The sequence below is a fragment of the Virgibacillus sp. W0181 genome, from assembly GCF_051846915.1.
GTDB lineage: Bacteria > Bacillota > Bacilli > Bacillales > Amphibacillaceae > JBPYCR01.
This window is the reverse complement of record NZ_JBPYCR010000020.1, coordinates 1-50,848: the sequence shown is the minus strand read 5'-3', so window position 1 is coordinate 50,848 and position 50,848 is coordinate 1. Positions and strand designations below refer to the sequence as shown.

Genomic DNA, 50,848 nt, shown 5'->3' with positions numbered 1-50,848 from the left:
TTAGCAACCGATGAAACAGGTACGCTCGTAGTTGATGACTTGAAGCCGGGCAATTACCAATTTGTCGAAACAGCAACCATTCCAGGATATGATCTGGATGCGACACCCATCCCATTTGAAATTGCGATTGGACAAACGGAAGCAGCCGAGGTTAGCTTTGAAAACCCACTAAGTACCGGATCAGTGGAACTGACAAAAGTCGGTGAAGAAGGAAATACCCTAGCAGGAGCGGAATTCACCTTAGAGAATGGAGCTGGGGAAAAATTACTAACGGGGCTCACGACCAATGAAGCAGGCATACTTGTTGTCGAAGACCTGAAGCCAGGCAATTACGCATTCATCGAAACGAAAGCACCATTCGGCTATCAGTTGGATGACACGCCGATTACATTTGAAATCGTGTTTAATCAACAGACAGCAGCTGAAGTCCAAGCAGAGAATCAGTATCTTCCAAGCACGTTCGAGCTAACGAAAGAAGGGGAAGACGGTCAGCTGTTGGAAGGTGTCACATTTGCATTACAGGATGCCAACGGCAGTCCATTGCGAGAAGGCCTTCTGACGAATGAAGCAGGAAAACTAACGATTGATGACTTGACGCCAGGCTCTTATCAATTGGTGGAGACAGCCACCGTGCCGGGTTACGACTTGGATACGACGCCTATCCCATTTGAAATTGGCTTGGGACAAACCAATGTAACGGAAGTTACTTTTGAAAACCCATTAAGCACCGGTTCAGTAGAGTTAACGAAAGTCGGTGAAGAAGGGGACACTCTAGCAGGAGCGGAATTCAGCTTAGTGGATGAAGCTGGGGACGAACTGCAAACGGGTCTTACGACCAATGAGGAAGGACTACTCGTTGTTGAAGACCTGAAGCCAGGAAATTATGCATTCGTTGAAACGAAGGCCCCATTCGGGTACGAGTTAGATAATACCCCGCATGAATTCGAGATTGTGTTTAATCAGCAAGAGAGATTAACGCTAGAAGCAGAAAATGCATTGACGACAGGTTCCGTTGAGCTAACAAAGCTTGGAGAGGACGGAAGTACGTTAGAAGGGGTTGTATTTGAGTTACAGGATGATACAGGCACAACCTTGCAAGAAAACTTAGCAACCGATGAAACAGGTACGCTCGTAGTTGATGACTTGAAGCCGGGCAATTACCAATTTGTCGAAACAGCAACCATTCCAGGATATGATCTGGATGCGACACCCATCCCATTTGAAATTGCGATTGGACAAACGGAAGCAGCCGAGGTTAGCTTTGAAAACCCACTAAGTACCGGATCAGTGGAACTGACAAAAGTCGGTGAAGAAGGAAATACCCTAGCAGGAGCGGAATTCACCTTAGAGAATGGAGCTGGGGAAAAATTACTAACGGGGCTCACGACCAATGAAGCAGGCATACTTGTTGTCGAAGACCTGAAGCCAGGCAATTACGCATTCATCGAAACGAAAGCACCATTCGGCTATCAGTTGGATGACACGCCGATTACATTTGAAATCGTGTTTAATCAACAGACAGCAGCTGAAGTCCAAGCAGAGAATCAGTATCTTCCAAGCACGTTCGAGCTAACGAAAGAAGGGGAAGACGGTCAGCTGTTGGAAGGTGTCACATTTGCATTACAGGATGCCAACGGCAGTCCATTGCGAGAAGGCCTTCTGACGAATGAAGCAGGAAAACTAACGATTGATGACTTGACGCCAGGCTCTTATCAATTGGTGGAGACAGCCACCGTGCCGGGTTACGACTTGGATACGACGCCTATCCCATTTGAAATTGGCTTGGGACAAACCAATGTAACGGAAGTTACTTTTGAAAACCCATTAAGCACCGGTTCAGTAGAGTTAACGAAAGTCGGTGAAGAAGGGGACACTCTAGCAGGAGCGGAATTCAGCTTAGTGGATGAAGCTGGGGACGAACTGCAAACGGGTCTTACGACCAATGAGGAAGGACTACTCGTTGTTGAAGACCTGAAGCCAGGAAATTATGCATTCGTTGAAACGAAAGCCCCATTCGGGTACGAGTTAGAGGACATCCCCATTGAATTCGAGATTGTGTTTAATCAGCAAGAACCAATGTATTTAGATTTTAAGAATAACTTATTAAAAACGGCATTACAGATTGTAAAAGTTGATGCGACTACAGACGCTGCATTACGGGGAGCAGTCTTTGATATCTTTAATAGTGAAGAAAAGCTCATTTCAACGGTAACAACAAATGCAAATGGAATGGCGACCGTTAACGGGTTAACACCAGGCGAATATCAATTAGTAGAAACGAAAGCACCATTTGGTTATGTAAAACTGGAAAGATCGTTGGATATCACAATAGAGCTAGGGGATAACAAGAAAGAAGTTATTGTTGAAAACACCCCTAAAGAAACTGAGGAAAAGAAAGAAGTAGGGCCACCAAGTTCATCTAACAATAATTTTGGTGACAAACTGCCACAAACAGGAGAAGAATGGTTACGATATGCAATTGTTCTTGGATTGATGTTTGTTGGAGTAGGTAGTTTCCTCTTATATACACATATTCGACGAATAAGAAAAACGGAATTTTAACAGCAACTTTAATTAAAATAGTTATAAAAGAAATGGGAAAACATTTCTTTTATAACTATTCTTCTTTTAAGTAAATGAAGGGTAAAAGTGAATTGAGGCGATCCATGGTGAAAAAAGGAAGGTTATGGATGGGCACAGCATTGATTGTTTTGGGAGCCATACTTCTTGCTGTTCCACTAATCTATGAATCGTATACATCAAAACAAGGCGAAGAACTCATGCATGCAATGAATCTATTAAAAGCTGATGCATGGAGTCAACAAAAGAATATTGAAACAAACTATACAAAAGAGGAATTACAGAACGTTTATGAATTAGAAATTCCATCTATTGATTTAAAGCAGTATGTATTACCGAAGACAACGGAGAAAAACTTGGCAATAAGCTTAACACAAATTATTGAAAATCAAAATCCTGAAACAGATAATATATCAATAGCCGGTCATCGAGGGTATCGGGGGGATCGGCACTTCCGAAATCTGCCTGATGTCAAAAAAGGTGATGAAATAATTTTAACGACAGAAAATGAAAGATATCAATATAAAGTAACGGAAATTAAAATCGTAGAAGAAAACGAAACAGATATACTAGAGAATAAAGGAGCGGAAATAACGTTATTGACATGTACATTATCCGGAGATAAAAGAGTAGTCGTAAAAGGAAAATAATAATTGACTTTTTAAGCCATCGCAAAGCTTTTAATAGCTTTGCGATGGCTATATATATGTTCGGTAAAAGCGACGGAATATCACCTGCTCAAGTAAAGTATCTATTTTTTAAAAATTCATCTACCCGCTTTGTGCCCACCATTTTTTTCAGATGGAGCATATATTAATTAATGAATTCAAGTGACGAAGGAGTGGGCCAGTTGGAAGCGAACAAAGGGAAATCGTCCAAACGCAATGAAGAGTTTCCTTTTCATGACTTGATGTCGCGGATGGATTCTTTTTTTCAAGGATCATTTAGAAACTTCAACACGTTTTGGAATCCTGAAAATTTCAAAGTAAATATGCATGAAACAAAAGATAACATGATCGTGGAAGCGGTGTTGCCGGGCTATAAAAGAGATCAAGTTGAAATTGAAATTCTCGGAAGTCAACTGCGGATAACCGTGGAAGATAATGCTTCAATGGAAGTGGTGAATGAGCAGCATTACTATAAACAAGAACAGTCTTTTCGAAAAGCAGAGCGCATCGTGTCTTTGCCTTTTCCAATTTCCAAAAAAGATACGAAAGCAGCATTTCATAATGGAATATTGAAAATTACGATTCCCAAAAACAATGAAAGTAGAACGTTTGTTGATATTGAACCTACGGATGATTAAATGAGAAAGAAAGCGGGTAGCTTGCCTTAAGCTGCCCGCTTTAAATAATGAATACTAAAATCCAATGTTATTTTTTCACGCTGTTTTTCAATTTGGAGATCATTGGACTTACTTCACTATACAGTTTATTTATTTGGAAGGCTGTTTCAGTAATTTTATCCATGTCAAATTGACCTTCCGGATTACGGAAACGAGCGATGAGGTTCGGCATTGCCGCACTTTTTTTCTTAGGCGGTTGCTCCCTCATGGGTCTTGTGAAAATCATATGCGGTGGTGGTGGACCTGGCCTTCTTGGTCTTTCTGGAAACATACGAATACTCCTTTCGCGACAAATATTTTTTAAATAAGGTTAGAAAGTATAAAGTTTTGTGCATAGCTGTCTAGCTTAATCTCCCAGCCCCTCGAGGTCTTAAGCAATACGTGGCAAAGTCCGCCACCACGATTTCTTGCTTAAGCTTGTCAGGGCTTTCCAGGGCGCTTGAGCTTTTCTTAAGCAATGGCTTATTTCGATTAAGTGAAAACCGATTACTTAAATGAAATACACATAGCCCCAGTGAGTAGTGGTTTACGAATTTTTCCATTACCTTCTTCTTAATAGTCTATTCGTTGATTTCAGAAGCGGTAAGGTGTTTGTACCCTACTTGTAAATAAACTTCCTGTGCCAAGCAATGTTTGCATGGATGCGACATAGTCTAATAAATCAATGGGTTGGCAGGAGGTGTGAGAATGGGAGTCGTCCGAACAGATCAATGGTTAGCCGGCTATTATAAAGAACCAACCCGCATATGTAAAAAACTACTAAAGTATTTCCCGGAAGCATCCGCTGCCGAGCTGCATGAGTATCTCGGTTTGCACGGAATGTACCAACAGCCTATCAGTGATGGAGCGCGCTTAATTGAAGCAATGCGTACAACAGATGTTTGGAGGGTTGTTCAAAAGGAAAACCAACACTTGCAATTAAAATGGAATGGCCCGAATATACCAATTTTTATTTTGCCCTCCGATCATGATAATTACCACTTGCGGCGGGATCATAAAGGGAAGTCAGGTTTAGCATTCTCTGATAAATTGTTTTTGTTTATTTCGGAAACAAATACTCGTACGGAAATTCGCACGCTTTTCACCCATGAATACAACCATGTATGCCGACTCGCCCATAATAACAAAGACGAGAAGAAATATACATTGCTAGATACAGTAATTTTAGAAGGGTTAGCTGAAAATGCAGTTCGCGTACTTTTCGGAGAAAAGGAAACAGCTGCATGGACAACATACTACACGAATAACCAACTCGAAAACATGTGGAAAGAACTTATTGTTCCCAATAAACATGTCAAAAAAGAGGCTTACCGCTATGAAGAAATATTGTATGGATTTGGGCGGTATCCGAAAATGGCCGGGTATTGTGTCGGTTATTATATCGTCAAAAAATATATGAAAAAGACAAATAGAAATGTTGACCAACTGCTGCACGTGCCTACAGAAACGCTTGCACAACTGAAAAGCAATGAAGGAAAACCTGCTGATTAGATTAAAACTTTCACTACCTCAAGATAGCAGCGCCCGGCTGGAGGTGGATGCCATTCTCCAATCCGGGCGCTTGTATACATTTGTACCAAAGTACAATGTATTTCCTACTTTAAAATGACCTTTACTTGCTTAAAAGAAGAATGGCAACAGGATCAACGTGCCGATTGCTCCGAGTGCAATGCCGGCCCCAAAGCCTAGCCGATATCGACGATACCTATTGGGACCGTAAGCCCCGTATGGTCTATAGGAAGGGCCGAAAAAGCCATAACCAAAACCGCCAAAATTTTGTCGGTTGCCTATTGGATCCAAGAACACTTGATTACGGTTAACGTGTCTAATAACTCCTCTATGCACAACTCCATTGCGTGTTCTTATTTCTACTGCTCTTCCTTTATATCGATTACATAAATGAAAATAATGTCCGGTTGACAATGTATCACCTCCAAAATTTCTATCATATAGGACATCTTATGTGCGCTTGATGCACATTGGAAAGGCTTTTAGGTAATAATTTGTAAGTGGTATCGGTGCCCAAATTCCGCTAAAACCATATCCATTTTCACTAAGTAACATATATTAGTTAATAAAGATAAAGAGGAGGTGTTAATAGATGAGTGAAGCAGGATACGGCCACGGCAGTGGGTTTGCGTTAATTGTAGTATTGTTTATCTTACTCATTATTGTGGGTGCAGCATATGTAGGTACAGGTTACTAAAGCAAAAGTTATGAAAGGGAGGTTATATTATGTCATATGGATGCTATGGTGGTTATGGCTCCGGTGGATACGGAGGCTGTGGCGGCGGTCATGGCGCCGGTCGAGGATTCGCCTTGATTGTTGTGTTGTTTATTTTGCTAATTATTGTAGGAGCTGCTTGGTATTGCTAACAGACAGGGAGGAACCTGTTTTATAAAATCTCTGCTGGGCGGTTTTATTGACTATACCGTCCACTATTCGCCTTTCGATAATGTTTGTCAAAGAACAGATGAAAGGAGTCGGTTAGCTACCAAACAGTAAGTTTCGATATACTAAATGAACAGTTTTACAGAGGGAAGAAAGTTTCCCTCTGTTTTTAGCATATAAAATATGAATATAAATTCCATTAGTAAGTGTTGATTAACGATTTTTCCAGTCAGCCTGAATCATGCCATAGATGACATGATCTACATAGTGATCATAAAGCCATTCTGCTTGACGCAAATGGCCTTCTTTCGTATACCCGAGACGTTCCGGAATTGCACGGCTTCGTTTATTTGCATAGGCCGCACGGATATCCACGCGATTTAATTCCAATTCATCAAATGCATAATCGGTTAATGCACGAACGGCTCGCGTCATAATTCCTAGCCCTTCATAATCGACTGCAAGCCAGTACCCGATATACCCGATTTTATTTTTCCAATCAAATTGATTAAAACCAATGACACCGGAAAGCTTTTGTTGATAAAAAACACCAGCAGATAAACCGCTCCGCTCAGCATAGCTATGGAATGATTGCTTAATAAACTCAAGTGCATCATTGACTGTTCTTATTTCATCGACCCATGGAATCCAGTTTTGCAAATGCTCGCGGGATCGCTCGGTCATTTCATACAACGGTTTTGCATCTCTCACTGACAGCATACGCATCGATATTTCCTCATCAATATCAACAATAAACAACGTCATCACCTTTTATTTCTGTGTAATTTTTTCTCAGAGAAACTTAATTTCCAGCTTACGATCAGGATAATCATCAATATACCCATATAAATGTAAATGCCAAAAGGAAGAAGTGTAAATAAATAATGGGCTCCGGCAAAGAATCCGGCAATAAACATCAGCAGAAAAATACTTATCGTATTGCCGCCTTGTTGGGCAGTTTCAAACGGTTTCGTAAAAGGATAACCCTTGTTGCCAACGAGCTTGTAGGATATTAAGGTATGTAAAATAGCCGTCAGCAATACAACAAATAAATCGGGCAAAATGCGCAACGAGAAAATGAATACAAACACAGCGCCGATTAAAATGAAAACAGGTAAATACAGTCGGATAATAAACGCCTTTAATGTCGCACTGTACGCAAGCAAATGGTTTTTAATCGGTGTTACCTTAAAAATCCAGGCGCCTTTGTACTTTCCGGAAAATTGCAGCATGTAAACGACTGTCCCGATAATAATATTAGAAAAGTAAATATTGAGAAACATGTTTCCTGATGCAATGTCTTCAAGTGAACGCATATTTAATTCACTAAATATGAAAATAAACGGAAATACGAGCGCCATCCCGAGTGATGGATACACTTTTAACTTAAATTCCCGTTCCTCGCTCATCATCACGTTTGCAAAACCGAAAAATTGTCTTTCTTCTTTTTTGCGGCAAAGTAATTTTGCCCATATTGCCATCCATACGCGCTTTTTCTGGCCTGTCTTTTTTGTTTCTTCCATTAACTTTTGTAAATTCCGCTCAAAAGCCGGCATTGATCGAAAATAGATGCCGAAAGCCAAAACGGGTACAATCAATGCGAGCACAGTCAACCAAATAATCGAATTAGCATGATTGGTCGTCAATAATAATTCGAATGGGGCAGCAAACCAGATCGGCGGTATAAGCAGATGCCACCATTGAAATACATAGGAAATGGTGAAGTCGACCAAATTGAATGACCGAATAACAATTTGGTAACCAATGATAATACTGACCGATAAAATAATTTGCACATAATTTATGAAATCCTTTAAATGCTCTCCGCTAAAAAAGCGTAAAATGGTTATATAGGACAATGCTGTTAACGTAATAATAAACATAACGAGAAATACGATCATGAAACAAAACAACAGAAAAAACCCGACGCCGTGTTTAACAAGTGCTACAATAGCTGGAAGTGCGATAAAAGCTCCGGTTAGCATAATCATATATATGCTGACGTGCACAAGCTTAGCAGCATTTACCGTGCGTGTCGAAACCGGTTTTGTGTTCAAAAATGTCTGGTCTCTTACATCAAGCAGCACAGTGGAAAAGTCGGAAATCATTGAAGTCATTAAAATAAACATCGCTATGCCAAAAATCAAGCTCATTTGAAGCATGTAATGATCGAGAAATAATAGAGGGATAAGAATCAAGCTATATAGGACGTAAATTCCGAGCGACTTGATAAACTGATTGCCTTTACGTTTCTTCGTTTGATTGGCGAAGATGGTCGGTACACGTCTTTGATCCATCGTCAGCTTCATAAGCACAATCTTTTTCATCATCGCATAATCAATGCGAAAGGCTTTAAATACCGGTTTTAAAAAATCAAGCCATTGGAGACTGCGAACACGTTGTAACATTATGCTTCCTCCGAAATGATTTGAACGAGCGTTTTTGCTGTTTCCTGGTGGCTATCAAAACCGGTTAATTGGTTAAATATTTGCTCCAGCGAACCTTCCTTGCTCTGTTTTCTTAATTCTTCAAATGATCCATCGGCGATAATTCGTCCATCTGCAAGCAGGACGATTCGGTTGCTGATCTTTTCAACGACCTCCATAATATGTGACGAATAGAAAATAGTTTTCCCCTTTGCGGCAAGCGCCTCCAGCATTTCCTTAATAATGATGACACTATTGGCATCAAGTCCACTTAATGGTTCATCCAAAAACAGCAATTCAGGGTCATGTAACAAGCTGGAAATGAGTAATACTTTTTGCCGCATCCCTTTGGAAAAGGATGAAATCTTACTGTGCAATACATCTTCTAATCCAAATTCACGCATGAGTCGTTCGGCTTTTGACGCAGCTTTTGTACTTTCCATTCCGTACAATTCGCCGCTGAATGTTAAATATTCATTGGCGGTCAGGTTATCATATAGCTCCGCATTTTCCGGTACATAGCCGATTTTATGTTTATAGGAGTCGTTTCCAGATGAAATATCTTCTCCAAAAACGTTCACCGTTCCCTGGTATTCATTAATTAATCCTAGGATTATTTTTAATGTTGTGCTCTTTCCCGCTCCATTTGGGCCGATGTAACCAATAATTTCTCCGCGATTTACTGTTAAATCAATCCCTTTTAAAACAAGCCCGCTCCCAAAGCTTATCGTGACATCGTCTAAAGATAATATTGCATCGTTATCACTCAATTTGAACCCACCTTTATTTCATGCTTGTACTTATTATAAAATGTGTTTCGTCCACATGTTGAAAAATAATATACATATCAAACAATGCACATAAAGTAAGTATTACGTTTGCATCCAGTTTATCATATTGGATCAGGTGTGTGGTTACAATTTTGAACTTGTTGTAGGGGTGAGGATGTTTTTATTTGTGGGGTAGCGGGAAAACATGGGTACCTCTTTGACGGTGCTCCTTTTGTTATTACATTCGAGTGTAGTGCCTGTATGGGGGCAAAAATGAAAAAAGATGCCACTTGTTCGTTTAAATTTTCGATTGTAGTTATATAGAAACAGAAATTATTTATTTTCCCCATCTCAAAGTTGAAAGGTATGTATTCCGAAATGATATAACGTATAGTGGTAAAATAGGAATAATTTAACGGTAACTTTTAACGAAACAAATAAATCTCCTCTGACTTTGATTTTAACGGGAAGGAAGCTGATACATATGAAAAGCGTATTTTCGAATATGATACAATTTGTATCCGGTAAAAAAACTCGCTGGGTGACGATCGTTATTTGGATGTTGCTTGTAGCGGTGTTTTCAATGATATGGCCGCAAGTGAATAGTCAGGAAACAAACTCGAATCAACTGCTCCCGGAAGATGCGATGTCCGTTGAGGCATCAAACCTTTCGGAGGAGCATTTTTCAAGTGACGGTACTCCTCTATTATTGGCATGGTACCGCGGAGGCGGCTTGAAAGATTCTGATTTTGAAAATATCCAGGCCCTTTATGCAGATCTGGCAGAAGATCCGCTTCAAAAGCAACAATTTATCCCCCCGCTCGATCAAGCACCACCAGAGGCGCTGAAAGGATCCGTTTCAGAGGATGGAAAGGCATTAACGACACCGGTGTTATTTGAAAAGGGTGCCTCCGCAGACGAACTGGAAGCGTCATTGGCTAAATTACAGAAAAAGGTGGGTAAGCAGGCAGGGGAGCAAGTCGTTGGATCCGATCTCTCCGATGATGGCTTACATCTTAGATTGACCGGTCCGATCGGGATTCAAACAGACGCAGCATCTTTATTCAGCAGGGCAGATGTCACGTTGTTGATCGCAACGGTAGTCATCGTTCTCGTGTTGCTCGTTTCGCTTTATCGCTCACCGATTTTGGCGCTTGTTCCTTTGGTGGCAGTTGGGTTTGCTTATGGTCTTGTTAATCCGTTACTTGGGGTAATGGCTCAAAAAGGATGGATTGAAGTCGATGCACAAGCCATTTCAATCATGACGGTTCTTTTATTTGGTGCGGGGACCGACTATTGTCTGTTTATGATCTCAAGATACCGTGATGAACTGCGTGAAGAAAAAGATAAGCATATAGCCTTGCAGAACGCGATAAGGGGAACTGGCGGGGCTATTATGATTAGTGCATTAACGACCGTTACAGCCTTATTAACGTTAGCGCTTGCTTATTACGCTTCATATGACCGGTTTGCCGTTCCGTTCAGTTTGTCTATTTTTATTATGGGAATTGCCGCCTTAACATTGCTGCCAGCGTTTTTGTCCCTTTTAGGCCGATTTGCATTTATTCCTTTTATTCCACGAACCGAAGAGATGATTCAAAAGGCAGAAGAGAAAAAGGGGAAAAAGCTGCGTCGTCCAAAATCATCTGGCCCAATCGGCAGAGCCTTTGGACAATGGACAACGGAAAAACCGTGGCTCATTATAATAATTTGTGTTGTTGCTCTTGGCGGACTCGCGGCGTTTACAACAAAGGCTGAATATACATATGGGCTACTCGATTCGTTTCCTGAAGATATGCCTTCACGTGAAGGGTTCTCTATTATAGCAGAACACTTTCCGCCGGGTAATATCGCACCAGTGCAAGTAATCGCTCATACAGATGAAGAATTGACGACACTGAAAGGTGAATTGGCAGAACTGAAAATTGTAGAATCTGTTAGCGATCCAGTGAAAGGGTCAGACGATGATACCTATCAACAATTGAATGTAACGCTATCCATCGATCCTTATTCAGACGAAGCAATTAATGGGGTACCGGATATAAAGGCTGTTGCAGAACAACAGTTGGAGCAGGCCGGTACGGAAAACGCGGAAGAGAATATCTGGATTGGTGGAGAGACAGCAACTTTATATGATACAGAACAAATTGCAAAGCGTGATCAATCCGTTATCATTCCTGCCGTACTAATTATTATTGCATTGTTGCTATTTATTTACTTGCGCTCGTTTGTCGCCATGATTTACTTACTGGCAACCGTCGTATTATCCTATTTTGCTGCATTAGGACTGGGCTGGGCAATCATTCATTATGTTTTGGGAGCATCTGCCATGCAAGGGCTGATCCCAGTTTACGCCTTTGTATTCCTTGTTGCACTTGGGGAAGACTATAATATTTTTATGGCATCGAATATTTGGCGAAAGCGAGAAAAGTTTCCGTTAAAACGGGCGGTTAGGGAAGGTGTTAGCGAAACGAGCGGTGTCATCGGTTCTGCTGGTTTAATTTTAGCGGGGACATTTTCCGTACTTGCCGTTATGCCACTACAAGTACTCGTTCATTTTGGCCTTGTTACGGCAATTGGTATTTTGTTGGATACGTTTGTGGTTCGTCCATTACTCGTACCAGCAATTACGACAGTGCTTGGTCGTTTTGCTTTCTGGCCGGGTAAATTGTGGAAGAAGGAAGATTGATTCGGTTTGGAAAGTAGGAAGGCGATTTATATCGCCTTCCTTGTAATGCGTCCAGCAACATAAAGCAGAAGTCCAAAGAGCAACATGACATAAGACGAGATGTTTAAAACGGGCCCGAAATCGGGTGTAAAGTAGATAATGAAAACAAATATTCCAAGCGAAACCATGCTATATAGCCAGAGAATAAAAAACTCGAGTATTTTGTTAATCTTTTTAAAACAAGCCCAGCGGAGATAGTAGATAATCGCATATAAAAAGATAAAAGCGATTGGAATTGACAACAGCATCATGACGGATGAAGAACCGACGTAAACGGTCTTTGTTAAATCTCCTTTTCCGAAAATGTAGTAAATCACGATATCAAAAACGCCTCTGAAAAATATACTAGCTGCAAGAAAATAGAGGATTCCCATAACGAAAAGTCCTGTTCTTTCCTTCGTCACCATTTTGGGTAGCTCTCCAATAATTTCATTGGCGTATTGCTTCGGATCGTTGCCGAACACTTCTTCTGCCGTTTTCCCTTCTGCCTGCGCCTCCAACAGATGATCGATCATTTCAGATAATATTTCTTCCATGGACTGCTCGGATTTGCTGAATGATAACCGAATATAGACTAGCATCTCTTCATAATAGTCGCGGTTTTCTTTGCTTAAGTGTTTACGCTTTTCGTTATTTTCTTGAATGAGATATTTTTTATCCATCGTTATTCTCCTTTGCCAGCAATCGGTTGACCGGGGTTTTAATCCCTTCCCAGTTTACTCTGAATTGTTCGAGTGCCACTGCACCTTCTGCGGTCAAAAAGTAATATTTACGATTCGGACCAGTAGGCGATTTTTGCATTTTTCCTTGGATTAATTTCTCTTTCTGTAGTCGGAGCAATACGGGATATATCGAACCTTCACTGACAGTTAGCCCGTAACTTTTAAGCTTCAAAGCTAATTCATACCCGTAAACAGTCTCCCTTTCTATAATGGCCAACATGCATCCATCTAAGATTCCTTTTAACAATTGACTTTGAATGGACAAGTGCAACACCTACCTTGTAATGCCATATAGTGAATCAAATAAAAAGGTGAATCGAAAAAAGTGTAAAAAAAGCGTCTATATCTCTACTCAAGGATAAATACAAGCTTATTCACTAGGTCGATGCATCAATCTCCGACACGATAAAGATTTCAAAAAAGTTTATAAAGCAGTAGTATCTTGCATCACAATATAGTGTAACAAAAGGAGCGATTTACGACAACCGGTACCGCTAAAAGTATAGGCGAATACCTATTTTAATTTTGAACCTAGGGTAAATGTCCCTTATTTAGTGGGGAAGCATAAAATAAATTAAATCGTTAATGAAGGGATGTAACAAGTATGGGTTTATTTATAAATGCTGACATGCATCCAGATGTTTTTATGACTAGGGCAACGATTCAAGAGCCAAATCAAGCATATTATCAATATGATGTTTCTTCCGAACGGATGAAGGAGCAAAAGCGCATCAATGAAAATATAATTACCACTATTCAGGATATGAAATCTTTTTATAAGCACCAGGAATTTTTCCGACAACAGAAATGGAAGCGATATGATTTGGAACTGGAGTCACTTCAGGAAAGTCAACTACAAAATGATTCGTTTAAACAAAATGCACGGGAGCGGTTTGCCATGTTGGAAGAGGATCAAAAGAAATTAGAGCATCTGTTGCAGAATGAACGAACGTTAAATAAAGAAGTTGCTGCACAAATTCGAGAGATCCATCAATCCAATCAAGATATGTTAACCATGTTAACAGAACAGGAGAACATGAATAATCAATTGACAGAACAATTAACAAAACAAGCGGACACGCAAGATGCCGTAGCGACAAGATTAGATAAACAGGAAGCATTACTGGAAAAGGCGTTAAGACAGATTGATCAATTTCGTTCTGTTATTTATGAGCGAAGTAATTACCTTGCTGAAAAGGTAGAGAAAAATTATGAAATGACCTCTTCCTATGTTTACCATTTAATGACTGGATCAGAGAAACCTTTTACCTTTTTTATGAAATCGAATAAAAGAGAAGAAAACAAAAAAGAGTGATTGTGGAGGAAAGACTTGGTTTGAAGCAACGCATAGTTAATTGGGAAACTAGATGATTCCTCAAGTATTCCAATCAACTATGCGTTTAAAATAGATTCAAATGATAAGAAGTGTCTGTTTAATAATATGGTGAAATCATTAAATAGACAAGTACACCGGTTAAGCTTACATAAAGCCAGATCGGCATTGTCCAACGAGCAATTTTTCGGTGTTTTTCGACTTGACGAGTAAGCCCCCAAGTAAGTGCAAACAACGCTAAAGCAACAACGATCGGCGCTAGGGAAATATGGGTAATTAAAACGAAGTAATATACCGATTTAATGATCCCTTCTCCGCCAAAGCTAGTGCTAGGGGCAAGTGCATGATACGTCAAATATGTAACAAGAAACAATGCAGTAGTTGAAAACGCAGCAAAAATAAAGTTGCGGTGCATTGTTATGTTTTTGCGCAAAATGAAAAAAAGTGCAGCCAATAAAAAGATAAACGTAAATGAATTAAATATAGCATTTAATCTTGGTAAAATAGTGATATCAAATGGAATGTCCCGATCTTGCTTCGGTATTAAAAATAAAAGTGCAATAGCAAGATTGATAACAATGGTTAGCGTAATAATAATTGGTGTATAATTTTTATCTTTTATAGATTGTTTCTCAGCCATCTTTTTCCCTGCCTTAATGTATTGAAATGTTTTAATATCCAACTGCTATTGTATCATCATTTCTTTGGCCAGACAGGAAAAAGCACTTACGCATTTGGATAAAGGAGAAGACTAGTGAATCTTATACTCTGGAGTGAATCTCAAGATGTTTTGGAATGTTCGATTAAAACCGCCACTTTGCGTGGCTACATCGAACCACCAGCTCCCGGCTGGCGCAGTCGCTACGTTTCTACGACGCACAGGACGTGCTAGTGCAAATCTTTTCGGTGGGACGAGCATTCATGCGCAGTCCCAGGCGTTGCAATAGGATGTTGCGCTTTTAGCCTGCGAGGACGCTTGCGCTTTTCTTAATATAGATATTTACTTCCGCTCAACACTTAGGCGCACTTATACCGTAGCTTTAACTTTCATTTGAAGAGCTGGGTGTATTAGTAACATCACGAGGATAAACAACAGTACCATCTGGTTCAATGATTGGCATTGCCCCCCACTTTCCCTGTTCATGTTCTAAAACTTCAACTTGCCCCTTATTTCCGTCAATGATGTGTTTAACATTCCAACCATTTGCAGCGAGCCAATTACTTACTAATAATCGATGACAGCGAGATGGATGGCGTTCTGAGCAACAATAGGCAGTTCTCTTTTTGCTAGCCATTTGTTTTAGTGCATCAATTCCTTTTTGAAAGTCTAGTGATAATGTATAATCAGCATAATTATGAAATGACTGATTGTTCCAAGCGCCATTCAACTCAGATTGAATCATTTGAGATTGCTTTCTTCTCCCTCCTAGACTAGGGAAATGAATGTATTCAAAACCTGCCTCAGGCAACCATTCCTGCATTCGGTCCTTTGAAAAATGCGGGAATTTCCGACTACCAGGAAATGAACGAACATCAACAACTGCCTGAATATGAGAAACAGCAAGCATGTTAATAAAGTCTTCCTTAGAATGTGTAGAATGACCAATTGTATAGATATTCATTATTCCACCTTCCCCATTAAGATTTAATACTGAGTTTTGTAAAGTACGATGATGGCAGTTTTAGTATGTTTTATAAATGTCCTTTCCTTTAAAGGAAATATTGAAACATTGAGATCCAATGGGGAGTGGGATTGTAGACAGGGTAGATTAGAAAATTGCAAGCGCATTGGGAAGCTCTGACAAGCTTAAACAAAAAATCATAGTGGCGGACTATGACACGAAGCGTTACGAGGTACTGGGCGTTTAATTAGACAAGTATGAATAATTTTTTTATACCTTCTGACCTTTTAAAAAAAGAAAGTGTAACCTCTTTTCTAAAAGTCTGGTACCAATACGTAGAGAAAGGGGGTTACACTTTTTAAATAAAAAGTTAGTGCTCTTGTAATCCGTTAATAGGCACAGTGAATTCATTTTCGGGTTCATCAAGAGGAAATATTCGTGCTGTTTTATTTTGGTCATCAACTTGTTGTATATATACATGCTGCCCGTTATGTGTCACATGCTTCATCTCCGGTGACTGGGCTATTTCACGTGCTTGTTGCGTTGTCATTGATTGTTTTCCGGTTGTAAAAACATCATCTTCTATTAATCCGTTAAGAGGTACAATTTGTTCATGATCCATTTGATTCAACGGAAAAACAGTAGCCGTTTGGTCATGTTCGTTGATTGCTTGAATAAAAACGGGAACTCCATGGTAATTAACATTAATTAATGTAGAGGAATCGATAATGGCCTTCGCACGCTGACTTTCCATTTTTATTGCTCCTTTACGTTTAATTGGTTTTTATTATCTGCATTTGAAGGATAAATTATACGATGAATGGAGCTGGCTAATTGACAGATGACGTGGTGAAAACGTAAGGTAAATGAAAATGGGAAGAAAGATACTTTTTCATAAAACGGACTGGATTGCAAACAGAGTCAATTCCATGGAACCTTTTAACTATAAAAATTAAATTGCACCATTTAAGAACAAATTATAGATGGAGGATTATATGCGTTTAATTGCTAAACAGCCATATATAAAAGTCATAAGAGAAGTCACGAGAATAGAAAAAAAGGAAACCGAAGAAGAACGGATGCTGTATTTGTATGAAAACAAAGTCGTTACCGAATATCGGGAGTTCCCAATTGAAGAAGTTTTAGATATGTCATACCGGAAAATCGGCACCAAAGGCGGCCTTCTGTTAATGCATACGACGAAAGGACTATACTCTTATACAGTCAAAACCGGAACGGAAGATTTTATTAACGCATTTCAAACATATAAAAGCACTTAATGACAATGTAGAGGGGGCGTGCCTCAGCAAGGAAGTAACGCGCTTTAGCGAGGAAGCACCGTGCCTCAAAAAGGAAGGAACGCGCATCAGCAAAAGGAGCCCCTAAATATCAAATAAAAAAATCATTCACAACAAGACATTTAGCTGGTAATGAAAAAAACAGCACCGTATATTGCATGCCTTTACCACCTTACTTCTCACCATTTTACAAAAGCAGAGAAACATCTATTTTTCCTGCCATATGGTAAAATAAAGAGAAATATTAAATTCAATTCAGAGGAGAATCGGGTATGGGGAGTTTTGTACAATCCAATTTTACGGGTCTCCAAGATAAAAAGAACTGCACATTCATCCGTTTTAATATACAAAGACCGAAAAACATCTATAACCACACGAAATCAAAGGAAACGGTCAAGCAATCAGCCAATATATTAATTTCGCCAGTAAACGTTCCGATGCACCCAAAAAAGTATAAAACAGTATGGAAAAACGTGCCCGCATGAAGCGTCTTATTACGTGGGGGCTTCGCTTATCGATTGGTATTTTTGCGGTGCTGCATTTTTTTACATCTATTATTGAAACGGAATTGTTGGAATATATTTTATCGATTAGTGGCTTATTACTTCTTGTTATCGCCGGTTTAAAACATACAGTGCTGAAATTTAAAATCCCTTTTTTCATTTCCCTTAGCGGTGTTTTAATCATTATTTTCGCCAACGGACCTATCATTGAAGGGATTATGCATGGTATTTTAGAGATGCGCAGTATAATTGGCCTCCTTATCATCGTCCCGCTCATCAGCTGGGTGTTGCAGGAAGAACCGTATGTGGAAGATATTATGGCCTTTTTTCATAAATTGCTCAATACGAGTCGTAAATTTTATTTTGGTTTAGTTGCTTTTACGCAAGTTATTGCTTACTTTTTATTATTCGGTTCCATCCCAATGATGTATCAATTTGTAAATATCATTTTAAAGGACAAAAAAGGAGAAGTATGGGAAAATTTTAAAGGGACCGCTATATTAAGAGGTTTTGCATTGTCAAGCATGTGGGTAATTAGTATACCAAGTTTTATTTTCTCAGTAGAGACGTTAGGCGCTTCATTATGGGTTGCGATTTTACAAGGATTCGGTATGGCCATGATCGGAACGGTCGTTGCTGTTATTTTTTCTGCGTTCCAGGAAAAAAGCTACGGTGTTCAGTTAACACCTGCCTTGAATACGGAAATTAATAATGTGTTGGAGCACGCGTCAAATGTAAAAGTGCGTAAACAGAAGGTGATTGAGTTTTTCCTTTTGTTCATTACATTATTCGGTACAATATTTTTGCTGCACGCTTTGTTACATGTCGCTCTAATGCTTATTATCCCATTCGTCGTCATTTTATGGACGTTTAGCTTTTATGTGTATAAAGGAAAAATGAAAAAGTTCTTTCGGATAATGGTCCAATATTTTAATGAGGATATGACGAAGCAGTCGTACCAACTAAGCGTTATGGTTGCTGTCGGCTTATTGATTTATGGCCTGAATCAAACGGATTTTGCGAGCGTTGTCGTGGATGGACTTTATTATACACGAGATCACTTGCCATTTCTAAACTTGCTTTACCTTCTGCCATTTATCGTTATCATTCTTGGATTCTTTAGTTTAGGCCCGTTGACGGTAATGGTTTTGGTCACTGGGATTCTCGAAAGTATGGCGCTTCCGTATCCACCGGAACTGATTGTTCTTGCAATTACGTCTGGGAGTGTTATTACCATTTTACTGTCACCCGTCGTTATGCCTGTTATTGTATTAAGTGGTGCCAATGGTTTAGGCTTGTTTACAAATGGAGTCAAATTTAATATAAAGTATAGCATTGTTTTTTATGTGATTGTTCAAGTTTATATTCAAACAATGATTTATTTCAAATAATTAAAGGAGGTTTATTCATGGATTTAATTATTTTTGCGATATCATTTTTGTTTGGAGCGCTCGTGTTGAAGAAGATATTCCCACCTCGTGGCGTGGAACAATTGACGACTGATGAATTACGTCTTATGTTAAAAGATAAAGAAAATAATGACCATTATTACATCGACGTTCGAACGCCCAGGGAGTATGAACGGCTGCATATATTTGGTTTTAAAAATATTCCTTTATATGATCTTAAAAAGGAAGTTCATACGCTGCCAAAGGATAAGAAGATCGTCGTTGTATGTCAAACAGGTATGCGCGGAAATGAAGCTTGTAAAAGGTTAAAACGTCGTGGATTTACGGATTTGGCGAATGTCAGGGGCGGTGTCAGTACGTGGGAACCGCACGGGTGAAAGTATAACGAAATGAATAAATCCCCACTCTTAAGTTGTCAAAATTTTTAACAGCATGAAAGAAGAAACCTTTCGTAGATATATAACGCACTCATTTGTGGGCGCTGATATAGATATGAAAGGTTTTTCTTTTTTTTAAGATCAGAAAGTATATAATTTTGTGCATAAATGTCTAGCTTAAGCGCCCAGCCCCTCGAGGTCTTAAGCAATAACTCTTCGTGACAAAAACCGTCACTACGAATTCTTGCTTAAGCTTGTCGGGGCTGACCAGGGCGCTTGCGCTTTTCTTAAAGGAAGTGAGTGGGCATGTCCATCGTTCATCTCCATGGTGCACAATGAATTTTGTGCTCGCCCAATCTATCGTATAAATATAGCCAATTGTGTGATTATTCACCATGAATGACGTACAATGTATATAAGGACAAAATGATATACATAAACAGATAAGGCTATTAATTATCGGATGGGAGGCGTTACCATGCAGGTAGCTTCGTTATGGAGATACCCGGTAAAATCGATGATGGGCGAGGAATTAAATGCTTGTTCCATTACAGAAAAAGGAGTACATGGTGATCGGGCATATGGTGTAGTTGACCAGGAAACAGGAAAATTGGCTAATGCAAAAAATCCGAAGAAATGGCCGGATATGTTTTATTATCGAGCGGCTTACACGGAGCCTATTCAGTCAATCGGGTCTATTCCACCGGTTCGGATCACTATGCCGAATGGAGATTTCGTATTAAGTAATGAAAAGGAAATAAACGAACGATTATCTGCAAGTTTTGATCGACAAGTGGCACTTGGATCCCCTACCCTTGAGAAGGTCGAGTTTGAAGGGTACGTGCCGGAAGAAATAAAGGAACTAGAGGATAGAGGAACAATATTTTCTAAAGCCTCTCCGGAGGGAACCTTTTTTGATCTTGCGATGGTTCATATAATAACAACCGCCACGATTGACAGGCTACGAAAGCTGACACCATCAAGTCGGATTGAGCCAAGACGCTTTCGGCCAAATATCATTATCGATGTACCGGATGTGGAAGGTTTTGTAGAAGAGAAATGGGTGGATAAAATCATTTCCATCGGTGATGATGTTCAATTGAAAATTATTCAACCAACAAAGCGCTGTGTTATGACAACACTGCCACAAGGAGATTTGCCAAAGGACTCCAACGTACTGCGAACACTTGCTCAACAAAATAACGGCAATTTCGGGGTGTATGCAGAGGTCGTGAAAACCGGTCGTCTTCAATCTGGGGATTCTGTTGTTGTGCGATAAGCTGGCTGTACATATTTACAAGGCTATTTTTTACCGAGCATAGGCTTTATCCAGCACATTTTTTCACTGCAAATCATTAAAGAATTGTCATTGGTGAGATGGAAAGAGCGGAAAGGGGGCCCGGTGCCGTTGATTACACTAAAAGATATTCAACAAGCAAGAGCAACTATTAAAGCTATTACAAAAGTTACACCAATCTTCACTTCGGAGCAGCTCTCAGCTGTTTGTAAAAACACCTTTTTTTTAAAAGCGGAACATCTCCAGAAAACGGGGTCCTTCAAAATTCGAGGGGCTACGAATAAGGTGACACAGGCTGTAAAGGATGGTGCTACGTTTGTGACGGCAGCTTCATCAGGGAATCACGGTCAAGCCGTAGCTTATATTGCCAACCAATTAGGGATACAAGCAACGATTGTTGTCCCAGAAGATGCTGCTTCCTGCAAGTTAGACGCAATTAAAGCATATAATGGCAAGGTAGAAGCTTGCGGCACAACCTCTGCGGAACGGATTCCAAGAGCAAAAATGCTTGCAAAAGAGATGGATGGCGTATTCATTCCGCCGTATGATGATCCCTTTATTATGGCTGGTCAAGGTACAGTGGGACTGGAGATCCTAGAGCAGCTGGATGAGATCGATGCAATCGTTGTTCCCGTAGGCGGTGGGGGACTTATGTCGGGTATTGTAACTGCCGTAAAAGAAACCAACCCAAGTATCCGTGTAATTGGAGTAGAACCAGATACAGCGAATGATACTTATCTTTCACTGAAAAAAGGACAAATAACGTCTATTCCCCGAACGTCAACGATAGCCGATGGATTAAGAACAAGCCAGCCCGGCGATCTTACTTTTCCTGTACTACAAAAGTATTTGGATGACCTCGTCTTAGTTAGCGAAAATGAAATTCGTCATGCATTTACATTTGTTTTTGAACGAATGAAACAAGTAATTGAACCTTCCAGTGCCACAACAATTGCGGCGGCGATGTATGCCAAACTTGGCATTCAAGGGAAAAACGTCGTAGCGATTCTGTCCGGAGGTAATGTCGATGTGAGACAAATGGCAAGCTTTTTACGATAGGTTGGGTGCGATTCCTTATATCAATTTTGTACCAAAGTAAATTGATCCATGTACACTTGTTAAGTTAATAATTTTCAGCTAAGGAAAGTACCACCTATGTTTAATTCTATAGACATAAAGGAATGACTTTTGTAGAGGATTACAACAGAAAGGTGGTTTTTGAGATGATTGATATTATAAGTGCGGATCATAGTCCAGTTATCGAAATAACGATTAATGGCAAGATTACTAAATCAGATATGGACAAATTTGAAGAGTTACTCAGTAAAAAGGTCACCGAGCAGGAGCGGATCAATTTGTTGCTCATTGCCGAGAATTGGAGCGGTATTACGCCAAAAGGATTTTTAGAGGATATGAAAATGACTAAACATCTGAACAGCATAAAGAAAGCAGCATTGGTTTCAGACAAAACATGGATAAAAGCAGGTGCTAAGCTAGAAAACCTCTTTCCGGGCATTCAAGTAGATTATTTCACACCAGATAATAAATCTGCAGCTATAGACTGGTTAAAAAGTTAAAATCGAAATGGACAAAATAAGTTGAGAGAGGGTAACAGCTTTTGAATTGTTACCCATTTTTTGAAAGATAAGAATGTATAAAATTTGTCGCATATCTGTCTAGCTTCAGCGCCCAGAAACTAGGCGACTTCCCACAGCGCCTTACGATAAAGAAGACTTGCCGATTGGCTTCAGCCAGAGGCTTAGTCGCCCTTATGCCCTTGGGTGAAAGTCATCATCGATTCGGTAAGACAAAGGAGGGCCGACTAAACATGGCCTTTGCGGCCAACGTCGGCATACCCCTTTTGCAGGGGCATGATTTCTTTATCTCAGTTGCTTTGGTCCACTCGCTACGTTTCTAGGCGGGGCGCTTGCGCTTTTCTTATTTGAACTTTGGTTTAGAATTCAAAAAACAAGTCCCTGCCTTGACATGATGCGATCAGAGGGGAGGGACTGACAATTTTATGAATATATTATTCTTTATTTACATCATCATTTCCATTCACATCTTCAGACACAAGTCCTGCCAAAACGTGTACCCGTAAAATAATGCCGACAAGTTTTTCTTCTTCATTTACAACGGCAAGTGGGTAGGTTGATTCAAGTGCTTTAGGGATAAGCTCGCTAACATATTCATCCTTATAAACGGATGAAATATCTTTGCGTAGTACATCTTCTATTGTCTTTTTCTCCTTCAGTCCTTTTACCGCATCGTCAATTGTAATAAGTCCTTTCAAGCGCCGGCTGCGGTCAACGGCAAAAACAGTGGAAAGTCCGTTCGATTTCATTTCTTTAATCGCTACATTTAAGCCGTCTTTCATGGAGACAAGAGCATTTGGTTTAATCATAATATGTTCGGCTTGAAAGATCTTTGATCGATCAATATCTTTAATAAATTCTGATATATATTCATTTTCCGGAGCTTCTATAATTTCTTCTGGTGTTCCAACTTGTATGACCCGGCCGTCCTTCATAACAGCTACGCGGTCTCCTAATTTAAACGCTTCATTCACATCATGGGTGATAAAAATAATCGTTTTTTGTAGCCGGTCTTGTATATCAAGTAGCTCCAGCTGCATTTCTCTTCGAATGAGCGGATCTAGTGCACTAAAGGGTTCATCCATTAGCAGAATATCAGGGTCGTTTGCAAGTGCTCGGGCCAGGCCAACACGTTGCTGCATTCCGCCTGACAATTCTTCTGGATATTTATCTTCATACCCTTTTAATCCTACAATTTCAATGTTTTTAAGTGCGATTTGTTTACGCTCTTCTTTTGAAATGTTGCGGATTTCCAACCCATATTCGACATTACCTAAAATAGTACGGTGGTTAAACAAGCCAAAGTGTTGAAAGACCATCGCAATTCTTTCTTGCCTAATCTTTTTTAATCTTCCTTTATTGTGCATAATAATATTTTCATCGTCTAAGTAGATTGCACCTGAAGTCGGCTTATTCAATAAGTTAAAGCAGCGAATCAACGTTGACTTTCCACTGCCGGATAAACCCATAATGACAAACACTTCGCCTTTATTAATTTCCAATGAAGCGTCATATACACCAACGGTATGTCCGGTTTTGGCTAATATTTCATCTTTGGACATCCCTCTTTCAATCATTGGAACAATCGACTTGGGACGGGATCCGAAAATTTTAGAGACATGTTCCAGTCTGATTTGTTTTGTCACTTGCTCAGCCTCCTGTGCTTCTGGAATTTATCAGCAATTCCATTTGTAATCCGATCAATAATGATAGCCAAAAATACAATACTGATTCCTGCTTCAAAGCCCAGTGCAATATCAATTCGATTTATGGAAACGAGCACTTGCTCTCCTAGTCCTTTGGCACCCACCATTGAAGCGATAACGACCATGGCCAGTGCCATCATCGTCGTTTGGTTCACCCCGGTCATAATCGTCGGAAGTGCTTGCGGAAATTGTACTTTACGCAGTGTTTGCCATTTGGATGATCCGAAAGATAGGGCGGATTCAACGACCTCTTTATCTACGCCTCGAATGGCAAGTTCTGTTAAACGGATCACCGGCGGCAATGCGTATATAAGCGTTGCAAAAATAGCCGATACATTTCCAAGTCCAAAAAAGAAGATGGCTGGGATTAAGTATACAAAGCTTGGCATTGTCTGCATTGCATCAAGTAAAGGGCGGATGACATTGGATGTCCGTTGACTGTAAGCCATCCAAACTCCTACCGGTATTCCGATAAGCAAACATATGAGCACGGCGGCAGTAATAATCGCGATCGTTGTCATCATATCTTCCCATAAGCCAAAGGTTCCAATTAAAAAGATAAAGAAGCCAAAAAGCAAACCGGAGTATATGGAAACGAAATACCAAGCAATAAAAATAATGATAAGAATAAACAGCCACCATGGCATGCCTACGAGAAAGTCATCAATTCCATTAATCGTTCGGGATGAAATAAAGAAAATAAAATCAAAAAATCCTTCAAGCGTACTATCCAAAAAACTGATGAAGCTGTCAACATAATCACCAATGTGTGTTTGTATATCGGGGAATTCATACATAACAAATTCAACTGCAAATCCGCAGTCTGTTCACCTCTCTTTTCTATTAAAATTGGCAATCAAATGGTCGAGTGGAAAAGTATAAAAATAGACAAATAGAATATTTTTGATTCCTGGAACGTTAAGAACGCCACATCCTCTGGTTTGCGTCGACATTAGGATGTCCTCTGCAACGTAGGAACCGAGTATTTCATTTATGCAATTTAAAAAAGCTGCTGCAAAACTATGATACGGCTAGCTATAAAAATAGAGTGATTGAATTGTTTGGTTAAGGAAAGAAAGCAGCTAACCAAATCGGTCAGCTGCCCCTATTAATCAACTATTCTAGAGCACCTTTGACTTTTTCAGCGATTTCTTCTGAAACCCATTCTGTCCATACATCTTCATGTTCTTCCATCCACCATTTTCCGGCTTCTTCCGCCGATACTTCATTCTTTTCCATGTACATTAATGCATCTTCAGTAAGCTCGGTACTCGTTTCGTAGTTCTTTAAAAATTCAACAACATCAGGAGCTTGATCTGGCATATCTTTATGAACGGCAACAGTCACGTCATTTGGCGGAAATGCAGTGCCTCTCGTTTCATCCCAAGTTTCGCGGTCAAACTCCGGCTCTTCCAAAATCGTTAAGTCATATTTTGCAGTAACCCAAGTTGGTGACCAGTAGTACCCTACCCATGCTTCACCTTTTTCATATGCATTCACGAGATCAGCAACTAAAGCGGAGTCGGATCCAGGAATGAAATTTTCCATTGTTTCATCCAGTCCGTATGTTTCAAATTTCATTGTAATGGATTCTTCAACGGTCCATCCGCTCGGTCCATTTAAAATACGACCACGGCCAGGATTCTCAGGGTCCTCAAATACATCGGGATATTCTTTAAGGTCCTCTACCGTACGTAAATCTGGCGCCATTGGCTCTATGCCACGTTCTTCATCCCCTTCAATTACGTAAGTAGGAACATACAATCCTTGTTCATTGTCATCGAAGTTAACAGCTAATTCAACAATTTCTCCAGCATCAATTGCTTCTTCATAAGCCGGTTCGAGGTTATCCGTCCACACTTCCGTATACACGTCTAAATCCCCTTCGCGTAGACCTTGGAAAGTGGCCATTGTAGATCCCGTGGTTGTTTCTGTTTCATAACCAAGTCCCTCTTCAATAATGGTTTGAGCAACAAAATTATGAACTTTGATGCTATCCCAACCTGCATCGGCAAATTTGATTACTTCCTTGTCTTTAGTGTCACCGTCATTATTAGCAGCAGAGGAATTGTCATTCCCACATGCGGTCAATAAAAGCAATAATAATGTAAATAATAAAAGCGAAATACGTTTCATAAAACTACTCCTTTAATCGTTAATTTTATAATGAACTGTTTAGTGGTCCCTGCATAATGAATAGCCTTAATCGTCGGAAAAGTGAATGGAAAAGAGGCAGGAATGGTTAAGCGCAGTGTGTTTTATCTTACCCTATTAGTCGGAAATTTTCAAATGCTCAAAAGAATGATAATTAGGAATTATTTGCAGTTATAAGCAGCTATTACCGTAAAAGTGGTGAAAAACGACATAATAGTATTGATTTCAAAAGATATCAATGCAACACAGAGGGAAGGGTGAAAAATCAATTAGTCATAAACCGAATTTTAATAGATAATGATCTCTGCTAGTACAGTTCTTTCATGGAAATAAACGAATAAGAGTGAGATTACCAAGTATTTTTTAGCCCACTTTTCATGGTGAAAGATAAAGTTTGTATCGATCTTTGCGTTGCTGAAGCTCATTCAGCATTGATTGTTAAACCACTATTTGCTTTTTCTAAGATGAATAGAATTCAATAAATGCAACATAATAAACAATGTGAAAATAAAGTGTCATAAATCAGTTGAAAAAAACAATAAATTTTAAAATCCTATAGACAACTTTTATATAATGATGTAAACTAATAGGTAAACGTTTACGTAAACGTTTACAGGTGGGGAGGAGGAATTACAGCTTGAGTAATGAATCTTATTTAAAAAGTGTAATTGAAAAAGAAGCGCAAGCAGTATTTGAGCTTTCCGAACAGGTCGGGCCTAATTTTGACGCGGCTATTCAACTGATCGAAAACAGCAGTGGAAAGGTTGTTATTACTGGTGTAGGTAAATCAGGACACATTGGTAAAAAGATCGCGGCTACATTTGCAAGCACTGGGACTCCAGCATTTTTCGTTCATTCAACGGAAGGAGTTCACGGAGATTTAGGCATGATTGAAGAATGTGATGTCGTTATCTTAATATCCAACAGTGGTGAAACAGCAGAAGTATTAAGTTTACTTCCGAGTATTAAAACCATTGGAGCTCGCTGTATTTCAATTACAAAAAATGCGGAGTCAACACTTGCTTCATCTTCAGATGTGGCTTTGACGTATTCATATAGTGAAGAAGCAGATCACCTTGGTCTGGCACCGACGACAAGCTCCACATTAACACTCGTTATTGGTGATGCATTAGCGTGCACTCTCTCGAAAAATAAAGACTTTAAAAAAGAGAATTTCCACGTTTTTCATCCCGGAGGAAGTTTAGGTAAACAACTAGAGACAAATGATTGAGGCGATTATATGCTACAAAATGATCGAAATAATAAACCTAATATAATAGTAATTGGTAGTTTTATGATGGATTTAATTGTACGCACCTCGCGCTTTCCAAATGTGGGAGAAACTATTATAGGAAATAACTTTTCTCGGTTCCCGGGTGGTAAAGGAGCAAATCAAGCAGTTGCTGCTTCGCGTCTTGGCGGGCAGGTAACGATGGCAGGAAAATTAGGGGACGATGAATTTGGTAAGGAATTTCAACAAACCCTTACAGAACATGGAGTAAATACAGATTATGTTTTATACGATTCATGCGCGCCTACCGGAATAGGTTCCATTAGTTTAGATGCAGAGGGCGACAATAAAATAATAGTAGTTCCTGGTGCAAATATGCAATATAATGTTGACGACCTGAAACGGCTTGAAACGCTTATTGACGGAATGGACATAATGGTTTTGCAGCTTGAAATGGATTTAAATGTGGTTGAGGCGGCCGTAATGATTGCAAAAGATAAAGACATACCAGTTATTCTAAACCCAGCGCCAGCTACCGAATTAAGTGCTAAACTATTAAGTCATGTAACATTTCTAACTCCGAATGAATCAGAAGCAGAATTATTAACCGGCGTTCCAATACATCATTTAAAGGATGCAGAACGGGCGGGGCAAAAATTGCTCGATTTAGGTGTTAAACACGTCGTTATCACGCTTGGTGAAAATGGCGCTGCACTTATCGACAAGACAGGAATGCATCATGTTCCCGGATTCCCGACCAACGTAGTGGATACGGTAGCAGCAGGCGACTCGTTCAATGGAGCACTTGCTGTAGCTCTGGCAAAAGGAGAATCATTGAAGGATGCAGTTGAGTTTGCTAATTGTGCTGGTGCATTGGCGGTTACGAAAGTAGGAGCAATTCCATCAATACCGGAATTAAAAGATGTTAAAAAGCTCTTGTCAGCCAATGTTTCAACATCATAAGTGAAATAAAGCTTATGCTTTATCAATAAATATATATTTTAGGAAGGGGATAAAAAAATGAAAAAGAAAAATTGGTTTTTGTCTATAGCGGTACTTGGTTTAATTCTTTTCTTAGCAGCATGTGGAGGGGGAAATAATGAAGGGAATGAATCCAGTTCCAATAATTCCAACTCAGAAACAGCATCAGATAATGAAGGCACTGATAAAACATTTGAGTTAAACTTCTCTACTGCAAGTGTACCAAATGATGCACATACAGAAGGTTTGTATACGTTAAAAGAGTCCATTGAAGAAAAGACGGACGGTCAAGTTACAGTGAATGTACATCATTCCGCTTCTCTGTATACTCAGGAAAACGAGGCGCAAGCGTTGATGAGAGGTAATTTGGAAATGGCTTATGTTTCAGCACCGTGGGTAGCGGAAAACATTCCGTCCATGTCCATGTTTACTTCAGGTTATTTATTTAAAGACTATGACCATATGACGGAAGTGTATAATGGGGAAATTGGTGAAGAAGTATTTGAGCAAATTGTTGATGAACTTGGTATTAGACCACTTGGTGCATATTACTTAGGTTCAAGACAATTAAATTATCGCGATATTGGCAAGGAAATTACAAAGCCGGAAGACCTAAAAGGTGTAACACTTCGTATGCCTAACACAGAATCCTGGTTGTTCTTGGGAGAAGCACTTGGGGCGAACCCGACACCGGTTGATTTTTCCGAATTATATATGGCTTTAAGTTCAGGTACAGTTGATGCACAAGATAACCCACTACCGACTGTACAAAATGCAAAGTTTTATGAGGTAGCAGAAAATATTACATTGACGTACCATGTAATTGACACGGTATGGCCAACAATTAATGAAGAAGTATGGCAGGAAATGGGCCCTGAACTACAGGAAAAAATGTATGAAGCGGTTGAAGATGCCAGAGAAACTGTTGATACTATGAATATTGAAGCAGAAGCAGAGCTTGTAGAGTTTTTTGAAAATGAAGGCGTAAATGTCGTGGAAGCAGATATTGACGCATTTATGAGTCATGTACAAGATGAATATATGAATAATGAAGAAATGACGAGCTCTTGGGATATGGATTTATACGAAAAGATTCAGGATATGGCGAAGTAAATTTTGAAACAATATACTTGACCCCACATGCATATTGTAGGGTCAAGTATTTATTATAAAGGTTATCAAGTATAAAATTTGGCGCTTAGCTGTCTAGCTTCGACGTACAGGATGTTCTAGTGCAGGCGACGCCACAGGACGTGGCGTTCTAAGCCTGCCAGCAACCAGCAACTAGCAAACTTCACACTCCTCTACTGTGATAAAGAAGACTTGCCGATTGGCTTTAGACAAAGGCTTAGTCGCCCTTATGCCCTTGGGTGAAAGTCAACATCGTCTCGTACCTAAGGAAGGCCGACTAAGAACGGGCTTTGCGCCCAACGTCGGCATACCCCTTTTGCAGGGGCATGTTTCCTTTATCTCATTTCGGAATGTTCCAGTTTGTACGTTGCTAAACGGGCGCTTGCGCTTTTCTTAAAAGGTAAGAAAGTATAAATTTTTGCGCATAGCTGTCTAGCTTAATCGCCCAGAAACTAGGCGACTTCCCGCAGCGCCTTACGATAAGTCATCATTGATTCGCCATGCTCATCGTGATTCCTTTATCTCAGTTGCTTCGGTCCAGTCGCTACGTTTCTAAGCAGGGCGCTTGCGCTTTTCTTATTGAGGTGTTTCGATGTCAACTTTTAAAAAGGTTATTCTATCATTCAGAAACTTTGTTGAGGTTTATGTGCCGGCAATTGCATTTTTTATTATGTTCATAGCTTTTGTAGTACAGGTGTTCAGCCGCTATGTCTTGAACGCCCCTTTGGCATGGACATATGAAATAACTGCAATTGGGTTTGTTTGGACGATTATTTTAGGTGCGATCTATGCACGGAGAACCGATGACCATGTTTCTTTTACGTTTATATACGATATGGTATCCGAAAAAATTCAGTTAATCTTTCGGGTGATTGGAAATGTAATGGTTATTGTTTTAATTGCAGTAGCTATTTATCCAACTTACGATTTTATTCAGTTTTCTAAAATATCAAAGACAACTACTTTTAGTGTGCCGATGAATGTCGTTTATTTCCCGTTTTTACTCCTGATGATTATGCTTATTTTATATTCAGTGATAGATATAGCAATTGATATAAGCAAGTTTAAGCGTCAAATAAAAGGCAAAAACAATGTAATTGAAGATTCAGAGGGGGGGCGTTAACATGGACTCAGTACTGTTATTAACTATTCTTATTTTTGTCATTTCATTTATTATAAGAGTTCCTGTTGCTATCGGCATGATTCTGACTTCTATATTTTACTTTTTAATGAAAGGTCAGGATATTGGAAGTGTGTCAGACGTCTTATTATCTAATTTGTTTTCGTCTTACACCATTTTAGTTGTTCCCCTTTTTATTTTCACTGCAGAAGTGATGAACTCAGGTTATATAACAGATAAAATTTTTACTTTTGCCAACTCACTAGTAGGAAGATACAAAGGTGGAATGGGTCATGTTAACGTTGTAGCTTCTTCCGTTTTTTCCGGCATGTCGGGATCTGCGGTGGCGGATGCCTCTGGTTTGGGTAAAATGGAAATTGAGGCAATGCGCAAACAGGGTTATGATGATGGCTTTAGTGCAGCAATCACTTCAGCATCTGCAACGATTGGTCCTTTATTCCCTCCGAGTATACCATTGGTTATCTATGCGATGTTATCCGGGGCATCTGTTGGAGCGTTATTTTTAGCAGGGATGTTGCCGGCAATCTTGTTGGCAGCTGCTTTAATGATCTACATCGTTTATATTGCAAGGAAGCGTGACTATCCTAGAGGCCCGAGCTATACGCTTCGTTCCTTTATGAAATATTCTTTTGAAGCAATACCTGCTCTGCTTACACCGGTTATTTTATTAATTGGTATATACACCGGTGTTATGACGCCAACGGAGGCTGGTGCAGTTGCAGCGTTATATGCGCTTATTATATCCATTTTCGTCTATCGGACAATGGGCGTCCAAAAACTCGTGATTGTTTTTAAAAACACGGTGAAAACAACTGGAAATCTTGGTTTGATCGTTGGTGCAGCCTATTGTTTTTCATACATTGTTGCCTACGAACAGATACCTGCTTTAATTTCCGAATTTATGCTTGGATTGACAGATAATCCATATGTCATGCTTTTGGTAATTAATATTTTCTTTTTAATCATGGGAATGCTCGTTGATACGATGGTTATGACACTTGTATTTATCCCAATGGTATTGCCGTTTGTTGAGACTATGGGTATTGATCCGGTACATTTCGGTGTAATGATTGTATTGAATATGATGATCGGTTTATCAACTCCGCCATTTGGCATGTTACTATTTATTACGTCCGGTATTTCAGGTACACCGTTGAACAATATAATTAAAGAAATATGGCCGTTAATATTAGTTATGCTGGCTGTGCTTGGTTTGGTAACCTATATTCCGGAAATCTCACTATTTTTACCAAACTTATTAGACTTTTAACGTAAAAAAAGGAGTGTCAAGTTATGGATAAAACAATCCCTAATGGTGTTTGGCCTACAATGATCACACCATTTAAAGATGATGGAATGATTGATTACAACTCATTGGAGAACTTAATTGAATGGTATATTGACAATGGAGTGCATGGGCTATTTGCTGTATGTCAATCAAGTGAAATTTTCCACATGTCTTTGAAAGAACGAATCGAGTTAGCATCATTTGTTACAGAAAAGGTTGCCGGCAGGATTCCTGTTATTGCATCAGGTAATGTATCTTTTGCATTGGATGACCAAATTGAAGAAGTAAAAGCAATTGCGGATACAGGCGTTGATGCCGTTGTTTTATTGACGAACAAACTTGCTCGAAGTGATGAATCAGATGAGGTATTTAAAGCGAATGTAGAAACATTATTGAGTGAGACAGAAGGAATTACACTAGGTTTCTACGAATGTCCATTGCCGTATAAGCGGTTGTTATCACCGGAGTTACTTCAGTGGTGTGCATCAACCGGCCGCTTTTCTTTTTTAAAGGATACAAGTTGTGACATTAAACAAATTGAAGAAAAGCTCGAAAGGGTTAAAAATAGTTCTTTGAAAATTTTCAACGCAAATGCTCCTACTTTATTAGATTCGCTTAAACTAGGGGCAAATGGATACAGTGGAATTATGTGTAATTTTCACTCGGATCTATATGTGCATTTGTATGAGAATTGGGAAAAGGATCCGGAAGAAGCGATCAACCTGCAAAGTTTTCTAGGGCTTGCTTCAACCATTGAACGACAATTATACCCAATGAACTCCAAGTATTTCCTTAAGCTGGATGGAATCCTTGACGACTATACGTGCAGAAATACAGATAAAAGCCAATTTTATGGAGCATTGCAACTTGAAATTAAGCAAATGCACAAAGTTTCTAAACAATATTCGAACAAGTATAAGAATAACTAATGATTCATTATTTACATTGAAACGTAGACCAATGTGTTGTTTATGGAGTGGAAATTAATGAGGGTAACGATAAAAGATGTAGCTAAGCAAGCCGGTGTATCCATCGCTACAGTGTCACGTGTTATTAATAACAGTGGATATGTAAGTGATCCGGTTAAAGAAAAGGTTCTTCAGAAAATTGATCAACTCAATTACCAAGTGAATGCTGTTGCCAAAAGCCTAAAACAGGAAAAGACGAATATGATTGGCGTTATTATTCCCGACATATCCAATCCATATTTTATGCAGATTTCCAAAGGTGTGGAAGATGAAATAGAGCGATACGGCTACAATTTGATTTTTTCCAGTTCAAATGAAGATGAAACTAAAGAAACGAAACTGCTCGACTTAATGAATGAAAAAAGAGTAGATGCGATCATACTGGCAACAGCCGGTAAAGGAAAAAAGCAAATTGAGAAATTCACAAACTCTGGAACGCCGATCATATTTATCGACCGATACAATGAAGAAATAAAAACCAAAGTTTCAACTATTTCAGAAAATAACCAATTAGGTGCGTATAAACTAACGAAGCACATCATTGATCAAGGGCATAAAACAATTGGCGTCATCAACGGTTCTCTTGATGTTAATACAGGTTATGACCGTTATATGGGTTTTCTCCAAGCAATCGAAGAATCAGGTTTACGCAAAGAGGATCAACTGATCTATAATGGTGATTTTACAGAAAAATGCGGGTACAAAGCGGTGAAACAATTTTTCTCGCAAACAACAAAACAACCGACTGCCATCATAGCGTTTAATAACTTAATGGCCACAGGAGCGATTAAAGAAATGATACAGCAAAATACAACGTTATTGAAAAAGGTGGAATTTGGCTGTTATGGTGAAATGGAATTCATGGTAATGCCAACATTGAATCTTGTTTATATCAAACAAAACCCCTATCGAATGGGGAAAGATACTGGTAAACTATTAATTGACAGACTATATAATAACAATCACAATCCACAGACGATTGTCTATGAACCGGAATTGATTGTGTAAACTTTGATTGAAAAACTTCGCATTTACGTACAACTAGTATGTAATTGGGAAGTTTTTCTATCGTTAATCGCTAAACAGATATGTTTAATCAATTGCTTCAAACAAATTGAATAATAAAAAAGATGATGATGAGGGGACAGACTTTTATTACATAGGAAAAGCAACTCCTGATAGAAAGACTGTTCAACAGGATACTATGATGAATGACAAAGGAAGAGAGCTTCCGGTTGTTCATATGAATTTAGTGATGGAGAATTCTATTGAAAATAAACTATATCACTATCTTAGGAATGAAAATATTAGTTAAATGATGGAATAACATCGTTTATGTATTCAGGCTGGGACATATCGGAGTTGCTAAGTTAAAAATCCGAATAATGAACCAAATTAGCTCCAGAAATATACGTAGACTCCTGCAGGAGGAAACGCATCGGTAAGACACCGGAAGAGCGTTAGCTCTGAGAAGCCTCACCAGTCGCCTGCGGCAAAGAAGACACCGTGAATGCAGCGCATGAACGGATGTCGCGCTTGTGCCCTGCGGGTGAAAGCGAAGTATATTTACGGAGCGAAGGCATACACTAAATTTAATTATTCAGTTTTTTACTTGATAAAATACTTTTGTCCCAGCCCCACATCAACTAAATATTCTCTTCATACTTTATATACTAGTTAGGCTAGTTAGCTTTTCCTTTTTCCCAATCATCCCGTGCTGAAGGACGGTAGTGACAAGTAAGGCTGTTTCATAAGTTGCTATATAATCGACCTGTTCGCTTGAGGTATGTTCGTTTAGGTAACCGGCTGAAAGATTTACGGTAGGGATACCAAAAGAGGTAAAGGTTGCTGCATCACTTAAACCGCCGACGGTCGTCTTCCAATCATTCATTCCTGCAAGCTCTCCTGCCTGTTCAAAAATTTCTCCATATGCTTCATCACAAAAGTTTGTATTAAAGTTGGAAGTAACAATATCCCTAATCCCTCTACGGTCAATTACGATGGCACCATCGACATCTTCCACAAATCTTTTATCGATATTTTTTGAACCTACACATCCTACTTCTTCTTCAACGGTAAAGGCTACTTTTAAAGTACCGTTAAATGGGGCATTTTCGATGAGTGTTATAGTCTCCAAAATAGCAGCAATTCCTGCACGGTCATCTGCGCCTAGAATACCAGTGGAGCTTGTTAATATACTTCCGTGTTCCAATATGTCACGGTTAGGTTCTATTTTACTATAAACATCCATGTGGGCGGATAATAAAATTGTTGGTCCATCCCCATAAAATTTTGCAGCCAATACATTTCCTTTCCGGTCACGCTTAACATAATCCATTCGTTTTCTTAAATAACTGAGAAGGTAATTACGAATCTCTATTTCATTCCCGCTTTCACCAGAGAATTGCAATAACCGCAACAGTCGATGTTTGAAATGCTCGGCCCTTAATTCGGTTATATCTATATTAGTAGTAAAAAGGTTATAAAGGTTTTCGGCAACTTTTAATAAATCCGCAATTTCCTCATAATGAAATGTTATCTTATCACCGGAAAACATGATGCGAATGGCAGACGGTGTTGCCGCTTGTAATATTTCTTTTTGATTCGCTGTAATATAACCTAAAAGGTGTACAACGGCTGGTCGTCTTTTATGCCCATCACAGCAATTAATCGTTAAAATGTTTAATTCATTCATCCAGCGAACGATCCCTCGTACATACGTATCCAGTTGGCTGTATGGAATATCTTCATTTATTGGATTTACTAATGTTTCACGGCCAGGGGCATCAATTTTCCTGGCTGCCAAGTTTAGGGAAGATATCATTTGTTCCTCGGAAATCGTTTCAAAATCCTGTTCAATTACTTCCATTTGTTTTATTGTTTCGTTTAACAGCATTCCGGCATTCGTGTTTTTTTGTAAATCTTCTACCTGTAAACCGTGTCTCGCCAATCGTAATCTTTTGCTCATTTTAAAATCGCTCCTTTGTTTTTGAGTAATTTCATTATTGCAAAGCAGCTGTGATGCACGATCACAGCTGATAGTAAAAATTGAGGGATCAAGGAAGGAAAAAAGCTTGTTGAAAGCGAATGGTTATAAAATTTGTGAAAGACGGTGATGGAATGAATGAATTACAAGGACTGACACCAATAGAGAAAGAACGGTTATTAAGAGGTCGGTTACTAGATGCACGAAAAAGCAGGGATAGGGAGGTGCAAAAGGAAGTTGAACGATTGCTCGTTCAACTGTATGTGCGGCAAGGGGAATATTTTAAGATGTCCGACCGGCCAGACCCTCGTATAGCTGAAGAAAACTTTAAAAAGGCGTTGCAACTGCAACGAGACAATCCGATAGCCCACTACCGGCTGGCTCACGTGTTTTATCGAAAGGAAGCCTATGGTCAGGCAGCTTCTCATTTTGAAAAGGCGCTGACGGGTTCGATCACCGAAGCGTTAAATGATACTCAACGGCAACTTACCTATATGCTATTAGTCAACTGTGGCATACTGATGGCAAAAGAAGCATTGAAAGAGTTAGAGGAAGAAGACGCAAATCTTTATGTCGAGCGTGACGTGAATGATTCTCTTATTGATAAGTATAGGCGAGAGTTACTAGTAAATTCGGAAAGAGCATTGGCCAGAAGTTATTATCGTTTAATTACGGAGGAGGGAGAACGAATTATCTCCGACCATTATGCAGATGAAATGGATGGTACTGGCGAGGTATTGTTATATAAAGGTGAGGAAGGGAAATTTCTCGTGTTTTCCAATGAGCGTTATCAGTTATCGCCAACCCAATTTACTGTCATGTACTATTTTATTAAAAGTAAGTCAGGTCTTACGTTGGAAGGAATAAATCAACAATTGGAACATCAGTTGGACGAAGTTAGGGGTGATGCCTTCCGCAGGGCTTTGTCCCAATTTAGAAACTCGATACCTTATTGGCAATCGTTTGTAGAGGAAAGTAGATTGGATCGGGATCAAGCAGGTGATCAGAGGGGAAGAATAATCATAAAAAAGATGCCTCTTATCCGCTACTCCATCCTCGTTCAAGCTAGTGAAATACTGCCGGACGATTAAATTCATGTCCACTTTTTTATCAATACACCAACAGCCACACTAAAAGTAGCATGTCCAACTGTCCAATAAATCCATGCGGCCATATTAGTTGCGGCAGGCGGTTGATCGGATAATGCCGTTAAGAAAAATAAAACAGCCCCTCCGCCCGTGTACGCTAGAAAATAAAGGAAGGTTTTGCGCTCGAGATGAAATAATCTTAATATATAATACAGCGCAACAACGCTGAACACACAGGTGGAATAATGAAAGATCGTGCCCCATAAATAGTCTGGCTCCCAATGGTTAATGACTGGAATGTAATCGAAATTGAAGAGAAGATCATAAGCGTGGGTATTATTCAACAACTTAATTCCTTTTAGAAAAAGAGCGAGTATTATTCCGGATATGAAACCAATAACTATTAGTTTAATTAATTGCTTCATTTCTTTGCACTCCCAATATCATTCACTTAGTTTTCTTATGGCTATTCCCTTATTTTTTATTCATAATCAACGGAATAACAAAAAATAAACAAGCAATAGGATTGACTGTTTTAGGAAATGTGGTATATTACATATCAATTGGGACGTTAGGAACAGCAGGCATGGTGTTAATCGTCATTATGTTAGTAATGAAATGAAATAATTCAAACCATTACTAGCGTTTGTTCAAAAAAGCACTAGTACTTATTAGATGAGGTGACATGGAATGAGTAAAGCTAAAGGTCAACAGATGAAGTGGGTTAAAAATGCATTTTATTCTTCTGCATACAATGAGGAAGCGTTAGCTGATTTTTCCAGCGATGTTATTAGTAACGTATTACAGTTTCAGCAAACACATCCGCTATATACACATACACCATATGTTTCATTACAAAATCTGGCGGACTATTTACGTGTAGGAGAAATTAAAGTGAAAGACGAGTCGAAGCGATTTCGTCTTAATGCCTTTAAAGTTATGGGTGGAATATATGCAGTAGGAAAATATCTTGCTGAACAGCTTGGGAGAGATATCGGAGATCTTTCGTTTGCTGACTTACAAGCGGATGAAGTGAAAGAAAAACTTGGCGAAATTACGTTTATTTCTGCAACCGATGGAAATCATGGGCGGGGTATTGCCTGGGCCGCAAGAGAACTTGGACAAAGGTCCGTTATTTATATGCCAAAAGGATCAACCGAATCTAGGCTGGAAGCAATCCGTAATGAAGGTGCCTTTGCGGAAATAACAGATATGAACTATGATGACACCGTTCGTATGAGTGCAAACATGGCAGATGAAAAAGGCTGGGTGCTTGTCCAGGATACTGCTTGGGAAGGATATGAAGAAATTCCTTTGTGGATTATGCAAGGGTATGCCGGCATTGCGAAAGAAATGATTGATGAGACGGAAAATAACGGCGAACAGCCGCCAACTCATGTCATTTTACAAGCAGGGGTCGGTTCATTTGCTGCGGGAATTGCGGCGTATTACACAGAATACTACCGTGAAAATCCTCCAAAAATAATTGTTGTGGAACCGGATCTTGCTGATTGTTATTACCGCTCCTTTTCCAATGACACAGGGGAAATGGAAGTGGTAAGCGGGCATTTGAATTCCATTATGGCCGGGTTGTGCTGCGGTGAACCGAATACACGTGCATTCCCATTGCTCAAACAATATGCCATAGCTTCCTTTTCCTGTAATGACCGGATTGCGGCGCTTGGCATGCGCGTGCTAGGCAATCCGCTTGGGGACGATGCGAAGATTATTTCGGGAGAATCTGGAGCTGTTCCATTGGGACTGTTGTTTGCTCTACGTTCATACGAAAATGAGCACATTTGTGAAAAATTGGGCCTGGATGAAAACTCCCGCGTGACCATGATCAACACAGAAGGAGATACGGACGTTCAACAATATTTGGACATCGTTTGGAAAGGTCACTATGACAATGAGTAAAACGTTAATATAAAAATAATGAACGAAGGGAGAGGCTTACTATGGTTGACAGCAAAACAGCAGCAGTAATGGCGGAGATGGAAGCGGATGTTATTGCATTTACACAGGAGCTCGTTCAAATTCAGAGTTATTCCAACAAAGAAGCTGAAATTGCAGCATGTATTGAAAATAAAATGAAAGCACTTGATTATGATGAAGTGTTCATTGACTCGCTCGGAAACGTCGTCGGCAGAATTGGAAACGGCGAGAAAGCGATTATGCTTGATTCGCACATGGATACGGTAGAAGTGAATAATGAACAAGACTGGATCGTGCCGCCCTTTAGCGGGGAAATTGTTGACGGCAAATTGTACGGCCGCGGGGCAGTGGATATGAAGTCTGCGATCGCTTCATCCATCTACGCGGCTGCTGCTGCAAAAAAACTCGGATATGATAAAGGGAAAACAATTTATGTTTCCTGCACAGTTGATGAGGAATTTTGTGACGGAGAAAATTTGAAACATTTATTCAGTGAACGACAATTAAAGCCAGATTTTATGGTTACGTGCGAACCGTCAAATAATAAAATTACACTTGGCCATAAAGGAAAAGCACAAATGATCATTAAAACCAAAGGCGTCTCTGCCCATGGGGCCGCTCCTGAAAAAGGGAAAAATGCCATTTATGAAATGGCGGAAATTATCCAGCGGGTAGAAAAGCAAAATGAGCACTTAATGAGTGATGAAGGATCCAAAGGAACGCTAGTCATGTCCAGAATATCAAGTGTTAGTGCATCTTTAAATGCTGTACCATCAGAATGTGAAGTATATTTGGATCGCAGAATCGTTCTCGGAGAAACGGAAGAAATGATAAAAAATGAAATGGATCAAATAATTGAAGGTAAAAATGCAACATGGGAAGTCGGTACATTGCACAGGAGAAGCTGGACAGGAAAAGACATTGTCTATCATCCATTTCATACTGCATGGAAGATTGAAGAGGACCATGAATTGACCGTTGCCTGTAATAAAGCTTATACAGATGTATTTGGCGTAGAACCGGACAGTTATGAATTTTGGGATTTTAGTACGAATGCTGTGACACCAGTAAGCATGGGAATTCCGACGATTGGTTTTGGACCAGGTGATTACACATTAGCCCATATGGATAATGAAAATTGCGAAGTAAGTAAAATTATTGAAGCATATCAATTTTACACATCTCTCATTAATAATATATAGAAAAACTTGGATTAATACTCCTCCAGTAATGGCAGTGATGCATGGTTTTTCTCTTTTTATCGAACAAAGCGAGGTTTAAATTAATATGAGTAAAAGTGATGTTAAGATAAAGCGGACTTTCATGCGCGATGAAGCGTATGATATCCTGCAAGAATGGATTATGATAGGAAGGCTCGACCCGGGCACAAAACTAAGAGATCAAGAGCTGTCAGATCTTTTGGGAATCAGTCGTACGCCGATTCGAGAAGCACTACTTCGTTTAGAAGATGATGGGTTAGTAGTGACGAAAGCGAATCGTTGGACACTAGTGGCGCCGATTGATGTACAAGAAGCGGAAAATATTTATTCAATTGTAGAAGCGCTTGAAGTACTTGCAGTGGAACAAGGGCTGGCTAATTTTACAAAAGAAGATATAAAATCATTAGAAAAGATAAATGACACCCTAAAAAAACATTGGGAGCAAGAGGAAAAAGTTGCTGCCTTTCAAGCTGATACAGCCTTCCATGAAAAAATAATTCAACCATCAAACAATTCGGAAATAAAGCGATTGCTGAAGAATTTAAAAGTAAAAATTCAACGAGTAGAAATCCATTATTTCAGTAAACAAGAGCAAAGCCATGAATCATACGTTGAACATGAGAAGATCATTGCAGCGCTGAAAAAGGGTGTGCTTGATCAAGTAATAAGTGCTATCCGGGAAAATTGGCATAACAGCTTGCTCCGTATTCAGAAAATCCATAACAAATTAGAAAGCGAAGACATTTAATGATGCTGGTAACGATTAGCAGATGTATCGCTGGAACAGCAAAAAGAAAGCATGCTTACTATTAAAAACTGAATGAAGATAAAGCAATACCTCAGCTCCTTCCTCACTTCAAATTAGCACTCTCTTATATCGAGTGCTAATTATTTTATTTTTTTACCATAATCTTTTATAATAGGCTTGTTGAAGTTGCTATTAATTGTATAAAAAATGATAGATGAAGGGGCGATATTCATGGAAAAGAAAAAGTTTCAGGCAGAATCCAAACGCTTGCTGGAAATGATGATTAACTCGATTTATTCACAGAAAGAAGTGTTTTTACGTGAGTTGATTTCGAATTCCAGTGATGCAATTGACAAGATTTACTATAAAGCATTGACGGATGACGCTTTAACTTTCAACCAAGCCGACTATTACATAAGAATAGAGGCCGATAAGGAAAAACGGTTATTGACGATTTCCGACACTGGAATCGGAATGACAAAAGAGGAGCTGGAAGACAATCTAGGGACGATTGCCGAAAGTGGCTCCCTTGCATTTAAGAAGGAAAACGAAATTGAGGACGGCTATGATATTATCGGACAGTTTGGTGTCGGATTTTACGCCGCGTTTATGGTCGCCGATGTGGTGACAGTGACAAGTCGTGCGCTTGGAAGTGAAGAAGCATATACGTGGGAGTCGGAAGGCACAGAAGGATATACGATTCGACCAAGTGACAAAAAAGAAGTTGGAACAGATATTGTATTAAAGATAAAAGAAGATACCGAAGACGAAAAATACGAAGACTTTTTAGAAGAACATCGATTGCAGGAGATTGTTAAAAAGTATTCCGATTTCATCCGCTATCCAATCAAAATGAATGTAACTAAAAGCAAGCCGAAAGAGGATAACGAAGAAGAATATGTCGATTATGTAGAAGAAGAAACGATTAACAGCATGATTCCAATTTGGCGCAAAAATAAAAGCGAATTGACGGATGAAGATTATGAAAAGTTTTATCAAGAAAAACATTATGGATTTGATAAGCCGTTAAAACACATTCATACAAGTGTAGATGGTAGTATCCGTTACCATGCAATACTATATATTCCGGAGACAATGCCTTTTGATTACTATTCCAAGGAATATGAAAAAGGACTAGAGCTCTATTCTAGTGGTGTGCTCATTATGAATAAATGCGCAGATTTATTGCCTGATTACTTTAGTTTTGTTAAAGGACTTGTCGATTCAGAGGATTTATCGTTGAATATTTCCAGGGAAATGTTACAGCATGATCGCCAATTAAAGCTGATTGAGAAAAATATTACGAAAAAAGTAAAAACAGAATTAAAAAACATGTTGAAAAATGACCGAGAAACGTACGTTAAATTTTATGATACATTCGGCAGACAGCTGAAATTTGGCGTGTACAGCGATTTTGGTGCAAACAAAAAAACGTTGCAGGATCTACTAATGTTCTATTCGTCAACGGAGAAAAAGCTTGTGACGTTGGATGAATACGTGGAGCGGATGCCGGAGGAGCAAAAATATATTTACTATGCTGCCGGTGATTCTGTAGACCGCCTTGCAAAGATGCCACAGACTGAACTTGTAGCTGATAAAGGGTATGAGATTTTATACTTTACGGATGATGTGGACGAGTTTGCGATTCGCATGCTAAACGACTATAAGGAAAAGGAATTTCGTTCTGTATCCAGTGGTGATTTGGGAATTGAGGATGAGGCCGATAAAGAAACAGAGAAACAAGAAGCTGAAGAAAACAAGGAACTTTTTGATTACATGAAAGACGTTTTAAAAGATAAAGTGAAAGATGTACGTGCGACCAAACGGCTACGATCTCATCCGGTGTGTCTGTCGACGGATGGAGAAGTTTCTATTGAAATGGAAAAAATCCTACAGCAAATGCCGGATAACCCGGATGTCCAAGCAGATAAAGTATTGGAAATTAATGTCGATCATGATGTATTTGAATCGTTGAAGGCGTCATATAGTACGGATAAAGAAAAAGTGAAGCTTTATACGAACTTGTTGTACAATCAAGCATTGTTAATCGAAGGCTTGCCTGTCGGTGACCCGGTTGATTTTACAAATGATATTTGTAAAGTGATGGTGTAAAACCTAAACTTAATTTAATATAGAACGTGCAAAAAAGCGGAACTAGTCATTATTGCTGGTTCCGTTTTTCTGTTTTACAACGAAAACATACCTTTTTTTATGCAGTTAAACTCTACTAAATCAATGCAATTAATCTTTATCAACAACCTCCTTCATTTGACATGTGCCAATTTTTGTAATATATTGTATTCAACAAAGTTGAATGAAAAGAAACATACATGAATATAATGAATCAAGAAATTAATTAAGGATAAAAACGAAACTGGTGCGCAGAAAATAGTATGTTCCCACACCATTTAAGCAACAAAATAATAGTATATATTATGCAAGCGTATACAACTAGCAATATAGTATCTTATTTAAACGTGCACGGACTTTTTTTCAAAGGAGGGAAAAATGATGAGGCATTGGCCTAAGAAAGTTCGGATTAAAGAAGTTGGACCGCGGGACGGCTTACAAAATGAAACAAATTGGGTGCATACAGGCGATAAGGTGGCCTGGATTAATATGTTGTCTGAATCGGGTGTAAAGGAAATCGAGTATTCATCTTTTGTGCATCCGAACTGGGTGCCGGCGTTATCGGATGCAAGAGAAGTTGGAAAAAGAATTAATCGGAATCCAAATGTGCGGTATTCGGCCTTAGTTCCAAATAGAAAGGGCTTGGAACATGCACTGGAAGCAGGAATTGATGGTGCTTCTGTCTTTATGTCAGCGAGTGAGTCACATAATAAAAATAATATTAACAAGTCGATCACTGCTACGTATCCAATACTAAAAGAAGTGATTCATGAAGCAAAAGCTACGGGCAAGCACGTAACTGGGTATGTTTCCACTGTGTTTGATTGTCCGTATGAAGGAAAAATTTCTCCGGAACAAGTGCTATGTGTTTGTGATAAATTGTATGCATTAGGTGTTGATGACCTTTCGCTTGGCGATACGATTGGTACGGCTGTTCCTTCTCAGGTGGAGGAATTACTTGAAACAATGTTAGCTTATTATCCGCAAGAAAAAATTATCATGCATTACCATAATACCCGGGGGATGGCGATTGCGAACATTATGACTTCTATGGAATATGGTGTTACCCGATTTGACAGTTCCGTCGGGGGATTAGGCGGTTGTCCTTATGCTCCTGGTGCAGCGGGGAATGTAGCGACAAATGATGTATTATATTTAATGCATGGCTTAGGAATCAATACAGGAATTGATGAAAATAAATTAAAAAAGGCTGGATTTTTTATTCAAAATAAATTGGGAAAGCAGCTGCCGAGTAATTCACTGGCCTATGCTGCATCACAAGCTTAAAAGTGTACGGCTATCGTAACAGAAATAAAAGTTAGGAAACCATTATTTTTTCTTCATGCAAAAATAAAATGCAGAGGGATGAATAATGGTTTTTCTTTTGCGCTGATTGATAAGAAAATATACCCGAACGGGAAAGCTAAATCACATGCAAGGAGGAACATAGCATGACGAGTCATATTTCGGGGTTTTATAAGCTTCCACCAAAAGAGCGTCTGGAGAAAGTAGCGGATTATGTACATTTAACGGAAGCGGAAAAAAAGCAGTTGATGGGAAGTAATGGATTGACACTGGGTCAGGCGGATCAAATGATTGAAAATGCAGTCGGTTCTTTTTCTCTTCCATTTGGGGTAGCAGTGAATTTTAACGTAAATGGAAAGGATGTATTTATTCCGATGGTAACTGAAGAACCATCTGTCGTAGCTGCGGCAAGTAACGCTGCTAAACAGTCAGAAGGCTTTACAACTTCTTATTCGGGCTCAATGATGAGAGGGCAAATGCAAGTAGTTGAGGTAGCCCAACCCTATCGCGCATTAGCTAAACTGTATGAAAATAAAAATGAAATTTTACACATTTGCAATGAACAAGACCGTACACTTGTTGATTTAGGCGGCGGTGCAAAGGATCTAGAAGCATATGTCGTTGAAGTAAATGAAGAAAAAATGGTTGTCCTTCATTTGTTGATTGACACTAAGGATGCAATGGGTGCAAATGCGGTGAATACGATGGTTGAAGCAACTGCACCATTTATTGAAAAATTGACAGGGGCTGAGGTTGTATTACGGATATTGTCTAATTTAGCCGATGAACGTATTGTAAGAGCAAGCGCCAATTTTACAGATCCATTTCACGGGGATGAAAAGCTGACAAAGAAGTTTATCCAAGCATATGAATTAGCAGTTGTAGATGCTTATCGGGCAGCGACACATAATAAAGGAATAATGAATGGGATAACAGCGGTCGTCTTGGCAACTGGAAATGATACGAGAGCTATTGAGGCAGGTGCCCATGCATATGCGGCTCGTTCGGGCATGTATCGATCCTTAACCCATTGGGAGGCGGATAATAACGGCTCGATAACCGGAACGATTGAAATTCCCATGGCAGTAGGCCTAGTCGGCGGTGCTACCCAGTCAAATCCAATGGCTAAAATTGCACTTAAAATACTAGGAGCGGCATCATCCGGTGAATTGGCAGGAATTATTGCATCAGTAGGATTGGCACAAAATTTTGCCGCCCTGCGTGCCCTTGTACAAGAAGGCATACAGGAAGGACATATGAAACTGCACGCAAAAAATATGGCAGCGATGGCAGGAGCCAGAGAGGACCAAATTGAAAGAGCAGTGAAAATTGCGCTGAAAAAAGGTAAAATACGTTATGATGAGATGATACAAATCGTTCTGTCGTTAAAATAGGTGTTCAGGAAGGCCAGTGAAAACCGCTTTGACCTTCTACGTTGGGTTGCTTTCCCTAAGAAAAAAGAAACTTTGTGCAACTAGAAGTACAATAAATAGATGGATCAATGATAAAATGAATGTACTAATCTATTAAACAATGCGGGAGGTGATGAATTTTGGACAAAAAAGACTATGTAGAAGTGTGGGGCGATCACGTGAAAATTAAAGATTTGATGCTTTCTATGCTGTTATGTATCGTTTTTTCTTTGGGGGGTTATATCATTGCCCCAGGTGAAGCGCCGCAGCCACTTATATTTGGGCTTATTGGCGGTGTTGTCGGATTTATCGTCAGCAGTATTATTATTAAACCAAAGCGGATTATTACACAAAAGGAAGGAGAGGAATAAGCGTTGGATACAGTAATTATTATTCAAATGATTTTAGCAAGTGTCGGAGGAGCTGCATTATACACGATTATCGGAATTGCACCCGGAACGGATGAAACGGCCGTGCTTGCACCGGTTACAATCGCACTTGCCTTACTCGGGTTGTCCCCGTATGTCATTTTAGCATTTTTCATCTCTGCTATTATCGCAAAAAAACTGACGGACTCTATACCGGTAGCGGTAGCAGGAATTCCTGGAGGCGTGATGGCGGCTCCGATGGTCGAGCATGCGATGGTACTTAAAGACCATGGCATGCCGGATGTCAGTATTAAAAAAATGACATCCGGTTCTGTTGTCGGAACTATTGTTGCAATCCCTTCGAGTTTGTTCATTGCCTATCTGATTTTACCGTATGCTGATAAAATTAGCGCATATGCCGGACTCATTTTCTTTCTAGGTGCTGTGTTTTTAGCCCTCATGACGAGAAATAAAATTTTGGCGTTATCGATTATTATTCCTTTTGCGTTACTTATTCAAGGGCTCCGACATTTGTATTGGGGATTGGAAGTGATTCCGGCAGATACAACGGTATTTGTATCGTTTTTCCTCGGGATTACAATTGGGCCAATTGCATTTACGTTGTTTGAGTTGTTGAATAAAGATTTACGAAAAAAACTTCCTCAGCTTGGGGATAATGAAATAAGTTTTAAAACATCAAAGCGGGAAAAGGGTTTTCCGAATCCGTTTAAAATTTTAACGAAAGAGGAATCCGCCAGTTCTGCATTAGGGAGTATTTTAGGTTCGATTACATTTTTCTTGTCGCCGGTCGGCATGACGGTCTTTTTAGGGGAAACGTTAACGCGCCATATTAAAGATCCGGTAAAACGTGCTTCACGGGCAATTTCCACCATGGACGGATTAACGAATGCATCGTATATTTCCGGAACGCTCGTGCCATTAATAGCCATTGGACTTCCGTTATCACCAATGGCTATTGGGCCAGCTGCTGGGTTATTTAATGCGCCACCCGTGTTTACTCCGGAGCATAATATTCATCACTTGTTATCGATTGGTGAAATTATGACCGTAACAGTGATTGGAGCGGTTATTGCTCTTTTGATTACCTTTTTCGTAACGATCAAATATGCAAGTCAAATTTGTATGTTTGTGTTTAAATGGATACCGCACGAAGCACTTATCGGTTTGTTTGCCGGGTTAGTTGTGATGCTTGCATTTATGGATGCCGGCTGGATCAATATTTTTGGAACGATTCTTATTGCGCTCGTTTCCGGTTTACTGCACCGAAATGGTGTGAATTATGGCGTGTTATTTATGGTGTTATATGCTGCTCCGTGGCTACTCGGCGTGTTAAGCTAATTGAATCGTTGAACATATTAGTGAAAAGGGTATGTCCCGGGAGCATATCCTTTTTTGGCAGGTCAAAAAGGATAAAATTTTGTTCATAACTGTCTAGCTTCGACGTATAATTCTTTTCGGTGGACGAGCATTCACGCGCAGTCCCAGGATGTTGCGCTTTTAGCCTATGAGGGTGCTTGCGCTTTACTTATGGCATAAAAATATTGGGCTAATCTATGATATAATCATTTCTATTAGTCCGTGTTTAAAAAGGTAGACTATCGAATCGGGGAAGGGGAGAATTTCCATTAATATCGACCATATTGGCAGAAAAGTAAAACAAGCCAGATTACGCATAAAAAAAACACAACAACAAATCGCAGATGAATGTGGGATCTCCAAAAGCCTGTTATCAAAAATTGAAAATGGCCAAACGGCATCAGCTGTTGCAACGCTGTCAAAAGTTAGTGAGGCACTTGCTGTATCTTTATCGTGGATATTGGATGATCACCCGGAGACAGACCTTGTACTGCTTCCAAAATCGAGCCGAATGCAGCGCATGGGTGATGAAGGCATGGGTTATTCCTATGAACTGTTAGCGAATCCACATTACTCCAATGTTGAACCAACAATCGTTCATGTAACACCGAAAAATGAAAATCTACGTTATGAGCCATATACGCACTCCGAGGAAGAGTTTATTTACATATTAGAAGGATCCATCTATTTATTGTATGATAGAGAGAAGCATTATATGGTAAAAGGAGATACAGCTTATTTTAAAGGAGAAAAGCCGCATTTATTTGTACCGGTTGACAATGAAGGAGCAAAAGTATTAACGATTTTTGTTGATAGCAATATGTAGCTACTCGTTACATATTGATTTTACGTTTATCTATTAAAATTATGGAGCGGTTATAGATGAAGACAATTTATACAAATGGAACGATCTATACATTTGATGCGTTCAAACCAATGGTCGAGGCAGTCGTTATTGAAAATGACCGGTTTATTGATATGGGAACAACGAAAGAAATGCTGCTGCAATGGGGACGAGCAGGAAGTAACGTTGTTGACCTTGAAGGACGAGCTGTGACACCTGGGTTGGTGGACAGTCATATGCATCTATCCAAGGTTGCGACAAATTACCTGAATCTTGACTTAACAGGGGTATCAACCAAGGAAGAAACGTTGGAAATGATCCAAAAATATGCATCTTCTTTAAAAAAAGATGAATGGATTTTGGGTAGAGGTTGGGATGAAAACTTATATACAGATGGCACGATTCCTACCCGCGAAGAGCTTGATCACGTAGCGCCATATCATCCGTTGTTTATCGCTAGGGTTTGCGAACATGCTTTTCTTGTAAACACAAAAGCATTGGAGAGAAGCGGTTGTAATAGTGCCTCGGCACCCCCTGAAGGCGGTAAAATTGTATTGGATGAGAAAACGCAACAACCGACGGGGCTACTGCTGGAAACTGCATCACAGCTCATTACACCTTATATACCGGAACATACATATGATGAATTAAAGCGGGCTTTACGAAAGGCAATACAGTTTTCCATTAGCCAAGGCCTGACTAGTGTACATACGAATGATCCGATGTACCTGGGCGGGTTCGATCAAACATATAAGCTATATGATGAATTATTAAATGAGGAAGCGCTTGGATTGCGTTGTAATCTCTTAATTGATCATGACTTTTTGCCGGAATTAAAAAATAGAGGGATGTATGCGGGCTATGGAAATCATACATTGCAAATTGGTGCGGTAAAAATATTTGCCGATGGAGCACTTGGCAGACGGACAGCTTTCATGTCGGAAGCCTATGCGGATGCGCCGGGGGAATACGGAGCGCCGATGTATGAACAGGAAAAAATTTATGAACTTATTCGAGATGCCAGAGAATTATCAATGCCGATTGCCGCGCACGCGATTGGGGACCAAGCGTTGGAAAATGTATTGAATGTCTTGGACGAGTTTCCGACTACCTCTTATCGCGACCGTCTCATTCACGCGTCTATTCTTCGCGAAGATTTAATGAATAGACTTGCTAATCCAAGCCGAGTTGCGGACATTCAACCTCGTTTTGTTGTCAGTGATTTCCCGTGGATTGTAGAACGGCTCGGAAAAGAACGGGTAAACTGGGCATATCCTTTGCGAACGTTCATGCAATCCGGCGTACTTGCGGCAGGGAGTTCGGATGCGCCGATTGAACCGGTCCATCCTCTGCTTGGAATCCATGCGGCAGTGACAAGAAGAAAACCAAGTGAAAAACATGAAGGTTATATACCGGAACAAAAGTTGACCATGGAAGAAGCATTTCGTTTATTTTCTGTCATGGGCGCTTATCCAACAAATGAAGAGCGTATAAAAGGAACGATAACGAGAGGGAAACTTGCAGACATGACCGTATATTCCATGAATCCGTTTAGTTTAAATGATGTGGACGACTTATTGTATACGAATGTGGATATGACAATCATTGGTGGTAAAATCCGGTAGGTAGGAACACTTTTGCCTTCCGGGTTTTGTCTTTTAGCTTGTTGTTATCTTACAAGGGCGCTTGCGCTTTTCTTACAGGATAAGGAAGTATAAAATTTTGGCGCATAGCTGTCTAGCTCCAGCGCCCAGCCCCTCGAGGTCTTAAGCAATAACTCTTCGTGGCAAAACCGCCACTACGATTTCTTGCTTAAGCTTGTCGGGGCTTAACAGGGCGCTTACGCTTTTCTTACAATGGGGGGGAATATCGATCGTTCAAGCAACTAAAATTGTTATTCAACTATTTTTATTATACGGTATTTATATGATAGGGAACTGGATTCAAGCGATATTCCATCTATTTGTTCCGGGTAGTGTAATTGGAATGATTATCTTGTTTATATTGCTTTTGACTAAAGCGGTGAAAGCGAGCTGGATTGAAGCCGGGACGACATTTATGGTTAACCACCTCGCTTTTTTCTTTATTCCGGTAACTGTTGGGTTAATGAATTACTTTGAGTTGTTTTCCGGCAAAGGTTTTTTGCTTGTTGTTATTGTACTCGTAAGTTCTATATTGGTTATGACGACTTCAGCTGCTACAAGTCAGTGGCTTGCTACGATTCGAAAGGAGCCAAAATGACTCATCTGTTCACGATCATTGTCGTAATTATTAGTACGATTGCTGTTTACATAGTTTCCAGAATTATTTATTTCATTTGTCAATATAAGCTAGACAAATCTGATTCGTTTACGTACCTTGATAATGTTTCCAATGGTGTTTGATAATTTAAAGATTTTCTTGGTATTTGATTTCTCTTGTCTGCGACTGATGTAATG

49 protein-coding genes and 4 pseudogenes are annotated in these 50,848 nt (G+C 39.6%); 36 read left to right on the top strand and 17 right to left on the bottom strand.

Annotation, left to right across the window (positions count from 1 at the left end; genetic code table 11):
• The 3 genes from ACLIBG_RS10200 to ACLIBG_RS10190 form a co-directional block, all read left to right on the top strand.
• The coding region (locus tag ACLIBG_RS10200) for a SpaA isopeptide-forming pilin-related protein (RefSeq protein ID WP_439312656.1) at nt 1-2,562 on the top strand (2,562 nt) is incomplete at its 5' end.
• 128 nt (nt 2,563-2,690) lie between these two features.
• Entirely contained in the window at nt 2,691-3,230 is a 540-nt protein-coding gene (locus ACLIBG_RS10195; RefSeq protein WP_439312655.1) for a class D sortase, read from the top strand.
• A 200-nt stretch (nt 3,231-3,430) separates the two neighbouring features.
• Nucleotides 3,431-3,886 carry an Hsp20/alpha crystallin family protein gene (locus ACLIBG_RS10190; RefSeq protein ID WP_439312654.1) on the top strand — a complete coding sequence of 152 codons (456 nt, stop codon included), beginning with the start codon at nt 3,431-3,433 and terminating at the stop codon, nt 3,884-3,886.
• A 67-nt stretch (nt 3,887-3,953) separates the two neighbouring features.
• Here the strand turns inward: ACLIBG_RS10190 and ACLIBG_RS10185 are convergent, their stop codons facing one another.
• On the bottom strand, nt 3,954-4,196 hold the full coding sequence (locus tag ACLIBG_RS10185; protein ID WP_439312653.1) for a YppG family protein: 243 nt from the start codon (nt 4,194-4,196) through the stop codon (nt 3,954-3,956).
• A 416-nt stretch (nt 4,197-4,612) separates the two neighbouring features.
• Here ACLIBG_RS10185 and ACLIBG_RS10180 point away from each other — a divergent pair, with 416 nt between their 5' ends.
• Nucleotides 4,613-5,416 carry a DUF2268 domain-containing protein gene (locus ACLIBG_RS10180; protein ID WP_439312652.1) on the top strand — a complete coding sequence of 268 codons (804 nt, stop codon included), beginning with the start codon at nt 4,613-4,615 and terminating at the stop codon, nt 5,414-5,416.
• 129 nt (nt 5,417-5,545) lie between these two features.
• Here the strand turns inward: ACLIBG_RS10180 and ACLIBG_RS10175 are convergent, their stop codons facing one another.
• Entirely contained in the window at nt 5,546-5,848 is a 303-nt protein-coding gene (locus ACLIBG_RS10175; protein ID WP_439312651.1) for a hypothetical protein, read from the bottom strand.
• A gap of 178 nt (nt 5,849-6,026) precedes the next feature.
• Here ACLIBG_RS10175 and ACLIBG_RS10170 point away from each other — a divergent pair, with 178 nt between their 5' ends.
• Together ACLIBG_RS10170 and ACLIBG_RS10165 are read left to right on the top strand one after the other, a co-directional pair.
• Nucleotides 6,027-6,131 (top strand): YjcZ family sporulation protein, encoded by a 105-nt coding sequence (locus ACLIBG_RS10170; RefSeq protein WP_439312650.1) that lies wholly within the window; start codon nt 6,027-6,029, stop codon nt 6,129-6,131.
• Between the two features lie 29 nt (nt 6,132-6,160).
• Complete coding sequence (locus ACLIBG_RS10165) at nt 6,161-6,301, top strand: YjcZ family sporulation protein (protein ID WP_439312649.1); 141 nt, start codon at nt 6,161-6,163, stop codon at nt 6,299-6,301.
• Between the two features lie 229 nt (nt 6,302-6,530).
• Here ACLIBG_RS10165 and ACLIBG_RS10160 read toward each other — a convergent pair whose 3' ends face one another.
• From ACLIBG_RS10160 to ACLIBG_RS10150, 3 genes are read right to left on the bottom strand one after another with little or no spacing between them, the layout of a single operon-like run.
• Nucleotides 6,531-7,082 carry a GNAT family N-acetyltransferase gene (locus ACLIBG_RS10160; RefSeq protein ID WP_439312648.1) on the bottom strand — a complete coding sequence of 184 codons (552 nt, stop codon included), beginning with the start codon at nt 7,080-7,082 and terminating at the stop codon, nt 6,531-6,533.
• The gene (locus ACLIBG_RS10155) at nt 7,082-8,725 is read right to left on the bottom strand and encodes a hypothetical protein (RefSeq protein WP_439312647.1); all 1,644 of its coding nucleotides are present in this window, start codon (nt 8,723-8,725) and stop codon (nt 7,082-7,084) included. The genes ACLIBG_RS10160 and ACLIBG_RS10155 overlap by 1 nt, the downstream gene beginning before the upstream one ends.
• Nucleotides 8,725-9,513, bottom strand: coding sequence for an ABC transporter ATP-binding protein (locus tag ACLIBG_RS10150; protein ID WP_439312646.1), 789 nt, complete (start codon nt 9,511-9,513; stop codon nt 8,725-8,727). The genes ACLIBG_RS10155 and ACLIBG_RS10150 overlap by 1 nt, the downstream gene beginning before the upstream one ends.
• Before the next feature lie 484 nt (nt 9,514-9,997).
• On the opposite strand from ACLIBG_RS10150, the gene ACLIBG_RS10145 reads away from it, so the two are divergent.
• A complete protein-coding gene (locus ACLIBG_RS10145) occupies nt 9,998-12,202 on the top strand; it encodes an MMPL family transporter (protein WP_439312645.1) in 2,205 nt (734 codons plus the stop codon).
• Between the two features lie 26 nt (nt 12,203-12,228).
• On the opposite strand, the gene ACLIBG_RS10140 is transcribed toward ACLIBG_RS10145, so the two are convergent.
• Together ACLIBG_RS10140 and ACLIBG_RS10135 are read right to left on the bottom strand one after the other, a co-directional pair.
• A complete protein-coding gene (locus tag ACLIBG_RS10140; protein ID WP_439312644.1) occupies nt 12,229-12,903 on the bottom strand; it encodes a DUF1129 family protein in 675 nt (224 codons plus the stop codon).
• Entirely contained in the window at nt 12,896-13,228 is a 333-nt protein-coding gene (locus ACLIBG_RS10135; RefSeq protein WP_439312643.1) for a PadR family transcriptional regulator, read from the bottom strand. The genes ACLIBG_RS10140 and ACLIBG_RS10135 overlap by 8 nt, the downstream gene beginning before the upstream one ends.
• Nucleotides 13,229-13,567: 339 nt before the next feature.
• Here ACLIBG_RS10135 and ACLIBG_RS10130 point away from each other — a divergent pair, with 339 nt between their 5' ends.
• Nucleotides 13,568-14,278 (top strand): hypothetical protein, encoded by a 711-nt coding sequence (locus tag ACLIBG_RS10130; RefSeq protein WP_439312642.1) that lies wholly within the window; start codon nt 13,568-13,570, stop codon nt 14,276-14,278.
• Nucleotides 14,279-14,396: 118 nt separating this feature from the next.
• On the opposite strand, the gene ACLIBG_RS10125 is transcribed toward ACLIBG_RS10130, so the two are convergent.
• The 4 genes and pseudogenes from ACLIBG_RS10125 to ACLIBG_RS10110 all read right to left on the bottom strand — a co-directional run.
• Complete coding sequence (locus tag ACLIBG_RS10125; RefSeq protein WP_439312641.1) at nt 14,397-14,936, bottom strand: DUF420 domain-containing protein; 540 nt, start codon at nt 14,934-14,936, stop codon at nt 14,397-14,399.
• A 400-nt stretch (nt 14,937-15,336) separates the two neighbouring features.
• Entirely contained in the window at nt 15,337-15,918 is a 582-nt protein-coding gene (locus ACLIBG_RS10120) for a DUF488 domain-containing protein (RefSeq protein WP_439312640.1), read from the bottom strand.
• 370 nt (nt 15,919-16,288) lie between these two features.
• Nucleotides 16,289-16,468 (bottom strand): H-type small acid-soluble spore protein, encoded by a 180-nt coding sequence (locus ACLIBG_RS10115; RefSeq protein ID WP_439312658.1) that lies wholly within the window; start codon nt 16,466-16,468, stop codon nt 16,289-16,291.
• A gap of 42 nt (nt 16,469-16,510) precedes the next feature.
• Nucleotides 16,511-16,672 (bottom strand): annotated as a pseudogene (locus tag ACLIBG_RS10110) (H-type small acid-soluble spore protein); the annotation flags it as partial.
• A gap of 241 nt (nt 16,673-16,913) precedes the next feature.
• On the opposite strand from ACLIBG_RS10110, the gene ACLIBG_RS10105 reads away from it, so the two are divergent.
• The 7 genes from ACLIBG_RS10105 to ACLIBG_RS10075 all read left to right on the top strand — a co-directional run bounded on the left by ACLIBG_RS10105 (nt 16,914) and on the right by ACLIBG_RS10075 (nt 22,379).
• On the top strand, nt 16,914-17,198 hold the full coding sequence (locus tag ACLIBG_RS10105) for a hypothetical protein (protein WP_439312639.1): 285 nt from the start codon (nt 16,914-16,916) through the stop codon (nt 17,196-17,198).
• 290 nt (nt 17,199-17,488) lie between these two features.
• A complete protein-coding gene (locus ACLIBG_RS10100) occupies nt 17,489-17,701 on the top strand; it encodes a hypothetical protein (RefSeq protein ID WP_439312638.1) in 213 nt (70 codons plus the stop codon).
• Nucleotides 17,680-19,110 carry a hypothetical protein gene (locus ACLIBG_RS10095; RefSeq protein WP_439312637.1) on the top strand — a complete coding sequence of 477 codons (1,431 nt, stop codon included), beginning with the start codon at nt 17,680-17,682 and terminating at the stop codon, nt 19,108-19,110. Before ACLIBG_RS10100 ends, ACLIBG_RS10095 begins: the two co-directional genes overlap by 22 nt.
• Before the next feature lie 17 nt (nt 19,111-19,127).
• Nucleotides 19,128-19,505, top strand: a complete 378-nt coding sequence (locus ACLIBG_RS10090; RefSeq protein ID WP_439312636.1) for a rhodanese-like domain-containing protein — start codon at nt 19,128-19,130, stop codon at nt 19,503-19,505.
• Between the two features lie 478 nt (nt 19,506-19,983).
• Nucleotides 19,984-20,784, top strand: a complete 801-nt coding sequence (locus tag ACLIBG_RS10085; protein ID WP_439312635.1) for an MOSC domain-containing protein — start codon at nt 19,984-19,986, stop codon at nt 20,782-20,784.
• 129 nt (nt 20,785-20,913) lie between these two features.
• Nucleotides 20,914-21,861: a threonine ammonia-lyase gene (locus ACLIBG_RS10080; protein ID WP_439312634.1), complete on the top strand. Its 948-nt coding sequence runs from the start codon at nt 20,914-20,916 to the stop codon at nt 21,859-21,861.
• Nucleotides 21,862-22,025: 164 nt separating this feature from the next.
• Nucleotides 22,026-22,379, top strand: coding sequence for an STAS/SEC14 domain-containing protein (locus tag ACLIBG_RS10075; protein WP_439312633.1), 354 nt, complete (start codon nt 22,026-22,028; stop codon nt 22,377-22,379).
• 452 nt (nt 22,380-22,831) lie between these two features.
• Here the strand turns inward: ACLIBG_RS10075 and ACLIBG_RS10070 are convergent, their stop codons facing one another.
• The 3 genes from ACLIBG_RS10070 to ACLIBG_RS10060 form a co-directional block, all read right to left on the bottom strand.
• Nucleotides 22,832-24,043: a quaternary amine ABC transporter ATP-binding protein gene (locus ACLIBG_RS10070; protein WP_439312632.1), complete on the bottom strand. Its 1,212-nt coding sequence runs from the start codon at nt 24,041-24,043 to the stop codon at nt 22,832-22,834.
• Nucleotides 24,040-24,900, bottom strand: a complete 861-nt coding sequence (locus ACLIBG_RS10065) for an ABC transporter permease (RefSeq protein ID WP_439312631.1) — start codon at nt 24,898-24,900, stop codon at nt 24,040-24,042. Before ACLIBG_RS10065 ends, ACLIBG_RS10070 begins: the two co-directional genes overlap by 4 nt.
• Before the next feature lie 319 nt (nt 24,901-25,219).
• A complete protein-coding gene (locus ACLIBG_RS10060; RefSeq protein ID WP_439312630.1) occupies nt 25,220-26,239 on the bottom strand; it encodes an ABC transporter substrate-binding protein in 1,020 nt (339 codons plus the stop codon).
• A 655-nt stretch (nt 26,240-26,894) separates the two neighbouring features.
• On the opposite strand from ACLIBG_RS10060, the gene ACLIBG_RS10055 reads away from it, so the two are divergent.
• The 8 genes and pseudogenes from ACLIBG_RS10055 to ACLIBG_RS10020 all read left to right on the top strand — a co-directional run.
• The gene (locus tag ACLIBG_RS10055; protein WP_439312629.1) at nt 26,895-27,488 is read left to right on the top strand and encodes a KpsF/GutQ family sugar-phosphate isomerase; all 594 of its coding nucleotides are present in this window, start codon (nt 26,895-26,897) and stop codon (nt 27,486-27,488) included.
• A gap of 9 nt (nt 27,489-27,497) precedes the next feature.
• Nucleotides 27,498-28,451, top strand: coding sequence for a ribokinase (rbsK, locus tag ACLIBG_RS10050; RefSeq protein ID WP_439312628.1), 954 nt, complete (start codon nt 27,498-27,500; stop codon nt 28,449-28,451).
• Nucleotides 28,452-28,508: 57 nt separating this feature from the next.
• Nucleotides 28,509-29,582: a sialic acid TRAP transporter substrate-binding protein SiaP gene (locus tag ACLIBG_RS10045; RefSeq protein WP_439312627.1), complete on the top strand. Its 1,074-nt coding sequence runs from the start codon at nt 28,509-28,511 to the stop codon at nt 29,580-29,582.
• A 610-nt stretch (nt 29,583-30,192) separates the two neighbouring features.
• Nucleotides 30,193-30,723: a TRAP transporter small permease gene (locus ACLIBG_RS10040; RefSeq protein WP_439312626.1), complete on the top strand. Its 531-nt coding sequence runs from the start codon at nt 30,193-30,195 to the stop codon at nt 30,721-30,723.
• Nucleotide 30,724: 1 nt separating this feature from the next.
• Entirely contained in the window at nt 30,725-32,011 is a 1,287-nt protein-coding gene (locus ACLIBG_RS10035) for a TRAP transporter large permease (RefSeq protein WP_439312625.1), read from the top strand.
• 23 nt (nt 32,012-32,034) lie between these two features.
• Nucleotides 32,035-32,958, top strand: a complete 924-nt coding sequence (locus tag ACLIBG_RS10030; RefSeq protein WP_439312624.1) for a dihydrodipicolinate synthase family protein — start codon at nt 32,035-32,037, stop codon at nt 32,956-32,958.
• Between the two features lie 57 nt (nt 32,959-33,015).
• Nucleotides 33,016-34,005 carry a LacI family DNA-binding transcriptional regulator gene (locus ACLIBG_RS10025; protein WP_439312623.1) on the top strand — a complete coding sequence of 330 codons (990 nt, stop codon included), beginning with the start codon at nt 33,016-33,018 and terminating at the stop codon, nt 34,003-34,005.
• A gap of 115 nt (nt 34,006-34,120) precedes the next feature.
• A pseudogene (locus tag ACLIBG_RS10020) lies at nt 34,121-34,312 on the top strand (DUF3427 domain-containing protein); the annotation flags it as partial.
• A 351-nt stretch (nt 34,313-34,663) separates the two neighbouring features.
• Here ACLIBG_RS10020 and ACLIBG_RS10015 read toward each other — a convergent pair.
• Entirely contained in the window at nt 34,664-35,965 is a 1,302-nt protein-coding gene (locus ACLIBG_RS10015) for a M20/M25/M40 family metallo-hydrolase (protein ID WP_439312622.1), read from the bottom strand.
• Nucleotides 35,966-36,084: 119 nt separating this feature from the next.
• Here ACLIBG_RS10015 and ACLIBG_RS10010 point away from each other — a divergent pair, with 119 nt between their 5' ends.
• Nucleotides 36,085-37,074, top strand: coding sequence for a tetratricopeptide repeat protein (locus tag ACLIBG_RS10010; protein WP_439312621.1), 990 nt, complete (start codon nt 36,085-36,087; stop codon nt 37,072-37,074).
• 2 nt (nt 37,075-37,076) lie between these two features.
• Here the strand turns inward: ACLIBG_RS10010 and ACLIBG_RS10005 are convergent, their stop codons facing one another.
• Nucleotides 37,077-37,496, bottom strand: a complete 420-nt coding sequence (locus ACLIBG_RS10005) for a hypothetical protein (protein ID WP_439312620.1) — start codon at nt 37,494-37,496, stop codon at nt 37,077-37,079.
• A 265-nt stretch (nt 37,497-37,761) separates the two neighbouring features.
• On the opposite strand from ACLIBG_RS10005, the gene dpaL reads away from it, so the two are divergent.
• From dpaL to ACLIBG_RS09945, 12 genes and pseudogenes are all read left to right on the top strand, one after another.
• Nucleotides 37,762-38,988 carry a diaminopropionate ammonia-lyase gene (gene dpaL, locus ACLIBG_RS10000; RefSeq protein ID WP_439312619.1) on the top strand — a complete coding sequence of 409 codons (1,227 nt, stop codon included), beginning with the start codon at nt 37,762-37,764 and terminating at the stop codon, nt 38,986-38,988.
• A gap of 41 nt (nt 38,989-39,029) precedes the next feature.
• Nucleotides 39,030-40,208, top strand: coding sequence for a YgeY family selenium metabolism-linked hydrolase (locus ACLIBG_RS09995; protein WP_439312618.1), 1,179 nt, complete (start codon nt 39,030-39,032; stop codon nt 40,206-40,208).
• An 85-nt stretch (nt 40,209-40,293) separates the two neighbouring features.
• A complete protein-coding gene (locus ACLIBG_RS09990; protein ID WP_439312617.1) occupies nt 40,294-40,974 on the top strand; it encodes a GntR family transcriptional regulator in 681 nt (226 codons plus the stop codon).
• 231 nt (nt 40,975-41,205) lie between these two features.
• Entirely contained in the window at nt 41,206-43,086 is a 1,881-nt protein-coding gene (htpG, locus tag ACLIBG_RS09985) for a molecular chaperone HtpG (RefSeq protein ID WP_439312616.1), read from the top strand.
• A gap of 399 nt (nt 43,087-43,485) precedes the next feature.
• On the top strand, nt 43,486-44,391 hold the full coding sequence (locus ACLIBG_RS09980; RefSeq protein WP_439312615.1) for a hydroxymethylglutaryl-CoA lyase: 906 nt from the start codon (nt 43,486-43,488) through the stop codon (nt 44,389-44,391).
• A gap of 140 nt (nt 44,392-44,531) precedes the next feature.
• Nucleotides 44,532-45,803, top strand: a complete 1,272-nt coding sequence (locus ACLIBG_RS09975; protein WP_439312657.1) for a hydroxymethylglutaryl-CoA reductase, degradative — start codon at nt 44,532-44,534, stop codon at nt 45,801-45,803.
• A 158-nt stretch (nt 45,804-45,961) separates the two neighbouring features.
• A complete protein-coding gene (locus tag ACLIBG_RS09970; protein ID WP_439312614.1) occupies nt 45,962-46,192 on the top strand; it encodes a hypothetical protein in 231 nt (76 codons plus the stop codon).
• Nucleotides 46,193-46,195: 3 nt separating this feature from the next.
• The gene (locus tag ACLIBG_RS09965; protein ID WP_439312613.1) at nt 46,196-47,548 is read left to right on the top strand and encodes a tripartite tricarboxylate transporter permease; all 1,353 of its coding nucleotides are present in this window, start codon (nt 46,196-46,198) and stop codon (nt 47,546-47,548) included.
• Nucleotides 47,549-47,807: 259 nt separating this feature from the next.
• Nucleotides 47,808-48,017: pseudogene (locus tag ACLIBG_RS09960) on the top strand (helix-turn-helix domain-containing protein); the annotation flags it as partial.
• A gap of 84 nt (nt 48,018-48,101) precedes the next feature.
• On the top strand, nt 48,102-48,392 hold the full coding sequence (locus ACLIBG_RS09955) for a cupin domain-containing protein (RefSeq protein WP_439312612.1): 291 nt from the start codon (nt 48,102-48,104) through the stop codon (nt 48,390-48,392).
• 56 nt (nt 48,393-48,448) lie between these two features.
• Nucleotides 48,449-50,035 carry an amidohydrolase gene (locus ACLIBG_RS09950; RefSeq protein ID WP_439312611.1) on the top strand — a complete coding sequence of 529 codons (1,587 nt, stop codon included), beginning with the start codon at nt 48,449-48,451 and terminating at the stop codon, nt 50,033-50,035.
• 193 nt (nt 50,036-50,228) lie between these two features.
• Complete coding sequence (locus tag ACLIBG_RS09945; protein WP_439312610.1) at nt 50,229-50,651, top strand: CidA/LrgA family protein; 423 nt, start codon at nt 50,229-50,231, stop codon at nt 50,649-50,651.
• 79 nt (nt 50,652-50,730) lie between these two features.
• Here the strand turns inward: ACLIBG_RS09945 and ACLIBG_RS09940 are convergent.
• Nucleotides 50,731-50,848 (bottom strand): annotated as a pseudogene (locus ACLIBG_RS09940) (IS30 family transposase); the annotation flags it as partial.

What these genes read in the sequence shown, in the direction of transcription:
- ACLIBG_RS10195 (WP_439312655.1), top strand. Translation starts at nt 2,691, where the DNA reads ATGGGCACAGCATTGATTGTTTTGGGAGCCATACTTCTTGCTGTTCCA.
- ACLIBG_RS10185 (WP_439312653.1), bottom strand. Translation starts at nt 4,196, where the DNA reads ATGTTTCCAGAAAGACCAAGAAGGCCAGGTCCACCACCACCGCATATG.
- ACLIBG_RS10180 (WP_439312652.1), top strand. Translation starts at nt 4,613, where the DNA reads ATGGGAGTCGTCCGAACAGATCAATGGTTAGCCGGCTATTATAAAGAA.
- ACLIBG_RS10170 (WP_439312650.1), top strand. Translation starts at nt 6,027, where the DNA reads ATGAGTGAAGCAGGATACGGCCACGGCAGTGGGTTTGCGTTAATTGTA.
- ACLIBG_RS10165 (WP_439312649.1), top strand. Translation starts at nt 6,161, where the DNA reads ATGTCATATGGATGCTATGGTGGTTATGGCTCCGGTGGATACGGAGGC.
- ACLIBG_RS10160 (WP_439312648.1), bottom strand. Translation starts at nt 7,082, where the DNA reads ATGACGTTGTTTATTGTTGATATTGATGAGGAAATATCGATGCGTATG.
- ACLIBG_RS10155 (WP_439312647.1), bottom strand. Translation starts at nt 8,725, where the DNA reads ATGTTACAACGTGTTCGCAGTCTCCAATGGCTTGATTTTTTAAAACCG.
- ACLIBG_RS10145 (WP_439312645.1), top strand. Translation starts at nt 9,998, where the DNA reads ATGAAAAGCGTATTTTCGAATATGATACAATTTGTATCCGGTAAAAAA.
- ACLIBG_RS10140 (WP_439312644.1), bottom strand. Translation starts at nt 12,903, where the DNA reads ATGGATAAAAAATATCTCATTCAAGAAAATAACGAAAAGCGTAAACAC.
- ACLIBG_RS10130 (WP_439312642.1), top strand. Translation starts at nt 13,568, where the DNA reads ATGGGTTTATTTATAAATGCTGACATGCATCCAGATGTTTTTATGACT.
- ACLIBG_RS10125 (WP_439312641.1), bottom strand. Translation starts at nt 14,936, where the DNA reads ATGGCTGAGAAACAATCTATAAAAGATAAAAATTATACACCAATTATT.
- ACLIBG_RS10120 (WP_439312640.1), bottom strand. Translation starts at nt 15,918, where the DNA reads ATGAATATCTATACAATTGGTCATTCTACACATTCTAAGGAAGACTTT.
- ACLIBG_RS10115 (WP_439312658.1), bottom strand. Translation starts at nt 16,468, where the DNA reads ATGACAACGCAACAAGCACGTGAAATAGCCCAGTCACCGGAGATGAAG.
- ACLIBG_RS10105 (WP_439312639.1), top strand. Translation starts at nt 16,914, where the DNA reads ATGCGTTTAATTGCTAAACAGCCATATATAAAAGTCATAAGAGAAGTC.
- ACLIBG_RS10100 (WP_439312638.1), top strand. Translation starts at nt 17,489, where the DNA reads ATGGGGAGTTTTGTACAATCCAATTTTACGGGTCTCCAAGATAAAAAG.
- ACLIBG_RS10095 (WP_439312637.1), top strand. Translation starts at nt 17,680, where the DNA reads ATGGAAAAACGTGCCCGCATGAAGCGTCTTATTACGTGGGGGCTTCGC.
- ACLIBG_RS10090 (WP_439312636.1), top strand. Translation starts at nt 19,128, where the DNA reads ATGGATTTAATTATTTTTGCGATATCATTTTTGTTTGGAGCGCTCGTG.
- ACLIBG_RS10085 (WP_439312635.1), top strand. Translation starts at nt 19,984, where the DNA reads ATGCAGGTAGCTTCGTTATGGAGATACCCGGTAAAATCGATGATGGGC.
- ACLIBG_RS10075 (WP_439312633.1), top strand. Translation starts at nt 22,026, where the DNA reads ATGATTGATATTATAAGTGCGGATCATAGTCCAGTTATCGAAATAACG.
- ACLIBG_RS10065 (WP_439312631.1), bottom strand. Translation starts at nt 24,900, where the DNA reads ATGTATGAATTCCCCGATATACAAACACACATTGGTGATTATGTTGAC.
- ACLIBG_RS10060 (WP_439312630.1), bottom strand. Translation starts at nt 26,239, where the DNA reads ATGAAACGTATTTCGCTTTTATTATTTACATTATTATTGCTTTTATTG.
- rbsK (WP_439312628.1), top strand. Translation starts at nt 27,498, where the DNA reads ATGCTACAAAATGATCGAAATAATAAACCTAATATAATAGTAATTGGT.
- ACLIBG_RS10045 (WP_439312627.1), top strand. Translation starts at nt 28,509, where the DNA reads ATGAAAAAGAAAAATTGGTTTTTGTCTATAGCGGTACTTGGTTTAATT.
- ACLIBG_RS10040 (WP_439312626.1), top strand. Translation starts at nt 30,193, where the DNA reads ATGTCAACTTTTAAAAAGGTTATTCTATCATTCAGAAACTTTGTTGAG.
- ACLIBG_RS10035 (WP_439312625.1), top strand. Translation starts at nt 30,725, where the DNA reads ATGGACTCAGTACTGTTATTAACTATTCTTATTTTTGTCATTTCATTT.
- ACLIBG_RS10030 (WP_439312624.1), top strand. Translation starts at nt 32,035, where the DNA reads ATGGATAAAACAATCCCTAATGGTGTTTGGCCTACAATGATCACACCA.
- ACLIBG_RS10025 (WP_439312623.1), top strand. Translation starts at nt 33,016, where the DNA reads ATGAGGGTAACGATAAAAGATGTAGCTAAGCAAGCCGGTGTATCCATC.
- ACLIBG_RS10015 (WP_439312622.1), bottom strand. Translation starts at nt 35,965, where the DNA reads ATGAGCAAAAGATTACGATTGGCGAGACACGGTTTACAGGTAGAAGAT.
- ACLIBG_RS10010 (WP_439312621.1), top strand. Translation starts at nt 36,085, where the DNA reads ATGGTTATAAAATTTGTGAAAGACGGTGATGGAATGAATGAATTACAA.
- ACLIBG_RS10005 (WP_439312620.1), bottom strand. Translation starts at nt 37,496, where the DNA reads ATGAAGCAATTAATTAAACTAATAGTTATTGGTTTCATATCCGGAATA.
- dpaL (WP_439312619.1), top strand. Translation starts at nt 37,762, where the DNA reads ATGAGTAAAGCTAAAGGTCAACAGATGAAGTGGGTTAAAAATGCATTT.
- ACLIBG_RS09995 (WP_439312618.1), top strand. Translation starts at nt 39,030, where the DNA reads ATGGTTGACAGCAAAACAGCAGCAGTAATGGCGGAGATGGAAGCGGAT.
- ACLIBG_RS09990 (WP_439312617.1), top strand. Translation starts at nt 40,294, where the DNA reads ATGAGTAAAAGTGATGTTAAGATAAAGCGGACTTTCATGCGCGATGAA.
- htpG (WP_439312616.1), top strand. Translation starts at nt 41,206, where the DNA reads ATGGAAAAGAAAAAGTTTCAGGCAGAATCCAAACGCTTGCTGGAAATG.
- ACLIBG_RS09980 (WP_439312615.1), top strand. Translation starts at nt 43,486, where the DNA reads ATGAGGCATTGGCCTAAGAAAGTTCGGATTAAAGAAGTTGGACCGCGG.
- ACLIBG_RS09955 (WP_439312612.1), top strand. Translation starts at nt 48,102, where the DNA reads ATGGGTTATTCCTATGAACTGTTAGCGAATCCACATTACTCCAATGTT.
- ACLIBG_RS09950 (WP_439312611.1), top strand. Translation starts at nt 48,449, where the DNA reads ATGAAGACAATTTATACAAATGGAACGATCTATACATTTGATGCGTTC.